This is a genomic window from Paraburkholderia sp. CI2, assembly GCF_014201055.1.
Lineage (GTDB): Bacteria > Pseudomonadota > Gammaproteobacteria > Burkholderiales > Burkholderiaceae > Paraburkholderia > Paraburkholderia tuberum.
In genome coordinates this window covers 1-55,515 of sequence record NZ_JACHDL010000007.1, presented here as the reverse complement: position 1 = coordinate 55,515, position 55,515 = coordinate 1, and the positions used below count along the sequence as shown (strand labels likewise).

Here is a 55,515-nt window from a genome sequence, read left to right as displayed (position 1 = left end):
CCCTGCAAGGTACGGGTGCGAGCCGCCGCCTGCGTAACTCGGGCAAGACCCCGGGTATCGTTTATGGCGCCGGCGCTGACACGCAACTGATCGAACTCGATCACAACGCCCTGTGGCACGCGCTGAAGAAAGAAGTTTTCCACTCGTCGATCCTCGATCTGGAAGTGGCAGGCAAGTCGCAACAGGTTCTGCTGCGCGACGTGCAATACCACCCGTTCCGTCAGCTCGTGCTGCACGTGGACTTCCAGCGCGTCGACGCGACGAAGAAGCTGCACACCAAGGTGCCGCTGCACTTCTTGAACCAGGAAACCAACCCGGCAGTGAAGCTGTCGAGCGCGGTGATCTCGCACATCCTCAACGAAATCGAAATCGAGTGCTTGCCGTCGGCACTGCCGGAGTTCATCGAAGTCGACCTCGCGAAGATCGAAGCAGGTCAATCGGTTCACGCGAAGGACATCCCGTTGCCGGCAGGTGTGGCGCTCGTGGCCCACGTCGACGCGGAAAACCCGGTGGTCGCTGCTGCAACGATCCCGGCTGGCGCAATCGCTGAAGACGCTGCTGCTGCTGAAGGTGGCGAAGCGCCGGCTGCTTAAGAGCCTTCCGGTTCGAAGCAAGCAATCCTCTCGATCCGTTTCCTATGAAACGGTCGATGTGACCCGCCGAGGTTCGCCCTGGCGGGTTTTTTTTCGGCTTTTCTAGTCCGGTACGTTTCACTTCCGGACTTGGTGGACTCACGCAATCATGATCAAGCTGATCGTCGGGCTCGGCAATCCGGGCGCCGAATACACCGCGACGCGTCACAACGCCGGCTGCTGGCTGGTCGATCAACTCGCGCGCGAGGCCGGCACCGCGCTGCGCGACGAGCGGCGCTTTCACGGCTTTTACGCGAAAGCGCGGTTGCATGGCGAGGAAGTGCATCTGCTCGAGCCGCAAACCTACATGAACCGCTCTGGTCAATCGGTCGTCGCGCTCGCGCAATTCTTCAAGATTCTTCCCGACGAGATCCTCGTCGCGCACGACGAGCTCGACATGCCACCCGGCAGCGTCAAGCTGAAGCTCGGCGGCGGCAGCGGCGGGCATAATGGGCTGAAGGACATCAGCGCGCATCTGTCGTCGCAGCAATACTGGCGGCTGCGGATCGGCATCGGCCATCCGCGCGATCTGATTCCCGAAAGCGCGCGCGCCGGCGCGAAGCCGGACGTCGCGAACTATGTGCTGAAGCCGCCGCGGCGAGAAGAGCAGGAGGTCATCGACGCGTCGATCGAACGCGCGCTCGCGGTGATGCCGCAGATCATCAAGGGCGAGCTCGAACGCGCAATGATGCAACTGCATCGCAACAACAGCTGACGCGCGCCACACTCATCGACACCCGCAATCGGCCCCGCAAGGAGAATCGCTTGAGCCGCTACTGGAGCGACATCGTTCACCGTCTGACGCCGTACGTGCCGGGCGAGCAGCCCGCGCTCGCGCATCCGGTGAAGCTGAATACCAACGAGAATCCGTATCCGCCGTCGCCGCGCGTGCTAGACGCGATCCGCCGCGAGCTCGGCGACGCGGCCGACGCACTGCGCCGCTATCCCGATCCGAGCGCACGCAAGCTGCGCGAAACGGTCGCCGCCTATCACGGCATCCGCGCCGAGCAGGTGTTCGCGGGCAACGGCTCGGACGAGGTACTCGCGCTAACGTTCCAGGCCTTGCTCAAGCACGACAAGCCGCTGCTGTTTCCCGACATCACTTACAGCTTCTATCCGACCTACGCGAAGCTGTTCGAGGTCGACTACCGGACCATCCCCCTCGACGACAGCTTCGCGATCAACGTCGACGACTACACGGTGCCCAACAGCGGCATCCTGTTTCCGAATCCGAACGCGCCGACCGGCCGGCCGCTGCCGCTCGCGGTAATCGAACGCCTCGTCGCGAGCCATCCTGATTCGGTCGTGGTGATTGACGAAGCGTATGTCGACTTCGGCGCCGAGTCGGCGATTGCGCTGATCGCGCGCTATCCGAATCTGCTCGTCGTGCAGACCGTGTCGAAGTCGCGTTCGCTCGCCGGCATGCGCGTCGGCTTTGCGTTCGGCGATCCTGCGTTGATCGATGCGCTCAATCGCGTGAAGGACAGCTTCAATTCGTACCCGCTCGACCGCCTCGCGCAAGTCGCGGCCACCGCCGCCTACGAAGACGACGCGTGGTTTCGCGAATGCTGCGCGAAGGTGATCGCGAGCCGCGAACGGCTTGCGGCGGAATTGACCGCGTTCGGCTTCGAGGTGGTGCCATCGGCGGCGAATCTGCTGTTCGCGCGGCATGAGGGATACGACGCGGCGACGCTCGCGTCGCGGCTGCGGCAACAGGAAATTTTCGTGCGGCATTTCAACGCGCCGCGCATCGACCAGCATTTGCGGATCTCGGTCGGCACCGACGCCGAATGCGACATACTGCTCGACGCTTTGCGCGGCATTTTCAGCGCTTACGTCGGATAACGGAAACGCCGCCCCCAAAAGAAAACGGCGAAGGCCCGCAGGCCTTCGCCGTTTTCTTTTGCGCGTCTCCCGCAAACGTCAGGTGCCCTTGGCGGCCTGCAACGCGTGATATTTCGCCATCAAACCTTCGGGCGTTTCCAAGTGGTTCGGGTCACGCGGAATGCACTCGACCGGACACACCTGAATGCATTGCGGCTCGTCGAAATGACCGACGCACTCGGTGCACTTCTTCGGGTCGATCACATAGATTTCCGGGCCCATCGAAATCGCGTCGTTCGGGCACTCGGGCTCGCAGACGTCGCAATTGATGCACTCGTCGGTAATCATCAGGGCCATGCCGCCACCAACTTTGCTAGAGAAAACAATACATTATAGCTTTTTCGCCCCCGCACGGCCGTGCAATCCCACGCCGGGGTCATGGACGGCTGCGCTTCTCGGCCAGGTAGCCTTCGTCGCAAACTGGTTGGCGTATGCGCTGTTCAACGCCAACTGGATGCTGAACATGCCATTCGACACGCGGGAATTGCCGGGCTGTTTCGGCAACAGGGCCAGCAGTGCCTTCATCACATACAGGATGATTAGCGCGCCGGCCAGATCACCCACAAACATCGTGAAGAAGCTTTCGAACCAGTTCTTCGTCGTACCGGCCAGCGCGAACCACAGGTGGTGAAACAGCGTATTTGCTCCCGAATAGGCGACAGCCAGAACAAGCAGCCGCTTCGGCGTCAGGTTCGTCAGCGATGCGCGCAGATCGAAATACTCGAGCGCAAACCTGTAGACCAGATACGGTGCCAGTGACCCAAGCAAAGCGCCTGCTATTGCACGCACCGGGTCATGCGGAAACCAGTACAGAAAGTCTGTAATCAGTCCGGCAAGCAGCAGGCCGAGTGCACCATCGAACCCAACCAGCAACGTGCTGAGAAGCCGAACACCAGACGGCAGGAAAATCCAGTTGACGCCTCGCACGAAAGACGTGTGCGTAAACACCTCCTGATTGATCCACAGCGACGCCAGGAACGCGATCAGGGTCCCAGCGATCGACCAAAAATGCAAACGTAAGCTAGACATTGCGGTGAGCCATCCTCGGTTGCTTTTGCCGAATGCATCATAGCGTGCCCGTATGGCGTTCCGCGAGCACAAGCAGCAGGCTTTCAGTCACAGATATCGTGACGCTCACGGAAAAAATTTCGCGAGGCCCTCAAGTTCTGCGCGACGCGACCGAAAACCCATGTATAGCTTTATGCCCGGCTCGACAAGCATGCAGAGCCGCGTCCAGATTGATATGCTTTTTATAGCGATGAACCTGAGAGAACAGGCTGGAACGGAACGCGCTATCCGGACGAACCGGTGGCTATCGGCACGCCGACCAGTAGGCCGCCCGCCTGCTGCATGGCTCGCGTGCTATCCCGTCTTTCAAGATGCGTTGCTCGGCTGCGAAACAAGGTTGGGGGCGCTTCCTGACTTCGTCAGGCGCGCTGCTTTGGAAAGGCTGGGTGGCTCCAATTATTCGCGTGTGCCCACTTCAGTACTTGATGAAGTCCGCGCCTCTTACCTGGAACTTCGCAGCACATGCGTCGCAGAAGAAGTACGTCGATACCTGTCTGATGCCGAGGACAGTCTGCTGGCGTTACACGAATCGTCGGACGCCCTTGAAACCCTGGCGGCGGGAATGCCGCGGATGCTGGTTCCGCCTGTCGCTCGCCCTCCGTGTCTGCTGAGTTCTGGCAACGGAATGTTTCTCGGGGGCTGGGCGCGGTTTGTTGCGTACTGGTGTCGGAAAGACCCAACTATTCCGCTACTCGCGGTAGATTGGCCGATCCTCTACGAGCACGTAGCGCCCTACAGCCTTCGCCACTTGATCGACGATCCTGGTTTTGCATCGACCGGTTGAATCCGCCTTCGGAAAGCAGCCAATCGTCCTCCAGCGACGGCTCGAGTTGATCACCCCCACGAACCTTGCCAACGCGCAACTTTATCGTTATAGTTTTTGTAACGGCCACACCTGAGAGAAATGGTTCGCGTGGAACGCGCTGTCCGGACCGACCGGTTTTCTGGCTCGCGCCGACCGGTCGGTTACGTTTGATCGGTTGCATAACGGCAAAAGCCCATGCTCAACCTGCTTTTTCCTTTTATACCCGTGCAAAAGAGTACGAGGCCGTACGCTGAGCGCGCCGGACGAATCGCCGCCACACATCAAGAAGAAGCTTTGGCGATACACCGCATACGGCGCCACCGTAGCGATGATTCCGCCGCCGATTGACCGCACAGGGGCGTGCGGGAAGAAATAGAAGAGGTCGACGAGCCAGCTCGCTAATAGCAAGCCGATTGCGCCATCGCCCCCCAGAAGCAAGGTGCTCAATACTCTGACTCCTGACGGCAGGTAGATTCAGTTCTCGCCCCGGACGAACTCGATGTGTGTGAAGACTTCCTGGTTGATCCAGAGCGACAGCGCGAACGCGATGGCCGTGCCCGCGACCGGGAGCAAACCCAAACGTAAGCTGGACATGGAGATAAAATAGGGAAGCCCGGTCGTCGCAGGGCATCAAGGTTCGCTTTCCGCGCTCGGGTGAGCGGCGTTTTCGTTGGAGCGATGGTCATGAGCCGCCCTGCTGATATCTATCTTCGATTTCTTCAATTGACCGAAGCACTGCGAGGTCTTCCCTCACTTCCCGCGCTCGATCCGCTCGAAGAAAAGATCCTGGAGTTCGTTGCTCGCATGAGGCAAAAAAACGAACGCCTGTCGGTTCGAGACATGATGGCCCAAAGTGCGCTGGGGTCGCCGGCTACCTTGCATGCCCGTATCACGTCAATGCGCGAAAAGGGCTGGCTCCTGCTCAACGACACCGAAGACGCTCGCCGCAAACAGGTCGAGCTGACGCCCGCGGCCCTCCGGCACTTCGACAAACTTGCCGAGGCGTTCACGAAAGCTGCGAAGGGAAGCTGACATTGTTCTGCTTCGGTTAAGCCGGCACTATCCGGTTAGGAAAAACTCCTCATTCCTCTTGCAATGCCCGTCTGGTTGCTCCGCTCCGGCAATTCCACGTACGCGGCACCTGTCACCCTGTTGAAGTCCATCGTACCGTACTGGTACGCTTCGTCAGTTCATACTCGGCGAATTGGACAAAGGTATATCGATTGCCCACGCCCGTGACGTTTTCCGGATAGGGTCCCGTAGAAACCTGACAAGCCGGCGTGACTATTGATGATCGCCCCGTTTGCGATGAAGAGACAATTCTTGTTCTTCGCATCATCATTGACATCGCAGCTTGCGCGAACCATCGAATACACCGATGCCCGTGCATAACGACAGGATTGACGTTCGCCGCCAATACGGCTCGCCAACATTACTTGGAACAGCCGACCGATGCACCTGGCGCCGATCACCGAGGCCTGGCCGGTCTTGATCCGTCAAAACCGGCATTCGCGCGACTCAGGCTCAGGTCCCCTGAGCGCCGTCCTGCGGATCCAGCGAAGCGACCTTCTCCTTCAGCCATTTTTCGACGGACGGGAACACGAACTTGCTGACGTCGCCGCCCAATTGCGCGATCTCGCGCACGATCGTGCCCGAGATGAACTGATACTGATCGGACGGCGTCATGAACATCGTCTCGACGTCGGGCAGCAGATAACGGTTCATGCCCGCCATCTGGAACTCGTACTCGAAGTCCGACACCGCGCGCAGCCCCCTGACGATCACCCGCGCGTTGTTGGTCCGCACGAAGTCCTTCAGCAGTCCCTTGAAGCTCATCACCTGGACGTTCGGATAGTGGCCGAGCACCTCATGCGCAATCGCGAGGCGCTCCTGGAGAGTGAAAAACGGCTTCTTGGCACGGCTGTCGGCCACACCCACCACCAGCGTGTCGAAAATGCTCGACGCGCGCCGAACGAGGTCTTCGTGACCGCGCGTCAGCGGGTCGAACGTGCCCGGGTACACGGCGACTACCATGAGACTTCTCCTCTCTTCAGACAAAAGGGCACGTCCGGGCGACGCATTTCGCACCGGCGCGGATGACGATAAACCGCCCGGCCCTTTTTTGGAACGCGCATTATTCCTTATTTTCGCGCTGCAGCAAATGAAAGTGCACAGCGCCCGCTTTGCCCTGCCGCACGAGTTCCCAGCCTGACAGTGGCTCGTGAGCGGCCGGTTCGAGCGCTTCGCCTGCCTCGACATAAAGATAGCCGTCGGCGCGCACGAGCGGCACGGCCACCGCGAGCGCCTTGCCGAGCAGGTCGGCATCGAACGGCGGGTCGAGGAACACGACGTCGAACGAGCCTGGCGCGAGACTCGCCGCAAGACGCAGGCTGTCCGCCTCGGCGATTTCGATCATGCGTGCATCGAGCCGCTGCTGGTTTGCGCGCAACTGGCCGGCAGCGCGCGCATGGCGCTCTACCATCAGCACGCGAGCGGCGCCGCGCGACGCGGCCTCGAAGCCGAGCGCCCCACTACCAGCGAACAGATCGAGGCAGTGCTGGCCGTCCAGACGTTGGCCGAGCCAGTTGAACAGCGTTTCGCGGACGCGGTCGGGCGTCGGGCGCAAGCCGTCCAGATCGAGCACGGGCAGCGGCGTGCGTTTCCAGTCGCCGCCGATGATGCGAATGGCATGCGGTTTGCCACTTTTGGACGAAGCGCCAGCGGCGCGTGAAGGTGCTAAACGAGGCATCCAGTATCGTGCAGTTTCAGCTAGGTGATGAACACGCCTGCGGCGTCGATGCGCGCGGGCCGGAGCGCTCACGTTACCACAGGGTTGGCGCGCGTCCAGCCTGGCCGAGCGGCCGATACGACGCGCCGCGGCACGCCTGATAAAATGTGCGGCTGCCAGCGCCCCGCCTTTTCGCATCCCGGCGCTGCCCACCGCTTCGCCGGTCCCGTGCCGGCTGCGCGCATCGGCGCGCTCTCCCATACGTCAGATCATGTTCAGCTTTTTCAAACGATTCAAGGGCTCGAAAGAGTCCGATACCGCCGCAGACGAATCGCTGGCGGCGCAAGACGGCGCGGCACCCGAGGCCGAGGCCGCGCCCGTTGCGCCCGCCGAACCGATCGAGCCTACCGCGCCCCCCGTTCCTGTGGCCACGGCGATCATCGACCCGCAGCCCGAGCCGCCAGACACCATGCTCGACACCGTCGAAATCGTCCCGCCGCCCGTGCAGGATGCCGGCGCGAAGCGCTCGTGGCTTACGCGTCTGAAGAGCGGCCTCGCGAAAACCAGTTCGAACCTGACCGGCATTTTCGTCGGCACGAAGATCGACGAGGACCTGTACGAGGAACTCGAAACCGCGCTGCTGATGTCTGACGCCGGCGTCGAGGCGACCGAATTCCTGCTCGAAGCGCTGCACGAAAAAGTGCGCGGCGAACGCCTGACGGCCCCCCTGCAGGTCAAAACCGCCTTGCGCACGCTGCTCGTCGAGTTGCTCAAGCCGCTCGAAAAATCGCTGATGCTCGGCCGCGCGCAGCCGCTCGTGATGATGATCGCCGGCGTCAACGGCGCGGGCAAAACCACGAGCATCGGCAAACTCGCGAAGCATCTGCAGAGCTTTGACCAATCGGTGCTGCTCGCCGCCGGCGACACGTTCCGCGCCGCCGCGCGCGAGCAACTCGCCGTCTGGGGCCAGCGCAACAACGTGACCGTGGTCGCGCAGGAAAGCGGCGACCCGGCCGCGGTGATCTTCGACGCGGTCGGCGCCGCGCGCGCGCGCAAGATCGACGTGATGATGGCCGACACGGCCGGCCGGCTGCCCACGCAACTGCATCTGATGGAAGAACTGCGCAAGGTGAAGCGCGTGATTGGCAAGGCGCAGGACGGCGCGCCGCACGAAGTGCTGCTCGTGATCGACGCGAACACCGGCCAGAACGCGCTCACACAGGTCAAGGCGTTCGACGACGCGCTCGGGCTCACCGGCCTGATCGTCACCAAGCTCGACGGCACCGCGAAGGGCGGCATCCTCGCGGCGATCGCGCGGCAGCGGCCGATTCCCGTGTATTTCATCGGCGTCGGCGAAAAGGTCGAGGACCTGCAGCCGTTCAGCGCGGAGGAGTTCTCGGACGCGCTACTGGGCGGCTGATCGCGTGATCGTTGCGGCGCTCGGCGCTCGCGGCGAACCAAAGGAAAAGGGCACTCAGCGGAGCGCCCTTTTTTCGTTTCAAGCTGCCCTCGACGTGTCAGCGATCCCGGGCTCACTCCGCGTCCGGCTGCACGCCCGGCGCCGCGCGCGCGAACGCGTCGAGTTGCATCGCGTGATCGTAGATGCGCTGGATCGTCGGAAACTTTGCGGTGTCGACCTTGAAGCGCTGCGCGTTGAATACCTGCGGAATCAGGCACGCGTCGGCGAGTGTCGGTGCGTCGCCGAAACACAGTTTGCCGGTGCGCGCGTCGCCGGCAAGATGCGTCTCCAGCGTCGCGAAGCCCGCGTCGATCCAGTGCCGGTACCACGCGTCCTTCGCGTCGTCGTCGACTCGCAGCGTGTGCTTCAGATAGCGCAGCACGCGCAGATTGTTCAGGGGATGAATCTCGCACGCGACCTGCAGCGCCACCGAGCGCACATACGCGCGATCGAGCGGTGCCTTCGGTAGCAGCGGCGGCTCGGGATGCGTCTCCTCGAGATACTCGATGATCGCGAGCGACTGCGGCAGCAAATGACTGCCGTCGGCGAGCGTCGGCACGATGCAGTCGGGGTTGATCTTGCGATACGCGGGCTTCAGCTGCTCGCCGCCTTCGCGCACGAGGTGCACGGGTACGTAGTCGTACGACAGGTTCTTCACGTTCAGCGCGATGCGCACGCGATACGACGCCGAGCTACGGAAATAGCTGTAGAGCTTCATGTTGTCTGCCTCCTCCACCTGCACGCAAGCCGTCTCAGACGACGCGCACGCTGAACTCGCCGAGCCCGTCCACGCCGCCCTTCATCAGGTCACCCTTCACGACCGCGCCGACGCCTTCCGGCGTGCCGGTGAAAATCAGGTCGCAAGGCCGCAGTTCGAACAGCGTCGACAGATACGCGATCGTCTCGGCCACCGACCAGATCAGCTGCGACACATCCGCGCGCTGCTTGTCCTCGCCATTCACCGACAGCCAGATCTCGCCTTTGCCGATGTGACCAACCGTCGAAGCCGGATGGATCGGGCCGAGCGGCGCCGAGTGATCGAAGCCCTTGGCGGTATCCCACGGACGACCCATTTTCTTCGCTTCGCCTTGCAGGTCGCGGCGCGTCATGTCGAGACCGAGCGCGTAGCCGTAGACGTGGTCGAGCGCGCGGTCGACGGGGATGTCTTTGCCGCCCTCGCCGATCGCCGCGACCATTTCCATTTCGAAATGGACGTTCCTGGTCTGCGACGGATACGGGAATTCGCCGGTCGTGCCCGGCGCGACGTACACGATCGCATCGGCCGGCTTCGTGAAGAAGAACGGCGGCTCGCGGTCCGGGTCGTGGCCCATTTCACGCGCGTGCGCCTCGTAGTTGCGCCCCACGCAGTAGATGCGGCGCACCGCGAACTGCTCGCCCGACCCCACGACCGGCACCGCGACCTGCGGTGCGGGTGCAAATACGTAACTCATCCCGTTCTCCGTTTTCCGATGTGCGCCGCCGAGGCGGCAAGAGACATCGAGTGTAACCCGCGGCACGGCGCGGGGGCGTGTCAGGCGGCCCGTCGCGCGCCACTGCGTGCCCGCTTCGTTGCTGTTCGCCCGCTCGCCATAGATGCGATACTCACACCGAACTGTTCCCCGAATGGCGTAGCGAACCGCCAGGCGCGGCACGCCACCCGCCTCTTGCGCACGATGACCGACTCCACCGATACCACTTCTCCCTTCCCCTGGGCCCGATTCATCAAGGAAATCGGCCGCGGCCCGAATGGCGCCCGCGCGCTGACCGCCGACGACACGCGCTCGCTCTACACCGCGATGCTCGACGGCCGCGTCGACGATCTCGAACTCGGCGCGGTGCTGCTCGCGTATCGCGTGAAAGGCGAAACCGCCGACGAACTCGCCGCGATGCTGGCCGCCGCGCATACGTCGTTCGAGCCGGTGCGGCTGCCGCACGGCGCGTTTCGGCCGGTGTCGATTCCGTCGTACAACGGCGCGCGCAAGCAGCCGAACCTCGTGCCGCTGCTCGCGCTGCTGCTCGCCCGCGAAGGCGTGCCGGTGCTGGTACACGGCGTCACCGAGGATCTGGGTCGGGTGACGAGCGCGGAAATCTTCACACATCTGCGCATCGCCCATGCGCAGTCGCACACGCAGATCGAAGCTGGACTTGCGGAGCGCCGCGTCGCGTTCGCCTCGATCGACGTACTGGCGCCCAAGCTCGCGCGCCTGCTCGCGCTGCGCCGGCGCATGGGCGTGCGCAATTCGACGCATACGCTCGTGAAGCTGCTGCAGCCGTTCGCGCCCGCGGGATTGCGGCTCGTGAACTACACGCATCCGCCGTATCGCGACAGTCTCACTCAGCTGTTCGTCACGCATCCCGATGCGGCCGTCGGCGGTGCGCTGCTCGCGCGCGGCACCGAAGGCGAGGCGGTCGCCGATACGCGCCGCCAGGTGCAGGTCGACTGGCTGCATGACGGCATCTGCGAGACGCGGCTGCCGCACGAGCGCTCGTCGTCCGATGCGCCCGAAGTCGAGCTGCCCGAAGCGCGCGACGCGGCGACCACGGCCGCCTGGATCGACGCCGTGCTGCGCGGCGAAGCGCCGGTGCCTGGCGCGCTCGAGCGGCAGGTCGAGCTGATCGTCGACATCGCGAAGACGGCGGCCTGACGGCCGCGGGTTGACCGGCCAACGCACGCCGTCATACATTTGGCCTCATGCGTTCCCTTCCGAACACCCTCCGAATTATCTCCGGCCGCCTGGCGCGGCCCCTATCGCTACGCCTGGCATAAGTCTCGCGTAGCGCCGCGCGCTGGCAGCTCCGGTTGTCGTCGGCGGTCCTCCCCGTAGTTCCCGCAGTTTCGCTTCACCCCCGTCGTAGTTCTCCACAACCTGTCGTCGTTTGCATTCGTCCGTTTACCGCGCGGACGATGCGAGAGGATCACATGTACGTTGCATGGGCAGCATCCGCAGCGTGCATGCGTGAACAGTCGGCCAACCGCTCGACGTCCCCACCCTCCGCCGACGACACCACGAATGAGGCACCTCACCATGTTGCGCAATCCCGCTGAAAAGTACCGCCCTTTTCCCGCCGTCCGGCTGACCGGCCGCAAATGGCCGAGTCGCACGGTCGGCGCCGCACCCGTCTGGATGAGCACGGACCTGCGCGACGGCAATCAGGCGCTGATCGAACCGATGAACGCCGCGCAGAAGCTCGAGTACTTCGAGATGCTGGTCGCGATCGGTTTCAAGGAAATCGAAGTGGGCTTTCCGTCGGCGTCGCAGACCGATTTCGACTTCGTGCGCAAGCTGATCGACGAGCGGCGCATTCCCGACGACGTCACGATCGAAGTCTTCGTGCCGTCGCGCGCGGAGCTGATCGCACGCACGTTCGACGCGCTCGAAGGCGCGCCGCGCGCGATCGTGCATCTGTACAACGCGATCTGCCCGTCGTTCCGGCGCATCGTGTTCCAGCAGTCGAAAGATGAGATCAAGGCGCTCGCCGTCGAAGGCACGGGCCTCATCAAGGAACACGCGCAGGCGCGGCCGGGCACGCGCTGGACCTTCCAGTACTCGCCCGAGACCTTCAACACGACCGAGCTGCCGTTCGCGCGCGAGGTGTGCGACGCGCTCGCGCAAACGTGGCGGCCTACGCGCGATCACAAGATGATCGTCAACCTGCCGGCAAGCGTCGAAGCGGCCACGCCGAACGTGTTCGCCGACCAGATCGAATGGATGCATCGCAACCTCGGTTACCGCGACAGCATCGTGCTGTCGGTGCATCCGCACAACGATCGCGGCACCGCCGTGGCCGCGGCGCAGCTCGCGCTGCTGGCGGGCGCGGATCGCATCGAAGGCTGTCTGTTCGGCAATGGCGAGCGCACCGGCAACGTCGATCTCGTCACAGTCGCGATGAATCTCGACGCGATGGGTATCGACAGCGGTCTCGATTTCTCGGATCTCGCGACGATCAGGCGCGTGGCGGAACGCTGCACGCGGCTTCTGGTGGCGGCGCGGCATCCGTATGCGGGACAGGTAGCGATGCGCGGCACGCGCGAGGCGCGCGACGCGGATGCCGATGTAGACGAGCGCCGCGACAAAGCTGGCGAATGCGCGACCGCGTGAATTCGCGTTGGGCCTCGAGCCTGCTGCAGCGGAATGCACACCCGCATTCCGCCGCCGCTGAAGACGCGCTCACGAGGCGCGCCCGCCCGATGAGAATCTCACTCGAGCGCGCAACGGGTCGCCTGCCACGCGATCAGTCGCCACTGCCCGTCTTCGTGCGTGTGAATCGCGGTATAGGCAATCGGAAACAGGAGCGCGCCGTTGTTCGCCTCCATCTCGATCAGCGCGCGGCCCGTGACGACGTAGGTCTCGCGCCCGGCCGGCAAGACATCCTGCGACTGCACCTCGATTTGCCGATAACGACGGCGCCCCGCGGTGATCCCGTCGATGAACTGCCGCTTCGTCTCGCGCTTGCCATTCGTATGGACGTAGCTCACGTTGTCCGCGAGCAGCGTGTCGAGCGACTGCCCATCGCCATCGACCATCGCGCGAAAACGCTCTCGCTCGAGCCCGCGAATCGCTTCGATCATCTTTGCCGCCATTGCAGAGCCCCTCGAACACCGCGAGCCGCAGGCGGCCACGGTCAGAAGTGATATTGCAAATATAGCTGGCTGAAATTTATACCAGGATTCGGCTCTTTGATACCGCCATTGGAGACATGCTGGAAGCGGTAGCCGGCGACATACTGCTCACGAGCGCCGAACTGCAGCCCGACGCCCGCCATCTCGGCGAACTGGAACGAGGTGCCCAACGTGAAGTCGGAAGAAATGCGCGGGCTGGTCAGCAGCCGGACGCCGGCACCCACCTCGATGAATGGCCGCACCGAACCCGACGACCTGATCAAGCGGATCACCGGCGTCACGCCGATCTCGCCGATGTCGTCGTGAACGTTTCCTTCATTGGTGTGCCACCACGCGACATGCGCCTCGCCGAGCAGCGCGAAATGCCAGTCGCCGATCTGCCACCAGGTCAGGTTTGGATCCCAGACCACGCCGAGATCGAGCGTCCTGACGTGATGGTCGCCGACGCCGGCGGCCACCTGCACGCCGAACTGCTCAGCTTGGGACGCGCCCGCCGCACCCAACAGCAGAACGAGCAGAACGGCAAACGTGCTTTTTAGAGTAAGCCCACGCACCACAAGATTCTGCCTGTTCATCCGCCCCCCATACTGCCGAGTATTAAGCGAGCGCCCCCTTTATTCCAAGCGCGAATTCAGGAGCAAGTATTTCCCAGATAATGCCCATGACCAGCAATTATTCTCTTTAAAAACGGGACGATGTCAGTCAAACATGAGCCTGCAACCGCTCCGGGCGGTACTTTGTACAGGTCCAACGCGCAACGCAAATAGAGCGTAATATGGCTATCAGAAGTCAAAACTCAATAGGATTTTCGGGAACTCGGATGCCCCTGCGACCTCTAAGTATTAGCACTCGGCAGATCTGAGTGCTAACATCCATCGCTGGAGTCGTTTACTGAGTCCGTTATTGTCTGATTCCAAAGGAGCTTCACACGTGAGCCATGCAATGACCCTTCCGAGTACTTTGAGCCCGTCGTCGGCTAAGGCCGCTCCGGCAGGTGCACTGGCGCTCTCGCATTCCTCGCTGCTGTCCGGTCACCTGGGCAACATCGACGCCTACATCCAGGCGGTCAACCGGATTCCGATGCTGACGCCGGCGGAGGAACGCCAGTTCGCCACCGAGTTGCGCGAACACGACAATCTGGAGGCTGCGCGCCGCCTGGTGCTGTCGCACCTGCGACTCGTCGTTTCCATCGCGCGTAACTACCTCGGTTACGGGTTGCCGCACGCCGATCTGATCCAGGAAGGCAACATCGGCCTGATGAAAGCGGTCAAGCGCTTCGATCCCGAGCAAAACGTGCGCCTCGTGTCATACGCGATGCACTGGATCAAGGCCGAGATCCACGAGTACATCCTGCGCAACTGGCGCATGGTGAAGGTCGCCACCACCAAGGCGCAGCGTAAGCTGTTCTTCAACCTGCGCAGCCACAAGCAGGGGCTTGGCGCGTTCACGCCGGACGAGATCGACGGTCTCGCGAAGGAGCTGAACGTGAAGCGCGAAGAGGTCGCGGAGATGGAGACGCGTCTGTCGGGCGGCGATATCGCGCTCGAAGGTCAGGTCGAAGACGGCGAGGAGTCGTACGCGCCAATCGCCTATCTGGCCGACTCGCATAGTGAGCCGACTGCCGTGCTGGCTTCGCGTCAGCGCGACCGGCTGCAAAGCGACGGCATCGCAAGCGCGCTCGACGCGCTCGATCCGCGCAGCCGCCGCATCATCGAAGCGCGCTGGCTGAAGGTGGCCGACGATGGCTCGGGCGGCTCGACGTTGCACGAGCTGGCCGACGAGTTCGGTGTCTCGGCCGAACGTATCCGCCAGATCGAAGCCAGCGCGATGAAGAAGATGCGCGGCGCGCTGACCGAATACGCGTAAAGCGTCGAAGCCATGCGCGCGTCAATTGTGTCCCGCCCATGACATAGGTTAAAACGACACGCGTTAATCGGTCGCGCCATTTAGCGACCATCGCGCTCAAGCCCCGCCCTCGCAAGACGGCGGGGCTTTTTCATTCTTTTCGCCCTTTCTTGCGTCCCCGCGGCCGCGCTTCGCGTCGGCCTATCCGCAAGCCGGCCTGTCGAGGCCGGTAAGCGTTTCTTGACGTATCGCAAGTCCGGTAGCAATACTGCATAGACGCGGCAAGTTTCGCGACGTGTTGCCGCCTGGCTAAACCTGAGCGCGCGAGGTTCACCTCCTACAATCGGCATGCATTCGCCAGACTGCCAGACTGCCTGACGGCCAGGGCGGTCTGGATCCAGCCGGACTCACCGGCGTGAAGTCGTCTTCGACCGATCATGACCATAGCCCTGAATCGCAGCAGCACCGTCCGGTCGCGCTTGCGCGGCCGGTTCACCAGGTGGGTGCGCGGTCCAACGCTGGCGCGCGATATCGCCATCATCCTCGCCATCAAGTTCGTGCTACTGATGGCGCTCAAGTACACATTCTTCAATCATCCACAGGCGCAGCACATGATGCTGCCGCCTGAGCAGGTCGCGCAGGCGCTGCTGTCGGTGCCCGCCCCGCATCCGTCTCGAGGTGATCAACATGCCCGTTAGCGAAGTCGTAGAACTGTCGCGGTTCCAGTTCGCCATCACGGCGCTTTATCACTTTCTGTTCGTGCCGCTCACGCTCGGTCTCGCCTGGTTGCTCGTCATCATGGAATCGGTCTACGTGATGACCGGCAAGCAGATCTACAAGGACATGACGCAGTTCTGGGGCAAGCTGTTCGGCATCAACTTTGCAATGGGCGTCGCGACCGGCCTCACGCTCGAGTTTCAGTTCGGCACCAACTGGGCTTATTACTCGCATTACGTCGGCGACATTTTCGGCGTGCCGCTCGCCGTCGAAGGGCTGATGGCGTTCTTCCTCGAATCGACGTTCGTCGGTCTGTTCTTTTTCGGCTGGAACAGATTGTCAAAAATCCAGCATCTGATCGTCACGTTCTGTGTCGCGCTCGGTTCGAACCTGTCGGCGCTGTGGATTCTGATTGCCAACGGCTGGATGAACAATCCGGTCGGCGCGAAGTTCAACTATCAGACGATGCGCATGGAGCTCGACAGCATCGGCTCGGTGATCTTCAACCCGGTTGCACAGGTCAAGTTCGTGCACACGGTATCAGCTGGATACGTGACCGCGGCGATGTTCGTACTCGGCGTGTCGTCGTGGTATCTGTTGAAGCGCCGCGACACCGAGTTCGCGCTGCGCTCGTTCGCGATCGCCGCCGGCTTCGGCCTCGCGTCGGCGCTGTGCGTGATCGTGCTGGGCGACGAATCCGGCTATCGCACCGGTGAAGTCCAGCAGATCAAGCTCGCCGCGATCGAATCCGAATGGGAGACCGCGCCCGCGCCGGCACCGTTCACGATATTTGGCATCCCCAATCAGAAAGAGCAACGCACCGACTATGCGATCCGTGTGCCGTACGCGCTCGGCATTATCGCGACCCGCTCGCTCGACGAACCCGTGGTCGGCCTGCGCGACCTGATCGCCCGAAACGAAGGTCGCATCAAGGACGGCATGCTCGCCTATTCGGCGTTGCAGCGGTTAAAGGGCGGCGACTCCAGCGACGAGGAGCATGCGGAGTTCGACAAGTACAAGGACGATCTCGGCTACGCCCTGCTGCTCAAGCGGTTCACGCCGAACGTCATCGACGCGACGCCAGACCAGATCGCCGCGGCGGCAAGAAGCACGGTTCCGCCGGTGTTGCCAGTGTTCTTCTCGTTCCGCATGATGGTCGGCCTTGGCCTGCTGTTCCTCGCGACCTTCGTGCTCGCCTTCTGGTTCTGCGCGCAGCGCACGTTGCTGCTCGAAAGGCGCCGCTGGTTTCTGCGCTGGGCGGTCATCGCGATTCCGCTGCCGTGGCTCGCCGCCGAGCTCGGCTGGATCGTCGCGGAAATGGGCCGCCAGCCGTGGAGCATCGCGGGCATTCTGCCGACCAACCTGGCCGCGTCGACGCTGACGCCGCGCGATCTGTATCTGAGCATCGGCGGCTTCGTGCTGTTCTACACGGGGCTGTTCGTCATCGAGATCATGCTGATGTTCAAGTACGCGCGGCTCGGCCCTTCGTCGCTGCATACGGGCCGCTATCACCACGAGATCGGACAGCCGGTGACGCAGCCACTGTCGAACACGGCCGCATGATGCACCGCTGCACCGCCCCGGAGGAGAAACCCATATGGACTACGCAGTTCTCAGACTGATCTGGTGGGTGTTGATAGGTGTACTGCTGATCGTCTTCGCGCTCACCGACGGCTTCGACATGGGCGCGGCGATCCTGCTGCCGTTCATCGCCAACACTGACTCCGAGCGACGCATCGTCGTGAACACGGTCGGCGCGACGTGGGAAGGCAACCAGGTCTGGCTCGTGACCGCGGCCGCCGCGATGTTCGCCGCGTGGCCGCTCGCCTACGCGGCATCCTTCTCGGGATTCTACTTCGCGATGCTGCTCGTGCTGTTCGCGCTGTTCTTCCGTCCGGTCGGCTTCGACTATCGCGGCAAGCGCGAGGATCCGCGCTGGCGCAACGCGTGGGACTGGGGCCTCTTTATCGGCGGCTTCGTGCCGGCGCTGGTGTTCGGTGTCGCGTTCGGCAATCTGCTGCAAGGCGTGCCGTTTTCGTTCGATACCGATCTGCGCGTCACCTATCACGGCAGCTTCTTCGGCCTGCTCAATCCGTTTGCGCTGCTGACGGGACTCGTCAGCGTGTCGATGCTGGCCGCGCACGGCGCCGCGTTCGTCAAGTGGAAGACCGATGGGGTGGTTCACGAGCGCGCGTCGACGGCGCTGCGGCTCGCGGCGCTGTGCACGGTGGTGCTGTTTCTCGTCGCGGGCGCGCTCGTCGCGACGATGATCGGCGGCTATCAGATCGTCGACGCGCCGCCGCTCGACGCCGTCTCCAATCCGTTGATGAAGACCGTGATCGGCGCGCCGGGTTTGTGGCTGAACAACTACGCGCTCTACCCGTGGATGGCGATTGCGCCGCTCGCGGGTCTCCTCGGCGGGGTGCTCGCGGTGCTGCTCGCGCGTTCGCGCTTCGAGGCGACGGCGTTTCTGTCGACGTCGTTGATGATCGTCGGCTTGATCTTGACCGCGGGCTTCTCGATGTTCCCGTTCATCATGCCATCGTCACTCGACGGCCGCAGCAGCCTGACCATGTGGGATTCCACGTCGAGCCGCATGACGCTCGAGATCATGCTGTTCGTCGTCATCGTGTTCCTGCCGATCATCCTGCTCTATACGGGCTGGGTGTATCGCGTGATGCGCGGCAAGGTGACCGCCGCGGCGATCAAGGAAAACCACCATTCGATGTATTGACCGGCACGACGCTGCAACAGAAAACAGGAGTTGGCGATGTGGTATTTCAGCCGGATTCTCGACGTTGGCGTCGCGCTGGCGTTCGGTGTCATCAATGTGATGTGGCTCGAATCGCGCGAGGCGGCGCGCTCGGCAAAGCGGGGGACTCGCTAGGCGCCACGCTCTGGTCGTCAACGCGAAAGCGGCACCTTGGGACCAGGTGCCGCTTTTTTATTGGCGTGCTGCGATCGCCGTGCAACTCAACAGCGCTCGACAGCCATCAACCGATCACGCCGGCACCGGCGCCGCGCCCGCGCTGTCGCCTTGCGACGACAGGCGCTCGGCCAGCTTCTGCGCATAGCGCTGCGCGGCCTCGCCGACGACGATATGGAACGTGTCGGTCGACACCCACGCGGTATCGAGCGTCGCGAGGCGCTGACGATCGACCGCCGACGGATCGCGCACGACTACCCGCAGACGCGTCGCCGCCACCGCATCGAGCGATACCACGTTGCCCGCGCCGCCGAGCACGGCGAGCCAGCGCAGCGGATCGGGATCGAGCGGACCGCCTTGCGCGTCATCGGCGTGCCCAGCGTTTCGCGCGACCGGCGCGGCAGCGGTAGCCGCTGCGGCAGCAGCCGGCGCCGATACAGCAGCACCCGCCACCTTCACCGCGTCGCCCTGACCCTGCGCGATCGCCGTACGCATCTCATCGGCGATGATGTCCGCCTCCGGTCCGATGATCACCTGCACGTTGTTCGTGCCGCGCTTGAGCACACCGCGCGCACCGATCGACTTCAGTTCGCTTTCGGAGACCTTGTCCGTATCGACGACAGACAGACGCAGACGCGTCGTGCACGCATCCACGACCGACAGATTCGCCGCGCCACCGAGCGCCGCGATATAGCGCTGCGCACGCGGCACGGCCGCACCAGCCGCCGGCGCGACGAAACCGCCCGCCGCGAACGACTCGACCTGCTCGTCGGCAGCGGCGGGCTCACGGCCCGGCGTCGCCATGTTGAACTTACGGATGAAGAAGCGGAACAGACCGTAGTACACGACCGAGTACACGATGCCGAGCGGAATCGCCCACCAGCCCTTCGTCGACAGACCGAAGTTCAGCACGTAGTCGATGAAGCCCGCCGAGAACGTGAAGCCGAGGTGAATCCCGAGCGCCGAGCAGATCGCGAGCGACAGCCCCGTCAGCAGCGCGTGGATCGCATACAGCACCGGCGCGAGGAACATGAAGCTGAACTCGATCGGCTCGGTCACACCGGTCAGAAACGACGTGAGCGCCATCGAGAACAGCAGGCCGAACACCATCGCGCGACGCTCTTTCGGCGCCTCGTGATACATCGCGAGACATGCGGCCGGCAGGCCGAACATCATCACCGGGAAGAAGCCGGTCATGAAGGTGCCCGCGGTCGGATCGCCAGCGAAGAAGCGGTGCAGGTCGCCCGTGACGGGCGCACCGCCCGCCGGCGTGAAGGAGCCGAACACGAACCACGTCAGCGAGTTGAGGATGTGATGCAGGCCCGTGACGAGCAGCAGCCGGTTCAGCACGCCGAACACGAAGGCGCCGAGCGCGCCGGCGGTCGTGAGCCAGTGGCCGGCCACGTCGATCGCGTTCTGCACCGGCTCCCACACATGCCCGAATACGATGCCTAGCACCACGCAGACCACCCCTGTCACGATCGGCACGAAGCGTTTGCCGCCGAAGAACGCCAGGTAGTCGGGCAGCTTGATGTCCTTGTAGCGGTTGTACAGCAGCCCCGCGACGATGCCCGCGATGATCCCCGACAGCACGCCCATGTTGAGCTTGTCGTTGATGTCCTTCATCACCGCGATCTGCACCAGATAGCCGATCGCGCCAGCCAGACCCGCGACGCCGTTGTTGTCTTTCGCGAAGCCGACCGCCACGCCGATCGCGAACAGGAGCGGCAGGTTGTCGAAGATCGCGCCGCCCGCATCGGCGATCATCTTGATGTTGAACACGTCGGGCTGGCCGAGCCGCAGCAACAGGCCGGCCACCGGTAGCACCGCGATCGGCAGCATCAGCGCGCGTCCCAGGCGCTGAATCTTCAGAAACGGACTTCCATCCATCGGTATCTCCAATTTTGTCTCGTAGGGGTAGGTCTTGGTTGAGTGGTGCAGCTATACGGAGACTCGCGCCGCGCGTGAAGGCAGACGTGCTGCCGGGCGCACGGCGTGCGGGTTCTCAAATTCGTTAGTGTTTCAATCGAGGGGCCACGTGGCGCGGCTTGCGGCTCTGACCGCCTGCGCCGAGTCGAGCGCTAGCGCATCGCGGGCGCGCTGGCGACACAGCTGATAGTCGAGCGTGCGCACGCGTGCCTTGATGCCCGGCACGGAGACCGGATCGACCGACAGCTCGGTCACACCGAGGCCCACCAGCAGCGGCATCGCGAGCGGGTCGCCGGCGAGCGCGCCGCACACGCCGACCCATTTGCCGTGCTTCGCGGCACCTTCGACGGTCGCCGCGATCAGGCGCAGCACCGCCGGATGCAGGCCGTCCGCCTGCGCCGCCAGATCGGGCTGGCAGCGGTCCATCGCGAGCGTGTATTGGGTCAGGTCGTTGGTGCCGATCGACAGGAAATCGGCGTGCTGCGCGAGCTGATCGGCGAGCAATGCAGCCGACGGCACTTCGATCATCACGCCAACTTCGACCGGCTCCGTTCTACCCGCTTCGCGTGCAAGCTCGTCGATACGCTTGCGGATGCGGATCAGTTCGCCCGCATCGGTGACCATCGGCAGCAGGATGCGCACGGCGCCGACCGGACGCACCGCGAGCAGGCCACGCAGCTGGTCGTCAAGCAGATCGGGGCGCACCTGCGCGAGGCGCACGCCGCGCAGGCCGAGCGCGGGGTTCGGCTCGGGCGGCAGCGTCAGATAATCGACTTCCTTGTCCGCGCCGACGTCGAGCGTGCGGATGATCGCGGCGCGGCCGCGCAACGCATCGACGATCGCCTGATAGCTGTGGCGATGCTCGTCCGCGCTCGGCGCGGCCGGGCGGTGGATGAACAGCAGCTCGGTGCGCAGCAGGCCGACCGCGTCCGCGCCGTTGTCGACCGCGGCGTTCGCGTCGTCGAGTGTGGCGATGTTGGCGGCCACTTCGATCGCGCGGCCGTCGGAGGTCGCCGCTGCCTGCTGCGACGTGCGGCGATTCGCTTCGCGCACGTCGGCGAGGCGGCTGCGTTCGCGTCGCGCGCGTTCGACGTCGAGTTCGGTCGGCGCGAATTCGAGCCGGCCGGTGCTCGCGTTCACCACCACCTGAGTGCCCTCGGGTATCGCATGCAACGCGTCGCCGAGCGCGACCAGCGCCGGAATGCCCGCCTGACGCGCGAGAATCGCCGCGTGCGAGGTCGCGCCGCCGCGTGCCATCACGAGCGCGGTCACGCGCGTGCGATCGAGCGACGACAGATCCGACGGCGTGAATTCGTCGGCCGCGAGCACCGCCTCGTCCGGCAGCGTGCGAGCCGCGCTGCCCGTGTAGCCGAGCGCGCGCTGCACGCGCTTTTCGATGTCGCGCAGATCGGCGGCCCGCTCGGCGAGCAGTGCGTCCTCCACATTACTCAGGATGCCTGCTTGCGCGCGGATCGCTTCGCGCCACGCAAAACCGGCGCTCTTGCCGAAGCTGATCAGATCGCGCGCAGCGTCGAGCAGTGTCGGATCTTCGAGCAGCACGCGATGCACCGCGAAAATCCCCGCCTCGCCGACCGAGCCGCGTTGCGACGCATCGCGCACGATCGTGTCGAGATCGGCGTCGACGGTCGCGATCGCCTTGTCGAGCAGACGGCTTTCCGCCGCCGACGTGCCGCTCGCCTGCTCCGGCGGCTCGAGATCCGCGTCGTCCCAGCGCACCAGCTTGCCGAGCGCGATGCCCGGTGCCGCGCACACGCCCGCGAGCGTGTTCGGCGCGAGCGGCTCGCCCGCGGCGGGCGCCGCAACGACTGCCGCCGGTGCGGCCGCTGGCCGCGCCGCTTTCTGTTCGCGCTTCGGTTCGACCTCGCCGTGCGCTTCGCGCGTCAGTTCGTCAGCGATTGCATCGACCGCCGCCTGCGCGTGCGGACCGACGCCGAGCAACTCGACGCTTGCGCCTTCGCCGGCACCGAGTCCAAGCAGACCCACCACGCTTTCGATCGACGCCTTGCGCCCGTCGTAGCGCACCTCGACCCGTGCGTCGAAGCCGCGCGCCGCTTCGCGCGCCCGCGCCGCGGGCCGCGCATGCAGGCCGCCCGCGTGCGTCAGCGTGATCTGCCGGCGTGCTTCGTCCGTCACGTACGCGGCGCTCGCCTCGCGCACCGCGTCTTGGCTGACGCCCTCGCGCGCGCGCAGTACCAGCAGCGTCGTTTCGCCGGCCTTGACATGCCCGTTCGGCGCCCGCTCGATGACCTCGAACGCATCCGAATTCGCAATCGCGATCACCGAGACGAGGCTCGGCGCATTCAGCGCGATCTGGTCCAGATCGAACTCGATCAGCACGTCACCGGCGCGCACCGGCGCGCCCTGCTCGACCATCGGCGCAAAACCCTTGCCGTTCAGTCCGACGGTGTCGATACCGATATGCAGCAGAATCTGCGCGCCCTCGGCGCTCTCGAGCGTTACCGCGTGGCCGGTGCGCGCGAGATGCGTGACGACGCCGTCGCATGGCGCGACGAGCCGACCCTCGAGCGGATCGACGCCGATGCCGTCGCCGAACATGCCGCCCGAAAACACCGGGTCCGGCACCTTCGCGAGCGGCACGACCGGGCCGGTCAGCGGTGCAAGCAAAACAATGTGATTCTCGGAATGGCTCATCAGGTTGGACTTCTCGACACGTCGCATCGTCATTCTCGTCAGTGAGTTTCGGTGACTTTGTTGAGATGGCGAGGCGCGTCGGGATTGCGCCCGCGCGCGGCGGCAAGATCCGCGGCCATCACGTAAAAGGACAGGATGGCGGCGATCGGATCGAGCGCCGCGTGTGCGGTGGCGACGAGCGGCAGCGAGGCTTGCGCGACGTCATCGGGCGCCGCGAGCAGCACGCGCGCGCCGCGCGCGCTCATGTCGTGCGCGAGTTGCAGCAGACCCGCCTGCTCCGGGCCACGCGGCGCGAACACGAGCAGCGGATAGTCGCGGTCGATCAGCTCCATCGGACCATGACGCACTTCCGCGCTCGAAAACGCTTCGGCCTGGATGCCGGAAGTTTCCTTCAGCTTCAGCGCGGCTTCCTGCGCGATCGCGAGGCCAAGACCGCGGCCAATCACGATCATCCGTTCGATACCGCGCAACTCGTTCACGGCCATCGACCAGTCGAGCCGGCCCGCGCGTTCCAGCGCGTCGGGCAGCGTGTTCAGTCCATCGAGCAACTCGGCGTCGTTCTGCCAATGCGCAACCAGCTGCGCGGAGATCGACAGCATGGCGATATAGCTCTTGGTCGCCGCGACGCTCAGCTCGGGACCGGCTACGAGCGGCAGATGCCATTCGCACGCGTCGGCGAGCGGCGAGCTCGGTGCGTTCACGGCGGCGACCGTCAATGCGCCGGCCGCGCGCAACGCGTTCATCGTGCCGACGAGGTCGGGGCTCTTGCCCGATTGCGAAAACGCGAGCGCAAGCTGGTCGCGCACCTGCAGCGGCGCCTGCTGCAGCGTCGCGACCGACATCGGCAGCGACGCGACCGGCACGCCGAGGCGGCTCATCGTCAGGGATGCAAAGTAGCTGGCGGCATGGTCCGAGCTGCCGCGCGCGACGGTCAGCGCGACATGGCGCGGCTGCTGCGCGAGCTTCGCGGCGAGCGCCGCGACGCGCGAGGTGTCCTTGAGCTGCTCGGCTACTGTTGCGGCGGACGCGAGCGCTTCCTTAAGCATATTCGACAATGGCTTCTCCTTCGACGTAGGTCGCGCTCAGCGCCAGCTCGCGGTCGAATACGACCACGTCGGCCCACGCACCGCGCGCGATGCGGCCGCGGTCCTCGATGCCGAGATAGTCGGCGGCGTAGCGTGACAAACGGTGGGATACATCGGCGATGGGCAGGCCGATCGAGACGAGATTGCGCAGCGCCTGATCCATCGTCAGCGTGCTGCCCGCGAGCGTGCCGTCGGCCAGACGTACGCCGCCGAGGCACTTGGTTACGTGCTGGCTGCCGAGGCGGTATTCGCCGTCGGGCATGCCGGTAGCAGACGTGCTGTCCGTCACCACATACAGGCGCGGAATCGCGCGCAGCGCGGTGCGGATCGCCCCCGGATGCACGTGCAGCAGGTCGGGAATGATTTCGGCGTATTCGGCGTGCGCAAGCGCAGCGCCGACGAGGCCAGGGTTGCGGTGATGCAGCGGCGACATCGCGTTGAACAGATGCGTGAAGCCGCACGCGCCGTGCTTGAGCGCGGCGACCGCGTCGTCGTAGGTGCCGAGCGAATGGCCGAGCTGCACGCGTACGCCGCGCGCCGCCATCTCGGAGATGATCTCCATGTGGCCGGCGATCTCGGGCGCCAGCGTGACGACGCGGATCGGCGCGATCGACAGATACCTGAGCACCTCGTCCAACACCGCCGATACCGCCGCGTCGGGCTGCGCGCCGAGCTTGCCGGGGTTGATGTACGGTCCTTCCAGATGCACGCCGAGCACGCGCGCGCAACCCGGCGTGCGCACCCGCGTGACGTTGCCGAGCCCGGCGACGACGTTCATCAGCTCGTCGCGCGGCGCGGTCATGGTCGTTGCGAGCAGGCTCGTGGTGCCGTAGCGCGCATGCGTGCGGGTGATCGTTTCGATCGCGTCGCCAGCTTCCATCACGTCGGCGCCGCCGCCGCCATGCACGTGCAGATCGATGAAGCCGGGCAGGATGTACGGTGCGTCGTTCGTCGTCGGATCGACGCGCTCGCCTGACAGTGTCGTGATGCGGCCGTTTTCGTATTCGAGCGTGCCGTGGATCCACCCTTCGGTGGTGAGTATGTTTCCGGTCAGCATGAGTCTCTCTGGTGCGTGATACGTATGCGGCAAATGGCGTCCGCCGGACTTGCGGCCTGCGAGGGCCGCGCAGCTCAGGTGCGCAATTCGGCGACGAAGTCGTAGTAGTCGTCGCGGCAATAGGTGTCGGTCAGCTCGATCGCGCGTTGATCCGCGCTGTAGCCGATCCGGGTGATGACCAGCAGCGCGGTGCGTGGTTCGATGTCCATCAGCGCGGCGATTTCGCTCGACGCGTTGACCGCGCGGAAGTGCTGCAACGCGCGCACGACCGCCGCGCCGCGCTGCTCGAGATAGCTGTACAGCGAGTCGCCGATCACGAGCGGATCAGGCACGATCGCGACCGGCAGCGCCGAATGTTCGACCGCCATCACGATGCCGTCCGCGCGCCGCAGCCGCCGCAGGCTCGTGACGGCCGCGCCGGGTGACAAGCCGAGGCGCAGCAGCTCGTCGCGATTGGCGGCGCGCACGTCGCGTTCGAGCCAGACCGAATCGGGCCGGAAACCGCGCTGCTGCATCTTCTTCGTGAAGCCGGTGAGACGCGACAGCGGATCTTCGACGCGCGGCGTGATGAAGCTGCCCGCGCCGCGCGAGCGCCGGATCAGCCCCTGCTCGACCAGCAGTTCGATCGCCTTGCGCGCGGTGACGCGCGACACGCCGATCGCGTCGGACAGCGTACGCTCGGAAGGCAGCGCCTCGCCGGCCGACCAGACGCCGCAATGGATCGCCGTCGCCAGGTTGCGCGCGAGCTGCAGGTAGAGCGGCGTGACGTTGCGCACGTCAGGCATCAATGCGGACCAGCGAGTTTCCATGGGGCTCCAAGGACGCCGTGAGCAGTACAGCCCGGAAAATTGAGAGCCCATTATATAACCAACATAATACCAGTCAACGGACTGGTTCCATGCCGGTCCGGATCGCCGGAAAGCCTTGCTGAGTGGGGATCACAGCGGGATTCAAGGGCTCCGTCGGAGCGATTTGCAGACCAGGGACTTTCCCGCATCGCACGCATTTGACGATACCAGCGAGTCGTTATCGGCTCCTGGTGGTATCAACAGCCCAAATAATCAATACCTATTTAATACCAGTTGGTGTCTCGCGGCGGTGGAGTGGCTTTGTAAATAAGGGTCGTGCCGATATAGTGCGCTGTACCGACCATAAAAAGTCCCGGGGAGCCGCCCTTGACAGATTCCGAGGCGCTGCGGCGCGCTCAGGCCGTCCGCCATTTCAATCGCTTCTATACCCAATGCATCGGTGCCCTGCACGAGCATCTGGCTCGAAGCGAGTTCTCGCTGACGGAAGTGCGCGTGCTGCACGAGCTATCGCGCGCCCGCGCGCAGACCGCGTCGGTGCTCGGGCGCGCGCTCGGGCTCGATAGCGGCTATCTGAGCCGCCTGCTGACCAGTTTCGAGCGACGCGAGCTGATCACGCGCCGTCCGTCCGACACCGACGCACGCCAGTCGCTGATCGCGCTCACCGAGCACGGCCACGCGATCTACGCGCCGCTCGACGCCGCCGCCATCCATGAAGCACTCGGCCTGCTCGACAGACTCAGCGCGCTATCGCAGGAGCAGTTGATCGGCGCGATGAAGCTGATCGAGCGCCTGCTCGGCGACAAGCCGAAGCACGAGCTCGTGGTGCTGCGTCAGCCGCGCGCCGGCGAATGTGGCTGGCTCGTGCATCGTCAGGCGCAGTGGTTCGCCGCGCAGTACGGCTGGGATCACACGTTCGAGGGCTTGCTCGCGCGCGTCGTCGCCGAGTACGCGCAGCGCAACGATCCGCTGCGCGAGAAGTGCTGGATCGCCGAACAGGAGGGTCTGGTGGTCGGCTCGGTTTGCCTCGTCGGGGTCTCGACGACGGTCGCGGGCGTGCGCCTGCTGTGGGTCGAACCGGACGTGCGGAAGCTCGGCATCGGCGCGCAGTTGCTCAGCGAATGCGTGCGCTTCGCGCGGCGCGCGGGCTACACGAAGCTCACGCTGACCACCGCGAGCGCATTGGCGGAGCCACGGCGGCTTTGCGAGCGCGCTGGGTTCGAGTTGGCCGGCAGCGCGGCGCAGCGCCGCTTCGGCCAGGATCTGACGATCGAAAGATGGGAGCTGGAACTATAAAAAAAGCACGCGCCTGTACGGCGCGTGCCTTTCCTGATGCCATGCGGCTGCGCTTGCGATCGCGCTGAACGCGTCGCTTAGAACGACGGCACCATCGAACCCTTGAACTGCGTCTTGATGGACTGGCGCACGTCTTCCGACTGATATGCCGCGACCAGCTTCTTCACCCATGGCTGATCCTTGTCCTTCGCGCGCACGGCGATCAGGTTCGCGTACGGGCTGTGGATGTCTTCGAGCGCGATCGCGTCCTTGGTCGGCTGCAGGCCGGCGGCCAGCGCGAAGTTCGTATTGATGACGGCGGCGTCGACGTCGGCGAGCGAACGCGGCAGTTGCGCGGCGTCGAGCTCGACGAACCTGATCTTCTTCGGATTGTCGACGACATCGAGCGGCGTCGCGTTGTTGCCGCCCGTGGCCGCGCCGGCCTTCAGCTTGATCAGCCCTTGCGCCTGCAGCAACAGCAGTGCGCGATTTTCGTTCGACGGATCGTTCGGCACCGCGACCTTCGCGCCCTGCGGCAGGTCCTTCAACGACTTCAGCTTCTTCGAGTACGCGCCGAGCGGCGAGATGTACGTGAGGCCCGCGTTGACGAGCTTGTAGCCGCGCTGCTTGATCTGGCTATCGAGGTACGGCTGGTGCTGGAAGCTGTTGGCGTCGAGGTCGCCCGCGTCGAGCGCGGCGTTCGGCTGAATGTAGTCGTTGAACTCGACGACCTTCACGTTCAGGCCTTCGCGCTTCGCGACCCTGGTGACGACTTCCCAGATCTGCGCGTCCGAGCCGCCGATCGTGCCGACCTTGATGACCTTGTCGTCGGCGTGCGCGCCGAAGCTGGTCAGGATCGCCGCCCCGGCGACGACTGCGGTGAGGGCTTTGAGGATATTTCTGCGCTGCATGTGATTCTCGCTGTTGCGGTTCGACGTTTGAGTCGATGACTCCGATCGATGTCGGAGTCGGATGAAATGGGCGGCGCTCCGGTTCGTGCTGGCGCGCCGTCGGCCAAGCCCAAAATTGTTTCATATGGGCGGCAAGTTGGGAAATACCCTTACCGCATATGGTTATGCGGAGCACAAGCGCAATGGCCAGCGCAACGCAAAACCCGCGGCTGACCGATAATCCAGAGCCGTAGCCGCGCACGGCCCACTCACCCGCCCTTGAGAACGACCATGTACGTGATCAACCTGATCTACACCGCCCCGCTTGATCGTATCGACGACGCGCTCGACGCGCATCGCGCGTTTCTCGCCGAGCAGTTCGACGCGGGCATCTTCGTCGCGGCCGGGCCGAAAGTGCCGCGCGACGGCGGCATCATCCTCGCGGTTCGTATCGAGCGCGACAGGCTGGATCGCATTCTCGCGAGCGATCCGTTCGCCCTGCAACAGCTCGCGCGCTACGAGGTGACGGAGTTCAAGACGACGCGTCTCGCGCCGGGGCTGAATTTGCCGATTCCGGTCTGAGCGCGAGTTGCGAAGAGGGGAGGGATGCGGGGAGGCGTGAGCGGCGCCGCTTTAAAAAGCCGCCTGCGATGCGCGTCAATCAAGCAGCAGCTTGATGTCATGGACCCATGGTGTCGCGCCTTGGCCATCGCGCGCGAACAGACGCAGCTTGCCGTCCGTGTCGAACACATAGCTCGCGGCCGTGTGGTCCATCGTGTAGCTGTCGGGTGTCTTGCCCGGGACCTTCGCGTAGTACACGCGGAAGTCTTTCGCGACCTTCGCGAGCTGTTCTTCGCTGGCGGGACGCAAGCCCACGAAGCTCGGATTGAACGCCGGCACGTATTGCGCGAGCAACTGCGGCGTATCGCGCTCGGGGTCGACGGTGACGAACAGCACCTGCACGCGCTTCGCGTCCTCCGGACCGAGTTGCTGCAACGCCTGTGACAGCTCGGCCATCGTCGTCGGGCAGACGTCCGGGCAATGCGTATAGCCGAAGAACAGCACGACGACCTTGCCTTTGTAGTCGGCAAGCGTGCGGATCTTGCCGGACGTGTCGGGCAACGAGAAATCGCCGGCGAATTGCGTATTGCCGGTGATGTCGAGATTCGTAAAAGCCGGCGGCTGCTTGCCGCAACCCGTCATCAGCAATGTGCCGCCGAGCGCGCAAGCCATCACAGCGGCGCGCGCGATGCGCGCAAAGCGATTGTTGAGCATGGTGTTACGCGCCTATCACGACGCGCGAGTAGTGGTCGATCAGCAGCGCGGCGAACAGCAGCGACAGATAGACGATCGAATAACGGAAGGTTTTGCGCGCGAGCTCGTCCGAGTACTCCCGGTAGATCTTCCACGCATAAGCGAGAAACACGGCACCGAGCAGCACCGCCGACGCGAGATACACGACGCCGCTCATGCCGGAGATGAACGGCATCAGCGTGACCGCGAACAGGATGACCGTGTAGAGAAGGATATGCAGGCGCGTGTACTTTTCGCCGTGCGTGTTCGGCAGCATCGGCAGGCCGGCGTTTTCGTAGTCCTTGCGGCGATACAGCGCGAGCGACCAGAAATGCGGCGGTGTCCACACGAAGATGATCAGCACGAGGATCCACGCGTCGCCGGGCACGTGGCCCGTTACCGCGGCCCAGCCGAGCGCGGGCGGCATCGCGCCCGACGCGCCGCCGATCACGATGTTCTGCGGCGTGACTGGCTTCAGCAGCAGCGTATAGATGACCGCATAACCGACGAACGTGGCGAGCGTGAGCCACATGGTCAGCGCATTGGCGAACGTGTACAGCGTCCACATGCCGAGGCCGCCGAGCACGGCCGAGAACAGCAGGATCTGCGGGGTGGTGATTTCGCCGCGCGCGGACGGACGCCACGACGTGCGGCGCATTTTGGCGTCGATCTGCTGCTCGACGAGGCAGTTGATCGCGAACGCGGCGCCGGCCAGCAGCCAGATGCCGACCGTGCCGCCGATCAGTACGGTCCATGGCACCATGCCCGGCGTCGACAGGAACATGCCGATGACCGCGCAGAACACCGCAAGCTGCGTAACACGCGGCTTGGTCAGTGCGAGATATTGGGAGACCCGGCTGCCGGGCGTTCGGGAGAGTGTTGTGCTGTCCATGTGAGTCACGCTGGCGCGGCTTCGCGCGCAGGGAGCGCGGCGCGGCCGGGACGGCTATAAGCGACCCGAAAGTTTAACATAACGAGCAGCAGCAGCAGGATCGCGGCCCCGCCGTTATGGGCGACCGCAATCGGTAACGGCCATTGCAGCACGATGTTCGACAAGCCGGTGACGAACTGGATCAGCACCACCAGCAGCACGCCGTTGGCGGGTCGCCGCAGTGACTCGAAGCGGCGCATCTTCAACGCGAACCACACCAGATAGGCGATCACAGCGAACGCGAACGTGCGATGCGTCCAGTGAATCGCGACCAGCGCATCCTGCGTGATCACGTCGCCGTCGCCGGTCATGCCAAGCGCGCGCCACAGGTGGAAGCCGTGCGCGAAGTCCATCGGCGGAATCCATTGGCCGTTGCAGGTCGGGAAGTCGGTGCACGCGAGCACCGCGTAGTTCGTGCTGACCCAGCCACCGAGCGCAATTTGCAGTACCAGCAGCGCGAGACCCGCGAGCGCGGCCACGCGCCAGCGCGCGGCCTCGGGCTCGTAGGCCGGCAGCGGCGTCAGGCGCGCCGCGAGCCAGCCGAGCGTGCCGAGCAGCGCCAGGCCGAGCAGCAGATGCGTGGTCACGATGATCGGCTGCAGCCTCATGGTCACGGTCCACGCGCCGAACACGCCCTGCACGACGATCAGCAGCAGCAGCGAAGTCGGCCACCACGGCGACACATGCAGCGGACGACGCTTGATACGCGCCGTCCAGGCAATGATCGTCTGCGCGATGATCAGCACGCCGATCGCCATCGCGAAGTAGCGATGGATCATTTCGATCCACGCCTTCGTCATGCTGACGGGGCCGCTCGGCATCGCCTGATAGGCCGCGGAGATCGCCGCGTGCGCGATGAACGGCGACGACGTGCCGTAGCAGCCGGGCCAATCCGGGCAGCCGAGGCCCGAATCGGTGAGGCGCGTGAAGCCGCCGAACATCACGAGATCGAGCGTCAGGAAGGTGGTGAGCCAGACCAGCTTGCGGAATTTGTTGTCGTCGGCCTTGACCCACACGTAGGACAACGGCAGCAACGCGATACACAAGCCGATCAGGCCCAGTTGCAATACGAACATCTCATTTACCCAGGTTGCGGCGTCAGCCGATGGTCGACCATTTGAGCAGCTTGGTCAGGTCGCCTTTGATCTTGCTCGGGTTCGCGTCTTTCGGAAAACGCATCATCAGATTGCCGTTCGGATCGACCAGGTAGATGTGGTCGGTGATCCGCGTGCCGGTGTCGGCGGGCAGCCACGCGGCGACCTGCGCCGGATCGGCGATCAGCATGTCGGTGTTGGGGTAGGCGGTTTGTATCACGTCCGCGACCTTGTCTGCATCGGTGCGCAGCCACACTTCCATGACGCGCTCGCGTTCCGGGCCCTGAGCTGCGCGGATTTGTCGCATGAAGTAGAGCTTCGTCACGCAGGCTTGGTCGCACGCGCTGTTGTCCACCGAGATCATGAGCCAGCGGCCATGCAGCGAGGCGAGCTTCAGCGGCTTGCCGTCCGCGCCGGTGACCATGAGCGAGTCCGGGATCGGCCGTTGCGGCTCGATCAGCGCGCCGTAGTTCGTGCTGCCGCCGGTCGGCTTCACGACGAAGTACATGAAGTACGAGATCGCGATCGGCGCCGCGCAGATCACCGCGAGCAGCAGCAGCACCCAGCGGCCGCGCCGCCACGAGCCCGGGCCGTTCGGTTGGCCGGGCATCGCTTTGGCCGCGGCGGGTTTGCCGCTGGATTTGCCAGCTTCCGGCGAACGGGGAGTTTGAGTCGACACTACAGAACCTCTTTCAATGTTTGGACGGCGGCGAGCCGTGCCTTGCGTTCCTCACGCGCCCGGCACGTGCTCTTTTTTGCCCGCGCGGCGCGCCGCATACAGACCGAAGGCGAGCGCGGCGGCGGCCATGCCCCACCACTGCAGCATGTAGCCGTAGTTGCGCTCGACGCCGGTGGTCGGTGCGGGCCAGTCGCGCACCAGGCCGTCGCCGGCATCGCCGGTCTGCTGGATCACGAACGATTGCAGCGGCAGCCCGGTCTCCGCGGCGTACGAGCCGACGTCGAGATTCTGCCGGATCAGGTGATGCGCGACCGATCCACCCTCGCCGAGCTCGAACGCGCGCGACGCGTCGGCACGCGCAATCCCTTCGATCTCGACCTCGCCCGGCGGCGTCGTGTACGGCGCGATGGTCTCGCGATTGCTCAGGTTGCGCGGCAGCCAGCCGCGATTGACGAGCACGTAACCGCCGTCGGCGAGTTTAAAAGGCATCACGACGTAAAAGCCCGGCTGATCGTTATACGGACGATTATCGAGGTACACGACCTTGTCCGTGACGAAACTGCCGCGCGCTTTCACGCGATGAAACTCGATGTCCTTCAGCGCGAGCGGCGTCGCGCTGACCGGCAACGCGGGCGCGTTCTCGAACTGCGTGATGCGCGCCTCGAGCGCTTCCTTCTGATGCGCGCGATCGCGCTGCCAGAAACCGAGCCGCATCGTCACGACGACGACCAGCAGGATCAGCAGCGCGGGAATCAGGCGAAACTTCATTGCGGGCGCTCCGGCATCGCGCTCAGGGCCGCCGGGAACCTGCGGCAGACGCCCGCTCGCGGTGCGATAATGAATGTCTTGCCACTGCGCTTTCCGGTTTCAGTTGGTTCCATGCACATTATCGTTCCCATCGCCTTTGCTCTCATCATCGCCAGCATGGTGTCGGCGCTGTATTTCATGATGCACGACAAAGGCAAGACCAAGCGGATGGTCTGGTCACTCGCCACGCGGGTGGGCCTGTCGATCTCGCTGTTCCTGTTCATCCTGTTCGCACACTGGATGGGCTGGATTCAGTCGACCGGGATTCCGTACGGGCGCTGACGCTCGCGGATAGGTCACCGCCGCATCCCTTCAGCGGCAAATTTTCCTCGCCGCCAAACAAAACGCCGCCCTGAGAGGTCGAGGGCGGCGCTGCATTCATCCTTGCATACTGCTCGTGCGCGCCGCCTGAACGGCATTGCGCGCACGGATCTGGCCGCATTACAGCCAGTACACGACGACGTACAGACCGAGCCACACGACGTCGACGAAGTGCCAGTACCAGGCCGCGCCTTCGAACGCGAAGTGATGTTCCGGCGTGAAGTGGCCGCGGATCAGGCGCACCAACACGACGGCGAGCATCGTGCCGCCGAGGAACACGTGAAAGCCGTGGAAGCCGGTCAGCAGGAAGAACGTCGAACCGTAGATGCCCGAAGCCAGCGTGAGGTTCAGCTCGTTGTATGCGTGGAAGTATTCGAAGCCTTGCAGGAACAGGAAGCTCACGCCCAGCACGAGGGTCGCCGCGAGCCACGCCATCGCCTTCTTGCGATGGTTGTCGCGCAGCGCGTGGTGCGACACCGTCAGCGTCGCACCCGACGACAGCAGCAGCGCCGTGTTGATGGTCGGCACCGGCCACGGCTGCATCGACTTGTAGGTGCCCACGAGTTCGGCCGGGCCGTTGTTCGGCCACACCGCCGTGAAATCCGGCCAGATCAGTTTGTAGTCGAGGCTGCCGAGTTGATGCAGCGCGATTTCGCGGGCATAGAACAGCGCGCCGAAGAATGCGCCGAAGAACATCACTTCGGAGAATATGAACCAGCTCATGCTCCAGCGGTACGACCGGTCGACGTTCTTGCCGTACATGCCGCCTTCCGACTCGGCGATCGCATCGCCGAACCAATGCCACAGCGTAAAGAGCAGCCACAGCAGACCGATGAGCACGCCAAGCGGCGCCCAGGTATGGTCGTTGATCCAGGCCGCAAGCGATCCGAGCATGACCAGCAACCCCGTAGCGGCGCTGATCGGATGCCGCGACGGATGCGGTACGAAATAGTACGGGCTCTCGTTTTGACCGCTCATTCTTGATTCTCCACTTCAGTCCAGTTGTTCCGGAATCTCCGGCTGTATCTTCGGCGGCGCGTCGAAACCGCACCGCTTCTCTCGAATTCGTGGGCTCTTCTCTGCTGCTGCGCCCTGCTACCGCCTCAACCGACCACGAGGCGCACGACCAGAATCAGCACCCCGATCAGAACCGCCGCGCCGATCAGCGCCGCCACGATCACATGCAGCGGGTTCAGTTGCGTCGCGTCCGCCTCGAGATCGCGGCGCTTGCGCACGCCGAAAAACGACCAGAACACCGCGCGCATCGATTGACCGAAACTGCTCTTGCGCGGACTGCCGCCGTTATCGTTCATGTCGCTTCGTTTTCCTTCGTTCGTCCGCGGCTCGCGCCGTCAAATCTGCTTCAGGCCGGCTTTGCGGAAGTGGCTGCCGCGCTGGTCACTGCATCGTTCACTGCATTCACCTTCGGCGCCGCATCATCCGCGCTAGCCGCCGCCGGCGTGTTCAACTCGAAAAACGTGTACGACAGCGTGATCGTCTTCACGTCCTTCGGCAACTTCGGGTCGACGACGAACACCACCGGCATCCGCTTCGTCTCGTTCGCGTTCAACGTCTGCTGCGTGAAGCAGAAACACTCGATCTTCCTGAAGTACTCGGTCGCCTGCTTCGGCGCGTAGCTCGGAATGGCCTGCGCACGGATCGTGCGCGACTGCTCGTTGCTGACGTCGTACATGACCGTCGTTACTTCGCCCGGATGCACGTCGAGACTGCGCTGCTCCGGCTTGAAACCCAACAGGCCCCGCGCGTTCGCATCGAATTCGATCGAAATCGTGCGGCTCATGTCGACCTGCGTATTCTTCGCCTCGCGCGCTGAAACGTCGCGCTGCACGAGGTTGTTCACGCCGGTGATCTGGCAGATCGCGCGATACATCGGCACCAGCGCGAAACCGAAACCGAACATCATCAACGCGACGACGAACAGCTTGATCAGCATCGAACGGTTGAAAGAGCGATCGGCCTCGGCCGGCGGTTGCGTCGACATCTGAATCCTCAACAAACCTGCAAACAGACTGCGAAGGCGGCGTTAGCTGAACCAGCACTGCTTCAGAATCGCGCTCGCGAAAAACACCGCGGCGATCGCGAACATCACCAACCCTATCCGCCTGTTGCCCGCGCGAATCTGCTCCGGCGTACGTCTTTCCTGTGGATTGCGCGTCATGCTCGACTTTCTGAGTACGGTTCTTGACTGGCGAGGCCGCCGCGCGAAGCGTCCGAGTCCGGTGGCGGCATATCGCGCCGCCGGAACCCGGCACCTCGCCGGGATGGGCTTACTCGACGGTCGGCGGATGCTCGAACGTGTGGAACGGAGCCGGGCTCGGTACGGTCCACTCGAGGCCCGTTGCGCCGTCCCACGGCTTGTCGCCCGCTTCTACGAGCTCGCCACCGCCACGGTAGGCCGGCAGCGCCACTGCGAACAGGAAGTACACCTGTGACAGACCAAAGCCGAACGCGCCGATCGAGATCACCTGGTTCCAGTCGGTGAACTGCGCCGGGTAGTCGGCATAACGACGCGGCATGCCCGCGAGACCGACGAAGTGCATCGGCAGGAACGCGAGGTTGAAGAAGAACATCGACGCCCAGAAGTGGATCTTGCCGCGCGTTTCGTTGTACATCCAGCCGGTCCACTTCGGCGACCAGTAGTACCAGCCGGCGAACAGCGCGAACAGCGACCCCGCCACCAGCACGTAGTGGAAGTGCGCGACCACGAAATAAGTGCCGTGATACTGGATGTCGAGCGGCGCCATGGCGAGCATCAGACCCGACAGGCCACCGAACGTGAACACGATCAGGAAGCCGACCGCGAACAGCATCGGCGTTTCGAAGGACAGCGAACCGCGCCACATCGTCGCGACCCAGTTGAACACCTTCACGCCGGTCGGCACCGCGATCAGCATCGTCGCGTACATGAAGAACAGCTGGCCCGTGACCGGCATGCCGGTCACGAACATGTGGTGCGCCCAGACCATGAACGACAGGATCGCGATCGACGCGGTTGCGTACACCATCGAGCTATAGCCGAACAGCGGCTTGCGCGAAAACGCCGGGATCACCTGCGAGACGATCCCGAACGCCGGCAAGATCATGATGTACACCTCGGGGTGCCCGAAGAACCAGAAGATGTGCTGGTACATGACCGGGTCGCCGCCGCCTGCCGCATTGAAGAACGACGTGCCGAAGTGACGGTCGAACAGCACCATCGTGATCGCGCCCGCCAGAACTGGCATCACGGCGATCAGCAGGTACGCGGTGATCAGCCAGGTCCAGACGAACATCGGCATCTTCATCAGCGTGAGGCCGGGTGCGCGCATGTTCAGGATCGTCACGACGATGTTGATACCGCCCATGATCGACGACGCACCCATCAGGTGGATCGCGAAAATCGCGAAGTCCATGCCCGGGCCCATCTGCGTGGAGAGCGGCGCGTACAGCGTCCAGCCCGCGGCGGTCGCGCCGCCCGGTGCGAAGAACGAGCCGACCAGCAGGACGGCCGCGACCGGCAGCAGCCAGAAGCTGAAGTTGTTCATCCGCGCGAAAGCCATGTCCGATGCGCCGATCTGCAGCGGCACCATCCAGTTCGCGAAGCCGACGAACGCCGGCATGATCGCGCCGAACACCATGATCAGCCCGTGCATGGTGGTCAACTGGTTGAAGAACTCGGGACGCATGATCTGCAGACCCGGCTCGAACAGTTCGGCACGGATCATCAGCGCCATCACGCCCCCGGACAGGAACATGGTGAACGAGAAGATCAGGTACAGCGTACCGATGTCCTTGTGGTTGGTTGCGAACAGCCAACGGCGCCAGCCATGCGGCGTTTCGTGGGCATGGTCGCCGTGCACGTGCTCGTGGCCCGCAACTACATCGTGTCCGATGCTAGACATGACAATCTCCTAAAGCGAATTCTGCGGTGCTGACCATGAATACGTCAGGCTGCCGGGCTGATCTGAACGCGCCGGGCTTCCTTCGCGTCGGTGCCGCCGGTGATCGTTTCCGGCTTCTTCAAAATAATATGATCGTCGGCAATGCCGGCTGCTTTCAGCGCGTCGCGAACGGCTTCGGCACGACTCTTCGCGAGCTTCGCGTTGACGTCGGCGGAGCCGGTTGCGTCGGTGAAGCCCGACAGCGTGAATTTCGCGTCCGGATGCGCCTTCGCGTAGGCCGCGGCCGCGTCGACCGCCGCTTTCGCGTCGGCCGGCAGCGTGCTCTTGCCGGTCTCGAAGTAGATGCTCGCCGGCAGCGCGGCCTCTGCGTTGTTCGAAGCAGCCGCGCCAGCCTCGTTGCCCGATGCGGCCGGTGCGGACGCCGCTTCTGCGCCCGACGCTGCTTCCGCGCCCGATGCCGCAACGGCGCCGCTCGCGGCAGCACCGGCGTTGGCCAGATGATCGCCGCCTTCCGGCAGCTTGCCGTTGCGCGCGTCGGCGACCTGCTTCGGCTGCAGGATGTCGCCCGTGTGGTTGCCCCACGAGTTACGTTCGTACGTGATCACCGAGGCGATTTCGACGTCGTTCAGCGTCGGCGCCCACGAAGGCATCGCGTTCTTGCCCTTCAACACGAGACTCACGTGCTGCCCGATCGGACCGTTGGCGATCTTGCTGCCGTCGAGCGCCGGGAATGCGCCCGCGCCCTTGCCGGTCGGCTGGTGGCAGACCGCGCAGTTCGACGCGTAGACCTTGCCGCCGCGTTCCATCAGCTCGGCCATCGTGTAGGTCTTGTTCGGATCGTCCTGGCCGGCGGCCATTTTCTTCTTCTGCTCGTCGACCCACTTCGCGTAGTCGTCGGCAGACAGCACCTCGACGACGACCGGCATGAACGCGTGTTCCTTGCCGCACAGTTCGGTACAGAAGCCGCGGAACGTGCCGGTGCGGTTGGCCTTGAACCACGTGTCGCGCACGAAGCCGGGAATCGCGTCCTGCTTCACGCCGAAGGCCGGCACGTACCAGGAGTGGACCACGTCGTTCGCGGTGGTGATGATGCGGATTTTCTTGTCGACCGGCACCACGAGCGGGTTGTCGACTTCCTGCAGATACAGCGTGGAGATCGGCTCGCGGCCATCGGTTTGCGCGCGCGGCGTGGCGAGCGTGGACAGGAAGCCGATGCCCTCGCCCGGACCCTTCACGTAGTCGTAGCCCCACTTCCACTGGTAGCCGGTGACCTTGATCGTGAGGTCGGCGTTCGAGGTGTCCTTCATCGCGACGACGGCCTTGGTGGCGGGCAGCGCCATCAGCACGACGATGATGAACGGCACGATCGTCCAGATGATTTCGACGGTGGTGCTTTCGTGGAAATTGGCTGCGTTGTGGCCTTTCGATTTGCGGTGCGCGAAGATCGAATAGAACATCACGCCGAACACACCGATGAAGATCACGGTGCAAAGTCCCAGCATGAACATGTGGAGGCTGAACAGCTCCTCAGCGATTCTCGTTGCAGGCGGCTGGAGATTGATCGCGTTGACGGCTGGGCCGCCCGGAGCATCGCCCACTGCCAGGGCGGCACCGGCGAAAAGCAGTCCGCTCGTCGCCAGCACGCTCATGAGCGCTCGCTTGATTGTTTTCATAGCTTCCTTACCCAAATTTTCCATTCAAACCCCTCGACCCCGCTGGCAGCGTGTCGCGCCCCCTTGAACGCCGCGCGTCCGGCACCATCTAACAACGTGCCAGCCACATACGTAGTTCGCCTGCGAACTGCGCGCGCCGATTCTGCGCGAGGTGTTGCCCGATCATGATCGTCTGCCCGCGCGAGACCAGCTTGATCTGATCGCGCGGCGTTGCGCCCGGCTCTATCCGCACCCAGCGCGGATTGAATTCGAACTGCGTAATCTGCTCGGCACTGACCTGCTCGATCACGAGCCGGTTCGGAAACAACCGGATGCGCTCGTAATCGACAGCATGACGCGCATATATTGCAAACGCGATACCTACGGCCAGCAATTCGATTCCAGTGAACGGCAACACCAGCCAGGCGCCGACCAGAACCAGCATGAATGCAATTGCCAACGAAAACAACGCAAGCGACACGTACAGACAGACGAACTGCCGCGGCGATATCGAACAGTTGCGCTTCATGGTCCAGTCCCTAAGGACCGGTTCTGAATCCGCCAGCAGATGATCTGATGCGCCCATCGCTGCCTCCTGCGAATCGTCGAGTCCGGCCTGCCTTCTTTTACTTCCGGATGCATCTCGCGGCCGCCGTTCGAGTCACTGTTTCCAGCATCACTCGCGAGCGCGCCAACCCCTACCGCATCACTTCATTTTGCAGCCCCGCGCCTCGGGCTTGCCACCCCAAATGTGGGAACCTCGGGTGACAAACTGACGCATTATAGGCGCGATCCATAGCATCGACAAGCAAGCCCCGATCGGCCCGCAAGCCAGGCGCGACAAGCCTTCGCGCCATTTTGCCCGGCATTTTGCGGCTCTTTTGGAGGGCAAATCCCAGGCATAACGGATGTCCTCTTTACCGCTTTTGCAACACGTCAACCGCACCGTCGGCAAGCAGTTGATGACAGCACCGCAATCTGCTATCCACGCTTGCCCGGACCTCGTCCGATGTCCTCGAGCCGCACGATGCCATGTCCTTCCGCCGTGGTGCGCGGCACGGCTTTCCATGCGTGGCCGTAGATCACCTCGAAGGTCAGCGCGATCGTGCCGTCGGCGCGCCGGCGCGCTTCGAGCGCGGCGAGCAGGGCTTTGTGCAACCGACGCGCGAGCACGCCGTCATGCGCATCGCGCTCGAACGGGTACGCGCCCCAGCGACGCACGTCCGCGAGCAGCGACTCGGGCGACTTATAGGTGATCGTCAGCGTCTCCTGGTCCATCACCGGAATTTCGAAGCCGGCCTCGACGAGCATGTCGCCGAGGTCGTGCATGTCGACGAAGTCGATCACATGCTTGCGAGACGCGACGCCGTGGGCGGCCTCGATCTCGGCGTAGGCACCGCGCAACTCCTTCAGCGTATCGGGGCCGAGCGTGCTGAACATTAGCAGGCCGTTGACCTTCAGCACGCGCTGCCATTCGGGAAACACCAGATCGGGCCGCGAGTGCCAGTGCAGCGCGAGGTTGGACCAGATGAATTCGAATGCGCCGGACGTGAACGGCAGCGCGGAGAAATCGGTCTGCGCGAAGCGCGGGCCACGCGCGCCGAGCGCCTTGCCGAGCGAGGCGGGAAGAAAGCGCCGCCAACTGGTGTCGCCGGCATCGTGACGCAGCGCGCGGCGGAGCATGCCGTGCGACAGATCAGCGCCGAACACCGGCGCCTCGGGAAAGCGTTCGCGCAATGCGGGGAGGTCTTCGCCCGCGCCGCAACCGGCGTCGAGCACGCTCGAGGGCGCCACCTTGATGTAATCGAGACGCTCGCGCATGCGCTGCGCAATCTCTCGCGGCAGGAACGCAACCTCGTCGAAGGTGGCAGCGCGACGGTCGAAAATACGTCTGAGGCGCCGTGAATCGTAGGCCGGACGGCCAGATTGAGCGGATGTTGGGGACATGTGTGTCGTGCTGGCGTGAGCTCGAAGTATACTCGTTCGTTCCTCTCCATTCAGCGAGAACGGCTTTCACCGGCGCTCACTCGTGCGATTCCAGTCATTTTCTTCGTCGTGTCGAAATCAGGTGGCGCGTTTTGCGCGCGGACTGCATTCGGCATGGCCGCGGGCCTTGAACGCCGCGCTGCCGAACCTGTGCGCGTTGTGCGGCAATTTGTCGCATAAGACGTTGTGCGACGGTTGCGACGCGGCCTACTGGAACGAGAGCCGGCTGCGCTGCACCGTTTGCGCGGTGCCGTTGCCGGCGTCACGCTGGGTCGCTCAGGCGCGGTATCGCTGCGCGGATTGCGTGGCCGAGCCGCCGCCGTTCGACGCGAGCTTCGCGCTCGCCGACTATCGCGCGCCGCTCGATACGCTCGCGGTCGGCCTGAAGTTCCGCGCCCGGCTGATGCTCGCGCGAGACTTCGCGCAACGCCTCGCGCGGCTCGCTGAAGCCAATTGGCACGACGCGGCCGAGCGGCCCGACGTGATCGCGCCTGTGCCGCTCGCCGGTCGCCGTCTGGTCGAGCGCGGTTACAACCAGGCCTGGCAGATCGCGCGGCCGCTCGCCCGGGCGCTCGGCGTGCGCGGCGACCCCACGCTGCTCGAACGAACGCTCGACACCGCGCCGCAATCGCGCCTCGATCTCGATGCGCGCCGGCAGAACGTCGGCCGAGCGTTTCGCGTCGCGCGCCCAGTGCGCGGCCTGCACGTCGGCATCGTCGACGATGTCATGACGAGCGGCGCGACGCTCGAAGCGCTCGCGCATACGCTGAAGGCCGCCGGCGCGCGGCGGGTTACGAACTTCGTCGCGCTGCGCACTCCGAAAAACTAGCTTTTACGTGGTCTTCTTATGTTCAACGTCGTTCTCGTAGAACCCGAAATTCCGCCCAACACCGGCAACGTGATTCGCCTGTGCGCGAACACCGGCGCCCGGCTGCACCTGATCGAGCCGCTCGGCTTCCCTCTCGACGACACCAAGATGCGGCGCGCCGGCCTCGACTATCACGAGTACGCGGAAATGAACGTGCATGCCGATTGGGACGCGTTCATCGCGAAAGAAACGCCCGACGCGTCGCGCATGTTCGCATTCACGACGCGCGGCTCGGGGCGCTTTCACGACCACGCGTTTCAACCGGGCGACTGGTTCGTGTTCGGCGCCGAAACGCGCGGCCTGCCCGGCACGGTGCTCGAGCGCTTTGCGAACGAACAGCGCGTGCGTCTGCCGATGCGTCCCGGCAATCGCAGTCTGAATCTGTCGAATACGGTGGCGATCGTGGTGTTCGAAGCGTGGCGTCAGGCCGGCTTCGAAGGCGGCGCCTGACGGCGTTCGAGCTCGGCCTCGTAGCGTGCGAACATCGCGTCGTCGAAGCACGCGAACGTCACGTGCTTCATGTGTGGTGTGCGCGGCAACGTGTCGAGTACGGTCGCGACCGCGATGCTGACCGCATCGTCGGCGGGGAAACGGTAGATACCGCAGCTGATCGCTGGAAACGCGATGCTCGTGCACTGAGTTTCGCGCGCGACTTCGAGTGAGCGCTGATAGCACGATGCGAGCAGGTCGGCTTCGCCATGCGCGCCGCCACGCCACACTGGACCGACCGCGTGAATAACATGCTTCGCGGGCAGACGATAGCCGGCGGTGATTTTGGCGTCGCCGGTCGCGCAGCCGCCGAGCGTTTCGCATTCGCGCAGCAACTCCTTGCCGGCCGCGCGATGAATCGCGCCATCCACACCGCCGCCGCCGAGCAGCGAAGTATTCGCGGCATTGACGATCGCATCGACGGCGAGCGTCGTGATATCGACCACGCGCGCTTCGAGCGTGCACGTGCCAAGCCTGAGAATGAAGGTGGGCATGGGAACCTCGCTGACCCGAGTCTCGCTCACGAAGTGGACAACCCGAAGTGGACAACCAGGCGAGGCAGCCGTTCAACGCGAATTTCCGCTAAACGGCTGATAGAAAAGGCTTTATTCCGCCTTCGAATCGCGCCGCAGGAGCGCGCTAACCGCATCGCGCGGCGCCACGCCGTCGAACAGCACCGCGCAGACCGCCTGCGTGATCGGCATTTCGATTGCATGAGCACATGCGATCGAGAGTACCGCCCGCGCGCAGCGCACGCCTTCGGCCACGTGACCGAGACCGCCGAGGATGTCGTCGAGCGTGCGGCCCGTGGCGAGTTGCAGGCCCACGGTGCGGTTGCGCGACAGATCGCCGGTGGCAGTCAGAATCAGATCACCGAGGCCGGTCAACCCGGTAAAGGTTTCCGCGCGCCCACCGAGCGTCACGCCAAGGCGCGACATTTCGGCGAGGCCGCGGGTGATCAGCGCCGCGCGTGCATTGAGGCCGAGGCCGAGGCCATCGGCGATGCCCGTGGCGATGGCGAGCACGTTTTTCACCGCGCCGCCCACTTCGACGCCGACGACGTCGTCGCCGGTGTAGATGCGCATCGCGCCGTGATGGAACGCCGCGACCGTGCGTTCGCGGCACGCCGCCGACGGGCTCGCGATCGTCAACGCAACCGGCAGCCCCTGCCCGACTTCGCGCGCGAAGCTCGGTCCGGACAACACGCCGTTGCTCGCATGCTCGGGCAATTCCGCCGCGACCGCCTGATGCGGCAACAACTGCGAATCCGCTTCGAACCCCTTGCACAGCCACACGATATGCGCGGGCACCTTGCCCGCATCGCGCATCGCGCGCAACAGGCCGCGCAGGCCAGCCACGGGCGTCGCGACCACGCACAGCGCATCGTCGTCGAGTGCGTGATCGAGCGCCACTCCGAGATCCGCTTCAAAGCGAAGCGCGGGCGGCAACGCGACGCCCGCCAGATAGCGGGCGTTTTCATGCGAAGTGGAAAGCTCGGCGATGAGCGCGGACTCGCGCGCCCACAACACCGTGTGGTGCCTTAAGGCCAGATGGCCGGCGAGGGCGGTGCCCCAGGCGCCAGCGCCGAGAACGGCGACTTTCATAGCCGGCACTGCGCGCGGCGCCTTAATGCGTGACGCCTTTTTGCGCCGCGCCGTCCTGCTGGGCCGCGCTCATCTGGGCGAGACGCTGCTCGTACAGCGCCTGGAAGTTGATCTCGGCGAGGTGGATCGGCGGGAAGCCGGCGCGGGTGATCGCATCGGCGATGTTCGAGCGCAGGTACGGGAACAGGATGGTCGGGCAGGCAATGCCGACGAGCGGATCGATCTGCTCGGCAGGAATGTTGCGAATGTCAAAAATGCCGGCCTGTTTCGCTTCGATCAGGAACGCGACCTTGTCCGACACCTTGGCCGTGACCGTGCCCGTCACGAGAATTTCAAACACGGATTCGGCGAGGCGCTCGGCCTTCACGTCGACTTCGACTTCGACCGACGGCATTTCCTGCTCGAGGAAGATACCCGGCGAATTCGGCTGCTCGAGCGACATGTCCTTCAGATAGATGCGCTGGATGTTGAAGAACGGCTGGTTATTCTCGTCGGACATGATGGTGATTCCTGATAGGTGTGCGTGGCGGCGGCCGATGCACGCATGGGCCGCCAGATTATTGCGCCGGCTTGCCGGCTCCACGAGGAGCGCGTGCGCCGGCTTATCGAGTGGTCCGCCCGCTCGCGCGGCGCGAAACGCGCGAACTCAGGCTGCTTCGAGCAGCGGCGTCAGACCGCCCGCGCGATCGAGCGCGGAAAGGTCATCATAGCCGCCCACATGCGTCTCGCCGATGAACACCTGCGGCACCGTGCGACGACCGGTCCGGGTCATCATCTCCTCACGACGGCCCGGGTCCTTGTCGATCAGTACTTTCTCAACGTGCTCGACGCCGCGCGACTTTAAAAGACGTTCGGCCATCTGGCAATACGGGCACACCTGGGTGCTGTACATGATCACTTTGTTCACTTGGCTGCTCCTTGTTTCACAACCGGCATACCGGCTTTCTGCCAGGCATCGACGCCGCCCTCGAGAACATGGACTTCCGCGTATCCCGCTTCCTGCACGATACGCGCGGCCTTGTTCGACTGCTGGCCGGTCTGGCACACCAGCAGCACCGGGTTGCTCTTGTTCTTCGCGAGTTGCGTGACTTTCGCCTGCAACTCTGCGAATTCGAAATGCCGTGCCGAGGGCAGGTGCCCCTTGGCGTAATCGGCGGACGGCCGCAGATCGATGACCGCCGCGTTGCGCCGGTTGATCAGTTGGGTGGCTTCAGCGGCCGACAGGCCGCCACGTCCACGCCGACTGATGGTCGGCCACAGCAGCAACCCACCAGAGATAAGGACGATTGCGATCAGGACAAGGTTTGTGTATTCGGTGAAAAACTTCACGGAAGATCCGCCGGAAAGAGAGAAATCGAAAAGGTCAACCCGAGCATTATAAAATAACCGTTCGACGCGATGGCGATGCGCCGCCCGAGGCGCCGCGCAGCGCGAGACCGCTTCCTCACTACCGACCGGCAACTCTCATGTACAAACTCGTTCTCATCCGCCACGGCGAATCGACTTGGAACAAGGAAAACCGCTTCACCGGCTGGGTCGACGTCGACCTCACCGAGCAGGGCAACCTCGAGGCGCAGCAGGCGGGCGGACTGCTCAAGGAATCGGGCTATACGTTCGACATCGCCTACACGTCGGTGCTCAAGCGCGCGATCCGCACGCTGTGGCATGTGCAGGACCAGATGGATCTGATGTACCTGCCCGTCGTGCATTCGTGGCGCCTGAACGAACGCCACTACGGCGCGCTGTCGGGTCTGAACAAGGCCGAAACCGCCGCGAAGTTCGGCGACGAGCAGGTGCTGGTCTGGCGCCGCAGCTACGACACGCCGCCGCCCGCGCTCGAGCCCACCGACGAGCGCGCGCCGTACACCGATCCGCGCTACGCCAAGGTGCCGCGCGAGCAACTGCCGCTGACCGAGTGCCTGAAAGACACGGTCGCGCGCGTGTTGCCGCTGTGGAACGAGTCGATTGCGCCGGCCATCAAGTCGGGGCGCAGCATCCTGATCGCCGCGCACGGCAACTCGATCCGCGCGCTGGTCAAGTATCTCGACAACATCTCGGACAGCGACATCGTCGGCCTCAACATCCCGAACGGCGTGCCGCTCGTCTATGAACTCGACGACAACCTGAAGCCGATCAAGCACTACTATCTCGGCGACCAGGACGCGATCGCCAAGGCGCAAGCCGCGGTCGCGAGCCAGGGCAAGGCGGGCTGATCCGGCATATCCGGGCGCGGCCCACGCCACGAAAACGCGCGGGGCCGCACGCAGACAACCTGGCCGACAAGAAATTCTGTATTGCGCCCGGCGGTCAGATTCAGAGGTCCGCTGCAGGGTTCACCGTAGCGGCGAGCGCATCCGCTGGCCTTGCGCGGCAACTCTCAGTTCCGACCCGCCGAGTGCCATGTCGTACGGCTCGCCATCCGCGGCTCGGGTCGCAAGAACCAGGACCTTCCCGTACTGTCGAAGCACGATTGCCTGCACCGCGCCCTGAGCAGGCGGGTGTGCAGTTATACTTGTCCGTCCAATCTTTATCGACGCTGCCACGCGCTTCCGACCGCAACAGACTCTATGCGAAAGAACCTGAAAAATATCGGCCTGATTGCCGCGGGCCTTGCTACCGGTGTCTTTGCCACCCTGCAATACTCCGCCTCGGCCCAGCAACCCGCAAGCGCTGCGGTCGCCCCGCTGCCGCTAGACCAGCTCAGGCTTTTCGCCGAAGTGTTCGGGCAGATCAAGCACGAATACGTTGAACCGGTCGACGACAAGAAGCTGCTCACCGCCGCGATCAAGGGCATGGTGTCCAGCCTCGACCCGCACTCGTCGTACCTCGACAAGACCGACTACGAAGAGCTGCAGGAGCAGACCAAGGGCCGCTTCGCGGGCCTCGGCATCGAAATTTCGTCGGAAGACGGCCTGATCAAGGTGATTTCGCCAATCGAAGACACGCCCGCGTTCCGCGCCGGCATCCGTCCGGGCGACCTGATCACGCGCATCAACGACAAGCCCGTGCGCGGCATGACGCTCGACCAGGCGGTCAAGCAGATGCGCGGCGACCCGGGCACCAAGGTCACGCTGACCATCTTCCGCAAGACCGACGACCGCACGTTCCCGCTCACCGTCACGCGCGCGATCATCAAGGTGCAGTCGGTGAAGGGCAAGATCATCGCGCCGGGCTTCGCGTACGTGCGCATCACGAGCTTCCAGGAACGCACCACGCCTGACCTCGCGGCCAAGCTGCAGGATCTCGCGCGCCAGGAGCCGAACCTGAAGGGCCTCATCCTCGACCTGCGCAACAACGGCGGCGGTCTGCTGCAAAGCGCGGTCGGCGTCGCGGGCGCGTTCCTGCCGCCGAATTCGGTGGTGGTGTCGACCAACGGCCAGATTCCGGATTCGAAGCAGATCTATCGCGACACCTACGATAACTACCGTCTGCAATCGTTCGACAGCGATCCGCTCAAGGACGTCCCGGCCATCTTCAAGACCGTGCCCATGATCGTGCTGACCAACGCGTATTCGGCGTCGGCGTCGGAAATCGTCGCGGGCGCGCTGCAGGATCAGCACCGCGCGCTGATTCTCGGCAAGACCACGTTCGGCAAGGGTTCGGTGCAAACCGTGCGCCCCCTGACGGCCGACACCGCACTGCGCCTGACCACCGCGTATTACTACACGCCGAGCGGCCGTTCGATCCAGAACAAGGGCATCCGCCCCGACATTCCGGTCGATCAGTACGCGGACGGCGATCCGGACGACGCGCTCGTGACCCGCGAAGTCGACTACTCGAATCACCTCGCGAACACGCAGGACCCGAACGAGAAGAAGGAAGCGGAGCAGCGCGAGCAGGAGCGCATGGAGCAACTGCGTCAGCTCGAAGAGCAGAACGACAAGAAGACGCCGGAACAGCGCCAGAAGGAGCGCGAACGCAAGCCGGTCGAGTTCGGTTCGGCTGACGACTTCATGCTGCAACAGGCAGTCGACAAACTCGAAGGCAAGCCGGTTCAGGAATCGAAGTCGTTGATGGAACGCCGTCTCGCGCAGAACAAGCCGGACACGTCGGCCTCCGCGCCGGTCGCGGTGAAGCCGACGCAACCGGTGCCGGGCGCATCGGGACCGGCGCCGGCTTCGGCACCGGCTCCCGCTGGCAAGTAAGCTGGCCGACAGGCAGCGAACCGCGCGCGTGTCTTCGCAGCACGACAGTCTGCGAAGACACGCCGCAACAGTTTCAGCAAAAGCCGCCGCCTAACCGGTGGCGCATCACGGCAAGCCGCAACCGCCACCCTCCCCGCGCGATTAAAATAACAGGCACGAATGCGCGCCGCGGCGCCTCGGCCTGCCTCTCCTTGCGCGACACAGCGACATAGCGACACACCCCACGCGCCCCGCCATGAATGACGATCAACTCCTTCGCTACTCCCGCCACATCCTCGTCGATGAAATCGGCATCGAGGCGCAGCAGCGTTTTATCGACGCCCACGCGATCATCGTCGGCGCGGGCGGGCTCGGTTCGCCAGCCGCGCTGTATCTCGCGGCGGCGGGCGTCGGCCGTCTGACGCTCGTCGATGCCGATACCGTCGACCTGACTAATCTACAACGACAGATCCTGCACGTGAGCGCGTCGGTTGGACGTAGGAAGGTCGAGTCCGGGCGCGACATGCTCGCGCGGATCAATCCCGAGGTCGTCGTCAACGCGGTGGCCGAGCGCGTCGACGATGCGTGGCTCGACCGCGAGGTGCCGCACGCGAGTGTCGTGCTCGATTGCACCGACAACTTCGCGACGCGTCACGCGATCAACCGCGCGTGCGTCAAGCATCGCGTGCCGCTCGTGTCGGGAGCGGCGCTGCGCTTCGACGGCCAGATCAGCACTTTCGATTTCCGCGATGAAGCGTCGCCGTGCTACGCGTGCGTGTTTCCCGAAGACCAGCCGTTCGAAGAAGTCGCATGCTCGACGATGGGCGTGTTCGCGCCGACGGTCGGCATCATCGGTTCGATGCAGGCTGCCGAAGCGCTGAAGGTGATCGGCGCAATCGGCACGCCGCTCGTGGGCCGCCTGACGATGCTCGATTCGCTGCGGATGGAATGGAACACGATGCGCATCGGACGTCAGCCGGATTGTCCGGTGTGCGGCCACGCGCACGGGTCTTGAGGCGGTTCTGCACTGCCCGTTCGCTTGACGCCGAAATAGCAGAACGCCGCACATGTGCGGCGTTTTTTCGTTCAACGAGGCAAGACGATGCGCGTCAGATTCAAACCAGCGCGACCCGCTTGAGCGCCGCCTGCACCTCCTCCGGCTCGAACGAAGCCAGCACGTCGGCAACGGGCTTTTCGAGCGTCTTCAGATGCGAGCGCAGCACCTCCTGCTTGACCTCGAGGAGTTGGCTCGGATGCATCGAAAACTCGGTCAGACCCATGCCGAGCAGCAGACGCGTCAACGCCGGATCGCCCGCCATCTCACCGCACACCGACACGGGCACGCCCGCGCGCTTCGCCTCGCGCAGCGTGAACGCGATCAGATGCAGCACGGCCGGATGCAGCGGGTCGTACAGATGCGCGACCGCGTTGTCCGCGCGATCGATCGCGAGCGTGTACTGAATCAGATCGTTGGTGCCGATCGACAGGAAATCGAGCCGCTTCAGAAACAGCGGCAACGCGATCGCGGCGGCCGGGATCTCGATCATCGCGCCCACCTGCACGTTCGGATCGTAAGCGATACCCGCGTCGTCCAGTTGACGCTTTGCTTCGCGGATCAGATCGAGCGTCTGGTCGATTTCCTGCGCGTGCGCGAGCATCGGGATCAGGATCTTCACCCTGCCGAACGCCGACGCGCGCAGGATCGCGCGCAACTGCGTGAGGAACATCTGCGGCTCGGACAGGCTCCAGCGAATCGCGCGCAAACCGAGCGCCGGATTCGCGGCGGTCTCGTAGCCGTCGCCGCCCATCGAATCGAGCGGCTTGTCGGCGCCGACGTCGATCGTGCGGATCGTGACCGGCAAGCCGTTCATCAGTTCGACCGCGCGACGATACGCGCTGAACTGCGCCTCCTCTTCGGGCATCCGGTGCTTGTGATTCATGAACAGAAACTCGGTGCGGAACAGACCCACGCCGGTCGCGCCCGATTCGACCGCCGCGCGCGCGTCGTCCGGCAACTCGATGTTCGCGCACAGTTCGATGCGCGTGCCGCACAGCGTTTGCGTCGGCGAGAACTTGAGCCGTTGCAGCTTGCGCTGCTCGAGCTCCTTCTCGCTTTGCCGGTACGAGTATTCCTCGAGCACGATCGGCGCGGGATCGACGATCACGATGCCGTGGTCGCCATCGACGATGATCAGATCGTCCTGGCGGATCAGCGCGCTCGCATGCTGCACGCCGACCGCGGCCGGAATGCCGAGGCTGCGCGCGACGATCGCGGTGTGCGACGTGCGCCCGCCCAGATCGGTGACGAAGCCCTGGAACGTCTGCGTCTTGAACTGCATCATGTCGGCCGGCGCGATGTCGTGCGCGACCACGATCATCTCGTCGCACGCGCCATGCACGTTGCCGACGATGCCCGGCGCGCCCGCGAGCGCCTTCAGCACGCGCTCGACGACCTGCTCGATATCGGCCTTGCGCTCGCGCAGGTATTCGTCTTCGATAGTGTCGAAATGACGCGACAGTCTTTCGAGCTGTTCGGTCAGCGCCCATTCCACGTTGTAGCGGCGCGTGCGGATCAGGTCGATGGTTTCCTGAACGAGCATGACGTCGTTCAGGATCATCGTGTGAACGTCGATGAACGCGCCCATTTCGCTCGGGGCATCCGCGGCAAGATCGGCGCGCAATACGTTGAGTTCTTCATGCACGCGCTGCTGAGCCGCGCGAAAACGCCCGACCTCCCCTTCGATCTGGGGCGGTTCGATCAGATAGTGGTCTACGTCGAGTGCTGCCGGGGCGATCAGATAGGCCCGCCCGATGGCGATACCGCGTGACACGGGAATTCCATGCAGCGTGAATGACACGCGCACCTCCTCTAGTTGTGTAATGCCGCGGCAAACCGCTGCAATGCTCTCAGACTGTACTAGGCATTATAAATTCCGCGCCTTTTTGAAGTGTGTCAGCGGTGTGTGCAGCGCAGCACGGATTATCGCAATGAGGTGCCCTCGTACCCGGCGAAGCTTCGCTTTATACACGTCGCGCAAAACATATGGTTTAAACATTGAAAACGCATGTCGTCTTACGCACTCTTCCCGATGGCTTTCGCGCCGCTTCTAGATCCCTTTAATGTCGATTAACGGCGCGCCTCTTCTGATATTCAGATGTCGGCGGCGAAAAAAAACCGCGGACTGAGCCGCGGCATTTTCGGGTTTGTCGAACGCAAAGCGCGCGGCTTTATTGACCTTCGCCAAATTTATCGGCGATCAGTTTCAAGAGCGCGTCCATCGCGTCCTGTTCGTCGGCGCCTTCCGTTTCGATCAGCACGGTACTGCCGATGCCCGCGGCCAGCATCATCACGCCCATGATGCTCTTCGCGTTGATACGACGGCCATTGCGGCTCATCCAGATTTCCGCCTGGTAGTTGCCCGCGAGTTGCGTCAACTTGGCCGACGCGCGCGCGTGCAGCCCCAGCTTGTTCACAATTGTGGTTTCCTGTTGCAGCATGTGATGGTCCGAAGCGCGGGTGAATGAAATGGTGAAACGTGTTACTGCAAAGCGGCTTCAATGCGATCGGCACCGTTGCGAAACCGCTTGAATCCGTCGAAGCTTGCCTGCGAACCAGCCCGGCTTACAGGCCGGTCGCGTCCGTCTTTTGCGTCAGATCGGCATCGGCCGGCAAAGCGGGAACACAGTCGGCGGCCGCCGCGTCAGGCGGCAGCGCCGGCAGGCACTCGGCAGCGCACACTGGCGGCGTGACCGGTGTCGGCATCGCCGGTCCGATCGCGTGCACGCCCTTGGTCGCACCGGCGAGCGCCTTGTCGACGAGCGTGTCGAGCGGCGTCGCGCGATAGCAGACCGCGCGCACCAGCATCGGCAGATTGACGCCGCACAGCACACGCACGTCCGGCACGGTGGCGAGCCGGCCCGCGATGTTGGCCGGCGTCGCGCCGAACATGTCGGTCAGCACGAGCGCGCCGTTCTCTTCCTTCAGCCGCACGACTTCCGAATTCGCGAACGCGACGACCTGCGCAGGATCGCAATCCGGCGACACGTCGATCACGCCGATACGCGCCGGCAAACCGCCATAGATGTGGGAAATGCAATCGCGCAACGCGGTGGCGAATGGAGCGTGCGCAATGATCAGAATGCCTGCCATGTCAGCCTTACTGCAAAAGAACGGCCCCAAACCGTGGACCGGGACTCGAGCCCGGTTCGCCATCGCCCCGGACCGGCCGTGGGTCGCGAGGGCGGGAATGCATCGTCGGGCGAGCGGGCATTGTAGCAGCCTCATTTTCGCGCCAACCCCGACGCCACGCCTGATGCGGATTTACTACACAGATTGGGGGTGCAGCCGGGCAATCAAGGCCACTGCGTCGGCGCGCCACGCGAGCGCCACGCGTCAGCCGACCACGCGCTCCAGCGCGTCGACGAACATCGCGGCGACGTCGAAGCCGGTCTGGTCCATGATCTCGCGGAAACACGTCGGGCTCGTGACGTTGACTTCGGTGAGCCAGTCGCCGATCGCATCGAGTCCGACCAGCAGCAGGCCGCGCGCCGCCAGCACCGGCGCGAGCGTATCGGCGATCTTGCGATCCTGCTCGCTGAGCGGCCGCGCGACGCCCAGTCCGCCGGCCGCCAGATTGCCGCGCACCTCATTACCCTGAGGAATGCGCGCGAGCGAGTACGGCACCGCTTCGCCGCCGATCAGCAGGATGCGCTTGTCACCTTCCTTGATCTCGGGGATGAATTTCTGCGCCATCACCGAGCGCGCGCCGTCGTGGCTCAGCATTTCGACGATCGAGCCGAGGTTCATGCCGTCCGCCTTCACGCGGAATACGCCCATGCCGCCCATGCCGTCGAGCGGCTTCAGGATCACGTCGCCGTGCTGTTCGTGGAACGCGCGCAGACGCGCCGGGTCGCGAGTGACCAGCGTCGGCGCGACGAACTGCGCGAACTCGCCGATTGCGAGCTTCTCCGAATGATCGCGGATCGCCTGCGGTTTGTTGAAGATGCGCGCGCCGCCACGCTCGGCCAGTTCGAGCAGCCAGGTCGACGTCACGTATTCCATGTCGAACGGCGGGTCCTTGCGCATCACGACCGCGCCGAAGCTCGCGAGCGCGCGCGGCGTGGCGGGATCGGCGGCAAACCAGACATCACGATGCAGATCCGTGGTATCGCCGACGATCGCAATGCGCTGCACGTTCGCCTCGACATCGCCGCCCGTCCACGCCAGATGCTTCGGCTCGCAGGTGTACATCGTGTGACCGCGCCGCGCCGCTTCGGCCATCATCGCGTAGGTCGTGTCTTTGTAGATCTTGAAATGGCTGAGCGGATCGGCGATGAAAAGAATGTCCATGAAAGTCCCGGTGCGCCCTGAGGGGCGTGACATTGTTCGTCAATATAGTCTTTGAAGACGGCGATGGCGGCACGCATGCCGCCATCCTGCCGCGCGAGGTGGCTTAGACCTGGATCGCTTCAGGATCGGTCTTTTCGAGTTCGACCGATGCGGCCAGCAACCCGAGCCGCGCGACGACGCCATACATATAGAAGCGGTTCGGCGGCGCCGCGCCGGGCTTCGCGTGCGCATCGGGCAGCGCCGTGTGTTCGAAGCCGAGCGGCACGAAGTGCATGCCCGGCGCGTTCAGGTTCTGGTCGCGCTCGCGGCTGCCGTGCACGCGATAGAAGCCGCCCACCACATAGCGGTCGATCATGTAGACGACCGGCTCGGCGACTTCCTCGCCGATGCGCTCGAACGTGTAGACGCCTTCCTGCACGATCACGTCGTGCACTTCGAGGCCGTCTTTGGTCGCGGCCATGCGCGTGCGTTCGCGCTTCGTCAGCGCGGCGACTTCCGATGCGTCGTGCACGGTCATCACGCCCATGCCGTAGGTGCCCGCATCGGACTTGATCACGACATACGGTTTTTCGGAGATGCCGTACTCGCGATACTTGCGCGCGATCTTCTTCAGCACGCCGTCGATCGCATCGGCAAGGGCTTCCTCGCCGGTGCGCTGCTGGAAGTCGACGCCCTCGACGTGCGCGAAATACGGATTGATCATCCACGGATCGATCTCGACCATCTTCGCGAACTTCTTCGCGACGTCGTCATAGCACGAGAAATGCGTCGACTTGCGACGCACCGCCCAGCCCGCATGCAGCGGCGGCAGCAGGTACTGCTCGTGCAGGTTTTCGAGCACGGGCGGAATACCGCCGGACAGATCGTTGTTCAGCAGGATCGAGCACGGGTCGAAGTTCTTCAGACCAAGGCGCCGCTGCGAGCGCTCGAGCGGTTCGAGCACCAGCTTCTGGCCGTCCGACAGTGCAATCGTGACCGGGCCGTTGATGGTTTCGTCGAGCGTGCCGAAGCGTACGTTCAGACCCGCCTGGCGCATGATCGACGCAAGCCGGGCGACGTTTTCGAGGTAGAACGCGTTGCGGGTGTGACGCTCGGGAATGACGAGCAGATTCTTCGCGTCCGGGCAGATCTTTTCGATCGAGGCCATCGCGGCCTGCACCGCGAGCGGCAGCACTTCCTGCGGCAGATTGTTGAACGCGCCGGGAAACAGATTGGTGTCGACCGGCGCGAGCTTGAAGCCCGCGTTACGCAGATCGACGGAACAGTAGAACGGTGGCGTGTGCTCCTGCCATTCGAGCCGGAACCAGCGTTCGATAGCGGGCGTGGCGTCGAGGATCTTCCGCTCGAGGTCGAGCAGCGGGCCGTTTAACGCCGTAACTAGGTGCGGAACCATTGATCACTCGCAGACTGGAGAAAAAAGATTGTAGAGCAAATGCTTTGTCCATTTGGGGACGGTTTCTCCATTCGCAAGCAGACTCGAATGCATTCTCCCTATCTCGATGATAGGCGCGGAAAATCGCCGTTCGCAACCCGATCAGCAAGAAAAAAGCCCGCCATGAAGGCGGGCGAAATTGCTGCGCTTGCTTAACATTTTTTCTTACTGACGGGCCCGCGAGCGCGGGCCGAACCGGGACAGGTTCTCCGTTATTCGACTTTCTCGCCGTGCAGGCTCACGTCGAGGCCTTCGCGCTCCTGCTCTTCGGTCACGCGGATGCCCATCACCAGGTCGATGATCTTCAGCAGCACGAAGCTCACCACGCCGCTGTAGATCAGCGTCGTCAGCACGCCCTTCGCCTGCAGGATCACGCTGCCGTCCGAGCCGCTGATGTCCTTGACCGCGAACACGCCGGTCAGCAGCGCACCGATGATCCCGCCGATGCAGTGCACGCCGAACGCGTCGAGCGAATCGTCGTACCCGAACTTGTGCTTGAGCCACGTGGCCGCCCAGAAGCAGACCACACCCGCGACGATACCGATCACGAGCGCGCCGAGCGTGCCGACGAAGCCCGACGCCG

The 55,515-nt window shown here is 64.1% G+C and carries 58 protein-coding genes and 2 pseudogenes (1 of these 60 only partly in view); 21 read left to right on the top strand and 39 right to left on the bottom strand.

Going from position 1 to position 55,515, the window contains the following annotated elements; translation table 11 throughout:
- The 3 genes from HDG32_RS12255 to hisC form a co-directional block, all read left to right on the top strand.
- Window positions 1-593 carry the 3' portion of a 50S ribosomal protein L25/general stress protein Ctc gene (locus HDG32_RS12255; protein ID WP_184067033.1) on the top strand. The gene continues 25 nt to the left of window position 1, outside the view, so 593 of the gene's 618 nt are visible here — the last part of the coding sequence; its start codon lies off the left edge, out of view; the stop codon is at window positions 591-593.
- A gap of 148 nt (window positions 594-741) precedes the next feature.
- Complete coding sequence (gene pth, locus HDG32_RS12250) at window positions 742-1,347, top strand: aminoacyl-tRNA hydrolase (RefSeq protein WP_090802935.1); 606 nt, start codon at window positions 742-744, stop codon at window positions 1,345-1,347.
- 50 nt (window positions 1,348-1,397) lie between these two features.
- Window positions 1,398-2,477 carry a histidinol-phosphate transaminase gene (gene hisC / locus HDG32_RS12245; RefSeq protein WP_184067031.1) on the top strand — a complete coding sequence of 360 codons (1,080 nt, stop codon included), beginning with the start codon at window positions 1,398-1,400 and terminating at the stop codon, window positions 2,475-2,477.
- Between the two features lie 78 nt (window positions 2,478-2,555).
- Here the strand turns inward: hisC and HDG32_RS12240 are convergent, their stop codons facing one another.
- Window positions 2,556-2,813: a YfhL family 4Fe-4S dicluster ferredoxin gene (locus tag HDG32_RS12240; protein ID WP_090802933.1), complete on the bottom strand. Its 258-nt coding sequence runs from the start codon at window positions 2,811-2,813 to the stop codon at window positions 2,556-2,558.
- A 33-nt stretch (window positions 2,814-2,846) separates the two neighbouring features.
- The gene (locus tag HDG32_RS12235) at window positions 2,847-3,545 is read right to left on the bottom strand and encodes a hypothetical protein (RefSeq protein WP_260336439.1); all 699 of its coding nucleotides are present in this window, start codon (window positions 3,543-3,545) and stop codon (window positions 2,847-2,849) included.
- A 160-nt stretch (window positions 3,546-3,705) separates the two neighbouring features.
- On the opposite strand from HDG32_RS12235, the gene HDG32_RS12230 reads away from it, so the two are divergent.
- The gene (locus tag HDG32_RS12230; protein WP_184067029.1) at window positions 3,706-4,368 is read left to right on the top strand and encodes a hypothetical protein; all 663 of its coding nucleotides are present in this window, start codon (window positions 3,706-3,708) and stop codon (window positions 4,366-4,368) included.
- A gap of 87 nt (window positions 4,369-4,455) precedes the next feature.
- On the opposite strand, the gene HDG32_RS36360 is transcribed toward HDG32_RS12230, so the two are convergent.
- Window positions 4,456-4,836, bottom strand: a complete 381-nt coding sequence (locus HDG32_RS36360; protein ID WP_260336438.1) for a hypothetical protein — start codon at window positions 4,834-4,836, stop codon at window positions 4,456-4,458.
- Window positions 4,837-5,073: 237 nt separating this feature from the next.
- On the opposite strand from HDG32_RS36360, the gene HDG32_RS12220 reads away from it, so the two are divergent.
- The gene (locus HDG32_RS12220; RefSeq protein ID WP_184053954.1) at window positions 5,074-5,421 is read left to right on the top strand and encodes a winged helix-turn-helix domain-containing protein; all 348 of its coding nucleotides are present in this window, start codon (window positions 5,074-5,076) and stop codon (window positions 5,419-5,421) included.
- A gap of 492 nt (window positions 5,422-5,913) precedes the next feature.
- On the opposite strand, the gene coaD is transcribed toward HDG32_RS12220, so the two are convergent.
- Both coaD and rsmD read right to left on the bottom strand, forming a co-directional pair.
- Window positions 5,914-6,423, bottom strand: coding sequence for a pantetheine-phosphate adenylyltransferase (coaD, locus tag HDG32_RS12215; protein ID WP_062125937.1), 510 nt, complete (start codon window positions 6,421-6,423; stop codon window positions 5,914-5,916).
- A 100-nt stretch (window positions 6,424-6,523) separates the two neighbouring features.
- Window positions 6,524-7,138 (bottom strand): 16S rRNA (guanine(966)-N(2))-methyltransferase RsmD, encoded by a 615-nt coding sequence (gene rsmD, locus HDG32_RS12210; RefSeq protein ID WP_184067027.1) that lies wholly within the window; start codon window positions 7,136-7,138, stop codon window positions 6,524-6,526.
- 250 nt (window positions 7,139-7,388) lie between these two features.
- Here rsmD and ftsY point away from each other — a divergent pair, with 250 nt between their 5' ends.
- A complete protein-coding gene (gene ftsY / locus HDG32_RS12205; protein ID WP_184067025.1) occupies window positions 7,389-8,537 on the top strand; it encodes a signal recognition particle-docking protein FtsY in 1,149 nt (382 codons plus the stop codon).
- 112 nt (window positions 8,538-8,649) lie between these two features.
- On the opposite strand, the gene maiA is transcribed toward ftsY, so the two are convergent.
- A complete protein-coding gene (gene maiA, locus HDG32_RS12200) occupies window positions 8,650-9,294 on the bottom strand; it encodes a maleylacetoacetate isomerase (protein ID WP_184062501.1) in 645 nt (214 codons plus the stop codon).
- Window positions 9,295-9,328: 34 nt separating this feature from the next.
- Window positions 9,329-10,027 carry a fumarylacetoacetate hydrolase family protein gene (locus HDG32_RS12195; protein WP_184067023.1) on the bottom strand — a complete coding sequence of 233 codons (699 nt, stop codon included), beginning with the start codon at window positions 10,025-10,027 and terminating at the stop codon, window positions 9,329-9,331.
- A gap of 222 nt (window positions 10,028-10,249) precedes the next feature.
- Between HDG32_RS12195 and ybiB the strand changes: the two genes are divergently transcribed.
- Both ybiB and HDG32_RS12185 read left to right on the top strand, forming a co-directional pair.
- Entirely contained in the window at window positions 10,250-11,221 is a 972-nt protein-coding gene (gene ybiB / locus HDG32_RS12190) for a DNA-binding protein YbiB (protein WP_184067021.1), read from the top strand.
- 381 nt (window positions 11,222-11,602) lie between these two features.
- A pseudogene (locus tag HDG32_RS12185) lies at window positions 11,603-12,589 on the top strand (2-isopropylmalate synthase); the annotation flags it as partial.
- Window positions 12,590-12,774: 185 nt separating this feature from the next.
- Here HDG32_RS12185 and HDG32_RS12180 read toward each other — a convergent pair.
- Window positions 12,775-13,158 (bottom strand): nuclear transport factor 2 family protein, encoded by a 384-nt coding sequence (locus HDG32_RS12180; RefSeq protein ID WP_008921685.1) that lies wholly within the window; start codon window positions 13,156-13,158, stop codon window positions 12,775-12,777.
- A gap of 41 nt (window positions 13,159-13,199) precedes the next feature.
- Window positions 13,200-13,772, bottom strand: a complete 573-nt coding sequence (locus HDG32_RS12175) for an acyloxyacyl hydrolase (RefSeq protein WP_184067019.1) — start codon at window positions 13,770-13,772, stop codon at window positions 13,200-13,202.
- Window positions 13,773-14,127: 355 nt separating this feature from the next.
- Between HDG32_RS12175 and rpoH the strand changes: the two genes are divergently transcribed.
- The 5 genes from rpoH to cydX all read left to right on the top strand — a co-directional run bounded on the left by rpoH (window position 14,128) and on the right by cydX (window position 18,646).
- Window positions 14,128-15,063, top strand: coding sequence for an RNA polymerase sigma factor RpoH (gene rpoH / locus HDG32_RS12170; protein ID WP_090802918.1), 936 nt, complete (start codon window positions 14,128-14,130; stop codon window positions 15,061-15,063).
- A gap of 416 nt (window positions 15,064-15,479) precedes the next feature.
- Window positions 15,480-15,740 carry a cytochrome oxidase putative small subunit CydP gene (gene cydP, locus HDG32_RS12165; RefSeq protein WP_018419327.1) on the top strand — a complete coding sequence of 87 codons (261 nt, stop codon included), beginning with the start codon at window positions 15,480-15,482 and terminating at the stop codon, window positions 15,738-15,740.
- Complete coding sequence (locus HDG32_RS12160) at window positions 15,730-17,322, top strand: cytochrome ubiquinol oxidase subunit I (protein WP_184067017.1); 1,593 nt, start codon at window positions 15,730-15,732, stop codon at window positions 17,320-17,322. The genes cydP and HDG32_RS12160 overlap by 11 nt, the downstream gene beginning before the upstream one ends.
- Window positions 17,323-17,356: 34 nt before the next feature.
- Complete coding sequence (cydB, locus tag HDG32_RS12155; protein ID WP_184067015.1) at window positions 17,357-18,493, top strand: cytochrome d ubiquinol oxidase subunit II; 1,137 nt, start codon at window positions 17,357-17,359, stop codon at window positions 18,491-18,493.
- Window positions 18,494-18,529: 36 nt separating this feature from the next.
- Window positions 18,530-18,646 (top strand): cytochrome bd-I oxidase subunit CydX, encoded by a 117-nt coding sequence (gene cydX / locus HDG32_RS12150; RefSeq protein WP_184067013.1) that lies wholly within the window; start codon window positions 18,530-18,532, stop codon window positions 18,644-18,646.
- A 114-nt stretch (window positions 18,647-18,760) separates the two neighbouring features.
- Here the strand turns inward: cydX and nagE are convergent, their stop codons facing one another.
- The 5 genes from nagE to HDG32_RS12125 form a co-directional block, all read right to left on the bottom strand.
- Complete coding sequence (nagE, locus tag HDG32_RS12145) at window positions 18,761-20,575, bottom strand: N-acetylglucosamine-specific PTS transporter subunit IIBC (RefSeq protein ID WP_184067011.1); 1,815 nt, start codon at window positions 20,573-20,575, stop codon at window positions 18,761-18,763.
- Between the two features lie 132 nt (window positions 20,576-20,707).
- Window positions 20,708-23,287, bottom strand: coding sequence for a phosphoenolpyruvate--protein phosphotransferase (gene ptsP, locus HDG32_RS12140; protein WP_184067439.1), 2,580 nt, complete (start codon window positions 23,285-23,287; stop codon window positions 20,708-20,710).
- Between the two features lie 38 nt (window positions 23,288-23,325).
- A complete protein-coding gene (locus HDG32_RS12135; protein ID WP_090802910.1) occupies window positions 23,326-24,342 on the bottom strand; it encodes an SIS domain-containing protein in 1,017 nt (338 codons plus the stop codon).
- A complete protein-coding gene (gene nagA / locus HDG32_RS12130) occupies window positions 24,326-25,429 on the bottom strand; it encodes an N-acetylglucosamine-6-phosphate deacetylase (RefSeq protein WP_090802908.1) in 1,104 nt (367 codons plus the stop codon). The genes HDG32_RS12135 and nagA overlap by 17 nt, the downstream gene beginning before the upstream one ends.
- 74 nt (window positions 25,430-25,503) lie before the next feature.
- The gene (locus HDG32_RS12125) at window positions 25,504-26,238 is read right to left on the bottom strand and encodes a GntR family transcriptional regulator (RefSeq protein WP_184067009.1); all 735 of its coding nucleotides are present in this window, start codon (window positions 26,236-26,238) and stop codon (window positions 25,504-25,506) included.
- Between the two features lie 366 nt (window positions 26,239-26,604).
- On the opposite strand from HDG32_RS12125, the gene HDG32_RS12120 reads away from it, so the two are divergent.
- On the top strand, window positions 26,605-27,531 hold the full coding sequence (locus HDG32_RS12120) for a bifunctional helix-turn-helix transcriptional regulator/GNAT family N-acetyltransferase (RefSeq protein WP_184067006.1): 927 nt from the start codon (window positions 26,605-26,607) through the stop codon (window positions 27,529-27,531).
- 77 nt (window positions 27,532-27,608) lie between these two features.
- On the opposite strand, the gene HDG32_RS12115 is transcribed toward HDG32_RS12120, so the two are convergent.
- The gene (locus HDG32_RS12115; RefSeq protein WP_184067003.1) at window positions 27,609-28,421 is read right to left on the bottom strand and encodes a MetQ/NlpA family ABC transporter substrate-binding protein; all 813 of its coding nucleotides are present in this window, start codon (window positions 28,419-28,421) and stop codon (window positions 27,609-27,611) included.
- A 270-nt stretch (window positions 28,422-28,691) separates the two neighbouring features.
- Here HDG32_RS12115 and HDG32_RS12110 point away from each other — a divergent pair, with 270 nt between their 5' ends.
- Window positions 28,692-28,982, top strand: a complete 291-nt coding sequence (locus HDG32_RS12110) for a YciI family protein (RefSeq protein ID WP_018419317.1) — start codon at window positions 28,692-28,694, stop codon at window positions 28,980-28,982.
- A 75-nt stretch (window positions 28,983-29,057) separates the two neighbouring features.
- Here the strand turns inward: HDG32_RS12110 and HDG32_RS12105 are convergent, their stop codons facing one another.
- Genes HDG32_RS12105 through HDG32_RS12085 form a run of 5 tightly spaced genes read right to left on the bottom strand, consistent with a single transcriptional unit; the run spans window position 29,058 to window position 33,165 of the window.
- Window positions 29,058-29,675 (bottom strand): SCO family protein, encoded by a 618-nt coding sequence (locus tag HDG32_RS12105; protein ID WP_184066999.1) that lies wholly within the window; start codon window positions 29,673-29,675, stop codon window positions 29,058-29,060.
- A 4-nt stretch (window positions 29,676-29,679) separates the two neighbouring features.
- Complete coding sequence (gene cyoE / locus HDG32_RS12100) at window positions 29,680-30,585, bottom strand: heme o synthase (RefSeq protein ID WP_184066996.1); 906 nt, start codon at window positions 30,583-30,585, stop codon at window positions 29,680-29,682.
- 5 nt (window positions 30,586-30,590) lie between these two features.
- Window positions 30,591-31,700, bottom strand: a complete 1,110-nt coding sequence (locus HDG32_RS12095; RefSeq protein WP_184066993.1) for a heme A synthase — start codon at window positions 31,698-31,700, stop codon at window positions 30,591-30,593.
- 22 nt (window positions 31,701-31,722) lie between these two features.
- Complete coding sequence (locus HDG32_RS12090) at window positions 31,723-32,397, bottom strand: cytochrome C oxidase subunit I (RefSeq protein WP_184066991.1); 675 nt, start codon at window positions 32,395-32,397, stop codon at window positions 31,723-31,725.
- Between the two features lie 51 nt (window positions 32,398-32,448).
- Window positions 32,449-33,165 carry an SURF1 family protein gene (locus HDG32_RS12085; RefSeq protein ID WP_184066989.1) on the bottom strand — a complete coding sequence of 239 codons (717 nt, stop codon included), beginning with the start codon at window positions 33,163-33,165 and terminating at the stop codon, window positions 32,449-32,451.
- 111 nt (window positions 33,166-33,276) lie between these two features.
- On the opposite strand from HDG32_RS12085, the gene HDG32_RS12080 reads away from it, so the two are divergent.
- A complete protein-coding gene (locus HDG32_RS12080) occupies window positions 33,277-33,486 on the top strand; it encodes a twin transmembrane helix small protein (protein WP_008921867.1) in 210 nt (69 codons plus the stop codon).
- 159 nt (window positions 33,487-33,645) lie between these two features.
- Here HDG32_RS12080 and HDG32_RS12075 read toward each other — a convergent pair whose 3' ends face one another.
- The 8 genes from HDG32_RS12075 to HDG32_RS12045 all read right to left on the bottom strand — a co-directional run bounded on the left by HDG32_RS12075 (window position 33,646) and on the right by HDG32_RS12045 (window position 41,026).
- Window positions 33,646-34,503 carry a cytochrome c oxidase subunit 3 gene (locus HDG32_RS12075; RefSeq protein ID WP_018419311.1) on the bottom strand — a complete coding sequence of 286 codons (858 nt, stop codon included), beginning with the start codon at window positions 34,501-34,503 and terminating at the stop codon, window positions 33,646-33,648.
- A 125-nt stretch (window positions 34,504-34,628) separates the two neighbouring features.
- Complete coding sequence (locus tag HDG32_RS12070; RefSeq protein WP_018419310.1) at window positions 34,629-34,838, bottom strand: DUF2970 domain-containing protein; 210 nt, start codon at window positions 34,836-34,838, stop codon at window positions 34,629-34,631.
- Between the two features lie 50 nt (window positions 34,839-34,888).
- Complete coding sequence (locus tag HDG32_RS12065) at window positions 34,889-35,527, bottom strand: cytochrome c oxidase assembly protein (RefSeq protein ID WP_184066987.1); 639 nt, start codon at window positions 35,525-35,527, stop codon at window positions 34,889-34,891.
- A gap of 42 nt (window positions 35,528-35,569) precedes the next feature.
- Window positions 35,570-35,704 carry a cytochrome oxidase small assembly protein gene (locus HDG32_RS35980; protein WP_018419308.1) on the bottom strand — a complete coding sequence of 45 codons (135 nt, stop codon included), beginning with the start codon at window positions 35,702-35,704 and terminating at the stop codon, window positions 35,570-35,572.
- Between the two features lie 109 nt (window positions 35,705-35,813).
- Entirely contained in the window at window positions 35,814-37,427 is a 1,614-nt protein-coding gene (gene ctaD / locus HDG32_RS12060) for a cytochrome c oxidase subunit I (protein WP_184026602.1), read from the bottom strand.
- A 44-nt stretch (window positions 37,428-37,471) separates the two neighbouring features.
- Window positions 37,472-39,124 (bottom strand): cytochrome c oxidase subunit II, encoded by a 1,653-nt coding sequence (gene coxB, locus HDG32_RS12055; RefSeq protein WP_184066985.1) that lies wholly within the window; start codon window positions 39,122-39,124, stop codon window positions 37,472-37,474.
- Window positions 39,125-39,188: 64 nt separating this feature from the next.
- Window positions 39,189-39,665 (bottom strand): DUF2244 domain-containing protein, encoded by a 477-nt coding sequence (locus tag HDG32_RS12050; protein ID WP_184026596.1) that lies wholly within the window; start codon window positions 39,663-39,665, stop codon window positions 39,189-39,191.
- A gap of 395 nt (window positions 39,666-40,060) precedes the next feature.
- A complete protein-coding gene (locus HDG32_RS12045) occupies window positions 40,061-41,026 on the bottom strand; it encodes a methyltransferase domain-containing protein (protein ID WP_184066982.1) in 966 nt (321 codons plus the stop codon).
- 121 nt (window positions 41,027-41,147) lie between these two features.
- Here HDG32_RS12045 and HDG32_RS12040 point away from each other — a divergent pair, with 121 nt between their 5' ends.
- Window positions 41,148-41,894, top strand: a complete 747-nt coding sequence (locus HDG32_RS12040; RefSeq protein WP_409340024.1) for a phosphoribosyltransferase family protein — start codon at window positions 41,148-41,150, stop codon at window positions 41,892-41,894.
- A gap of 18 nt (window positions 41,895-41,912) precedes the next feature.
- Window positions 41,913-42,383, top strand: coding sequence for a tRNA (uridine(34)/cytosine(34)/5-carboxymethylaminomethyluridine(34)-2'-O)-methyltransferase TrmL (trmL, locus tag HDG32_RS12035; RefSeq protein WP_090802877.1), 471 nt, complete (start codon window positions 41,913-41,915; stop codon window positions 42,381-42,383).
- Here the strand turns inward: trmL and HDG32_RS12030 are convergent.
- From HDG32_RS12030 to HDG32_RS12010, 5 genes are all read right to left on the bottom strand, one after another.
- A complete protein-coding gene (locus HDG32_RS12030) occupies window positions 42,356-42,916 on the bottom strand; it encodes an O-acetyl-ADP-ribose deacetylase (RefSeq protein WP_184066976.1) in 561 nt (186 codons plus the stop codon). The two genes, trmL and HDG32_RS12030, sit on opposite strands and share 28 nt — an antisense overlap.
- A gap of 111 nt (window positions 42,917-43,027) precedes the next feature.
- The gene (locus HDG32_RS12025) at window positions 43,028-44,026 is read right to left on the bottom strand and encodes an NAD(P)H-dependent glycerol-3-phosphate dehydrogenase (RefSeq protein WP_184066973.1); all 999 of its coding nucleotides are present in this window, start codon (window positions 44,024-44,026) and stop codon (window positions 43,028-43,030) included.
- Window positions 44,027-44,048: 22 nt separating this feature from the next.
- The gene (gene secB / locus HDG32_RS12020; protein WP_018419299.1) at window positions 44,049-44,525 is read right to left on the bottom strand and encodes a protein-export chaperone SecB; all 477 of its coding nucleotides are present in this window, start codon (window positions 44,523-44,525) and stop codon (window positions 44,049-44,051) included.
- A 147-nt stretch (window positions 44,526-44,672) separates the two neighbouring features.
- Window positions 44,673-44,933, bottom strand: a complete 261-nt coding sequence (grxC, locus tag HDG32_RS12015; RefSeq protein ID WP_090802871.1) for a glutaredoxin 3 — start codon at window positions 44,931-44,933, stop codon at window positions 44,673-44,675.
- Entirely contained in the window at window positions 44,930-45,355 is a 426-nt protein-coding gene (locus HDG32_RS12010; protein WP_013088271.1) for a rhodanese-like domain-containing protein, read from the bottom strand. The genes grxC and HDG32_RS12010 overlap by 4 nt, the downstream gene beginning before the upstream one ends.
- Window positions 45,356-45,492: 137 nt before the next feature.
- On the opposite strand from HDG32_RS12010, the gene gpmA reads away from it, so the two are divergent.
- The 3 genes from gpmA to HDG32_RS11995 all read left to right on the top strand — a co-directional run bounded on the left by gpmA (window position 45,493) and on the right by HDG32_RS11995 (window position 49,165).
- Window positions 45,493-46,239, top strand: a complete 747-nt coding sequence (gpmA, locus tag HDG32_RS12005) for a 2,3-diphosphoglycerate-dependent phosphoglycerate mutase (protein ID WP_184066970.1) — start codon at window positions 45,493-45,495, stop codon at window positions 46,237-46,239.
- Between the two features lie 354 nt (window positions 46,240-46,593).
- Window positions 46,594-48,171 carry a S41 family peptidase gene (locus HDG32_RS12000; RefSeq protein ID WP_184066967.1) on the top strand — a complete coding sequence of 526 codons (1,578 nt, stop codon included), beginning with the start codon at window positions 46,594-46,596 and terminating at the stop codon, window positions 48,169-48,171.
- Window positions 48,172-48,406: 235 nt separating this feature from the next.
- The gene (locus HDG32_RS11995; RefSeq protein WP_184054036.1) at window positions 48,407-49,165 is read left to right on the top strand and encodes a molybdopterin-synthase adenylyltransferase MoeB; all 759 of its coding nucleotides are present in this window, start codon (window positions 48,407-48,409) and stop codon (window positions 49,163-49,165) included.
- A gap of 100 nt (window positions 49,166-49,265) precedes the next feature.
- Here the strand turns inward: HDG32_RS11995 and ptsP (HDG32_RS11990) are convergent, their stop codons facing one another.
- The 6 genes and pseudogenes from ptsP (HDG32_RS11990) to HDG32_RS11965 form a co-directional block, all read right to left on the bottom strand.
- A complete protein-coding gene (gene ptsP / locus HDG32_RS11990; RefSeq protein ID WP_090805570.1) occupies window positions 49,266-51,008 on the bottom strand; it encodes a phosphoenolpyruvate--protein phosphotransferase in 1,743 nt (580 codons plus the stop codon).
- Between the two features lie 370 nt (window positions 51,009-51,378).
- On the bottom strand, window positions 51,379-51,648 hold the full coding sequence (locus HDG32_RS11985) for an HPr family phosphocarrier protein (RefSeq protein WP_184066964.1): 270 nt from the start codon (window positions 51,646-51,648) through the stop codon (window positions 51,379-51,381).
- A gap of 124 nt (window positions 51,649-51,772) precedes the next feature.
- Window positions 51,773-52,300 (bottom strand): PTS sugar transporter subunit IIA, encoded by a 528-nt coding sequence (locus HDG32_RS11980; protein ID WP_184062563.1) that lies wholly within the window; start codon window positions 52,298-52,300, stop codon window positions 51,773-51,775.
- Window positions 52,301-52,543: 243 nt separating this feature from the next.
- On the bottom strand, window positions 52,544-53,500 hold the full coding sequence (gene gshB, locus HDG32_RS11975; protein WP_184066960.1) for a glutathione synthase: 957 nt from the start codon (window positions 53,498-53,500) through the stop codon (window positions 52,544-52,546).
- A 103-nt stretch (window positions 53,501-53,603) separates the two neighbouring features.
- Window positions 53,604-54,893: a glutamate--cysteine ligase gene (gshA, locus tag HDG32_RS11970; protein ID WP_018434736.1), complete on the bottom strand. Its 1,290-nt coding sequence runs from the start codon at window positions 54,891-54,893 to the stop codon at window positions 53,604-53,606.
- Between the two features lie 251 nt (window positions 54,894-55,144).
- A pseudogene (locus HDG32_RS11965) lies at window positions 55,145-55,515 on the bottom strand (ammonium transporter); the annotation flags it as partial.

Bases quoted from the DNA above. Each gene is read 5' to 3' on its own strand.
- pth (WP_090802935.1), top strand. From the start codon at position 742: ATGATCAAGCTGATCGTCGGGCTCGGCAATCCGGGCGCCGAATACACC.
- HDG32_RS12240 (WP_090802933.1), bottom strand. From the start codon at position 2,813: ATGGCCCTGATGATTACCGACGAGTGCATCAATTGCGACGTCTGCGAG.
- HDG32_RS12235 (WP_260336439.1), bottom strand. From the start codon at position 3,545: ATGTCTAGCTTACGTTTGCATTTTTGGTCGATCGCTGGGACCCTGATC.
- HDG32_RS12230 (WP_184067029.1), top strand. From the start codon at position 3,706: ATGTATAGCTTTATGCCCGGCTCGACAAGCATGCAGAGCCGCGTCCAG.
- HDG32_RS12220 (WP_184053954.1), top strand. From the start codon at position 5,074: ATGAGCCGCCCTGCTGATATCTATCTTCGATTTCTTCAATTGACCGAA.
- coaD (WP_062125937.1), bottom strand. From the start codon at position 6,423: ATGGTAGTCGCCGTGTACCCGGGCACGTTCGACCCGCTGACGCGCGGT.
- rsmD (WP_184067027.1), bottom strand. From the start codon at position 7,138: ATGCCTCGTTTAGCACCTTCACGCGCCGCTGGCGCTTCGTCCAAAAGT.
- ftsY (WP_184067025.1), top strand. From the start codon at position 7,389: ATGTTCAGCTTTTTCAAACGATTCAAGGGCTCGAAAGAGTCCGATACC.
- maiA (WP_184062501.1), bottom strand. From the start codon at position 9,294: ATGAAGCTCTACAGCTATTTCCGTAGCTCGGCGTCGTATCGCGTGCGC.
- HDG32_RS12195 (WP_184067023.1), bottom strand. From the start codon at position 10,027: ATGAGTTACGTATTTGCACCCGCACCGCAGGTCGCGGTGCCGGTCGTG.
- ybiB (WP_184067021.1), top strand. From the start codon at position 10,250: ATGACCGACTCCACCGATACCACTTCTCCCTTCCCCTGGGCCCGATTC.
- HDG32_RS12180 (WP_008921685.1), bottom strand. From the start codon at position 13,158: ATGGCGGCAAAGATGATCGAAGCGATTCGCGGGCTCGAGCGAGAGCGT.
- HDG32_RS12175 (WP_184067019.1), bottom strand. From the start codon at position 13,772: ATGAACAGGCAGAATCTTGTGGTGCGTGGGCTTACTCTAAAAAGCACG.
- cydP (WP_018419327.1), top strand. From the start codon at position 15,480: ATGACCATAGCCCTGAATCGCAGCAGCACCGTCCGGTCGCGCTTGCGC.
- HDG32_RS12160 (WP_184067017.1), top strand. From the start codon at position 15,730: ATGCCCGTTAGCGAAGTCGTAGAACTGTCGCGGTTCCAGTTCGCCATC.
- cydB (WP_184067015.1), top strand. From the start codon at position 17,357: ATGGACTACGCAGTTCTCAGACTGATCTGGTGGGTGTTGATAGGTGTA.
- cydX (WP_184067013.1), top strand. From the start codon at position 18,530: ATGTGGTATTTCAGCCGGATTCTCGACGTTGGCGTCGCGCTGGCGTTC.
- nagE (WP_184067011.1), bottom strand. From the start codon at position 20,575: ATGGATGGAAGTCCGTTTCTGAAGATTCAGCGCCTGGGACGCGCGCTG.
- ptsP (WP_184067439.1), bottom strand. From the start codon at position 23,287: ATGAGCCATTCCGAGAATCACATTGTTTTGCTTGCACCGCTGACCGGC.
- nagA (WP_090802908.1), bottom strand. From the start codon at position 25,429: ATGCTGACCGGAAACATACTCACCACCGAAGGGTGGATCCACGGCACG.
- HDG32_RS12125 (WP_184067009.1), bottom strand. From the start codon at position 26,238: ATGGAAACTCGCTGGTCCGCATTGATGCCTGACGTGCGCAACGTCACG.
- HDG32_RS12115 (WP_184067003.1), bottom strand. From the start codon at position 28,421: ATGCAGCGCAGAAATATCCTCAAAGCCCTCACCGCAGTCGTCGCCGGG.
- HDG32_RS12110 (WP_018419317.1), top strand. From the start codon at position 28,692: ATGTACGTGATCAACCTGATCTACACCGCCCCGCTTGATCGTATCGAC.
- HDG32_RS12105 (WP_184066999.1), bottom strand. From the start codon at position 29,675: ATGCTCAACAATCGCTTTGCGCGCATCGCGCGCGCCGCTGTGATGGCT.
- cyoE (WP_184066996.1), bottom strand. From the start codon at position 30,585: ATGGACAGCACAACACTCTCCCGAACGCCCGGCAGCCGGGTCTCCCAA.
- HDG32_RS12095 (WP_184066993.1), bottom strand. From the start codon at position 31,700: ATGTTCGTATTGCAACTGGGCCTGATCGGCTTGTGTATCGCGTTGCTG.
- HDG32_RS12085 (WP_184066989.1), bottom strand. From the start codon at position 33,165: ATGAAGTTTCGCCTGATTCCCGCGCTGCTGATCCTGCTGGTCGTCGTC.
- HDG32_RS12080 (WP_008921867.1), top strand. From the start codon at position 33,277: ATGCACATTATCGTTCCCATCGCCTTTGCTCTCATCATCGCCAGCATG.
- HDG32_RS12075 (WP_018419311.1), bottom strand. From the start codon at position 34,503: ATGAGCGGTCAAAACGAGAGCCCGTACTATTTCGTACCGCATCCGTCG.
- HDG32_RS12070 (WP_018419310.1), bottom strand. From the start codon at position 34,838: ATGAACGATAACGGCGGCAGTCCGCGCAAGAGCAGTTTCGGTCAATCG.
- HDG32_RS12065 (WP_184066987.1), bottom strand. From the start codon at position 35,527: ATGTCGACGCAACCGCCGGCCGAGGCCGATCGCTCTTTCAACCGTTCG.
- HDG32_RS35980 (WP_018419308.1), bottom strand. From the start codon at position 35,704: ATGACGCGCAATCCACAGGAAAGACGTACGCCGGAGCAGATTCGCGCG.
- ctaD (WP_184026602.1), bottom strand. From the start codon at position 37,427: ATGTCTAGCATCGGACACGATGTAGTTGCGGGCCACGAGCACGTGCAC.
- coxB (WP_184066985.1), bottom strand. From the start codon at position 39,124: ATGGAAAATTTGGGTAAGGAAGCTATGAAAACAATCAAGCGAGCGCTC.
- HDG32_RS12050 (WP_184026596.1), bottom strand. From the start codon at position 39,665: ATGGGCGCATCAGATCATCTGCTGGCGGATTCAGAACCGGTCCTTAGG.
- HDG32_RS12045 (WP_184066982.1), bottom strand. From the start codon at position 41,026: ATGTCCCCAACATCCGCTCAATCTGGCCGTCCGGCCTACGATTCACGG.
- trmL (WP_090802877.1), top strand. From the start codon at position 41,913: ATGTTCAACGTCGTTCTCGTAGAACCCGAAATTCCGCCCAACACCGGC.
- HDG32_RS12030 (WP_184066976.1), bottom strand. From the start codon at position 42,916: ATGCCCACCTTCATTCTCAGGCTTGGCACGTGCACGCTCGAAGCGCGC.
- HDG32_RS12025 (WP_184066973.1), bottom strand. From the start codon at position 44,026: ATGAAAGTCGCCGTTCTCGGCGCTGGCGCCTGGGGCACCGCCCTCGCC.
- secB (WP_018419299.1), bottom strand. From the start codon at position 44,525: ATGTCCGACGAGAATAACCAGCCGTTCTTCAACATCCAGCGCATCTAT.
- gpmA (WP_184066970.1), top strand. From the start codon at position 45,493: ATGTACAAACTCGTTCTCATCCGCCACGGCGAATCGACTTGGAACAAG.
- HDG32_RS12000 (WP_184066967.1), top strand. From the start codon at position 46,594: ATGCGAAAGAACCTGAAAAATATCGGCCTGATTGCCGCGGGCCTTGCT.
- HDG32_RS11995 (WP_184054036.1), top strand. From the start codon at position 48,407: ATGAATGACGATCAACTCCTTCGCTACTCCCGCCACATCCTCGTCGAT.
- HDG32_RS11985 (WP_184066964.1), bottom strand. From the start codon at position 51,648: ATGCTGCAACAGGAAACCACAATTGTGAACAAGCTGGGGCTGCACGCG.
- HDG32_RS11980 (WP_184062563.1), bottom strand. From the start codon at position 52,300: ATGGCAGGCATTCTGATCATTGCGCACGCTCCATTCGCCACCGCGTTG.
- gshB (WP_184066960.1), bottom strand. From the start codon at position 53,500: ATGGACATTCTTTTCATCGCCGATCCGCTCAGCCATTTCAAGATCTAC.
- gshA (WP_018434736.1), bottom strand. From the start codon at position 54,893: ATGGTTCCGCACCTAGTTACGGCGTTAAACGGCCCGCTGCTCGACCTC.